Source organism: Sphingobium xenophagum NBRC 107872 (assembly GCF_000367345.1).
Lineage (GTDB): Bacteria > Pseudomonadota > Alphaproteobacteria > Sphingomonadales > Sphingomonadaceae > Sphingobium > Sphingobium xenophagum.
On record NZ_BARE01000007.1, the window covers coordinates 112,658 to 170,328 of the forward strand.

The window sequence follows — 57,671 nt, forward strand, 5'->3', positions numbered from 1 at the left end:
GCTCGGTCGGGAGCGTCGCGGCTGGCTGATGAAATGGCGGGCGAGGGCGGCGGCATGAGGAAATGGCTCATCTGGCTCCCGCTGGTCCTGTTCCTGGGCTTCATCGCCCTGTTCGCCAGCGGCCTGTTCCAGCCTGACGATCGCATCATCCACTCCCGCCTCGTGGGTCAGCCGCTTCCGGCCTTCAACCTGCCAGCTGCCGCCAGCGATCGCCCGCCGCTCGCGAGCAGCCAGCTTGCCGCCGGACAGCCGCGCCTGCTCAACATTTTCGCCAGCTGGTGTGTCCCCTGCGCCGCCGAAGCGCCCCAACTCGAAGCGTTGCGGGCAGCAGGCGTGCCGATCGACGCCATCGCCATCCGCGACGCCCGCGCCGATGTCGACGCTTTCCTCCAGCGCAACGGCAATCCCTATGCCCGCATCGGCCTGGACGCGCGCAGCGAAGTCCAGATCGCGCTGGGTTCGTCGGGTGTTCCCGAAACCTTCGTCATCGATGGCAAGGGCCGCATCGCCTATCAGCATATCGGCGAGATTCGCGCCGACGATGTACCGATGATCCTCGACCGGTTGAGGAGCGCGCAATGAAGTATCTGGTCCTGCTCTTCGCGCTGATCGCCGCGCCGCTGTCCGCGCAGACCGCGCTCCCGCCCGCGCCCTACGCCAATCAGCAGATTGCCGACCCGGCGCTGGAGCGCAAGGCCAAGGCGCTGATGGAGACCATCCGTTGCCTGACCTGCCAGAGCCAGTCGATCGCCGACAGCAATGCCAGCATGGCGGGCGACATGCGGTCCCAGATCCGCGAACGCATTATGGCGGGCGAACAGCCCGAAGCGATCCGCGCCTGGCTGATCACCCGCTATGGCGACTGGGTGAGCTATGAACCCACAGCCGCGCCGATCCTCTGGCCGCTCTGGGCTGCGCCGCTGGTGTTGCTGGGGCTGGGCCTCCTCCTTCTGCGTGGCCGAATCAAGCGAAAGGGACGGGCATGACCGGATGGTTCCTGGCCTTCGGGCTGGCCGCCCTGGCCTTCATCGCCATGCTGCTGGTAGGTCGCATCCCACGATCGGCGCGCGAAATCACGGCCGCCGCGCTGTTGCTTGGTCTGGCGGGCTATGCCTGGCAGGGTAATCCCGGCCTTGCCGGCGCGCCGCGAACGGTCAAACAGATTGACGCGCCCTTTGACGAAAAGCTGGCTGAGCAAAGGCGCGGGCTGGCGGAACGTTATGGCCCCGCCGGGCAATGGCTGGTCATGTCCGATGGCCTGGGGCGTCAGGGCAAGACGAAGGAATCGGCCAATATCCTGCTCGCAGGGCTGCGCCAGACGCCCAATGATGCCAATCTCTGGCTTGGTTTAGGCAACGCACTGGTCGCCCACGCCGATGGTGTCGTATCACCGGGCGCGGACTTCGCATATCGGCGCGCCCTTGCGCTCGACCCGGACGGGCTGGCGCCCCGCTATTTCTACGGCCTTGCGCTTGCCCGCAATGGCCAGTTGCAGGCGGCGCGCGACCTTTGGGCGCCACTCGCCGCAGCCACGCCGCCGGGCAGTGCGATCAGGACGGAACTGGACGCCAATATCGCGCGTATCGACTCGCTGCTGTCCGGTAATGGGCCGGTCAGCCCATGATCACCCCTCGGGCCGCATTGCGCGGCCTTGGGAGCCGTGATAGGGCGCGGCGGTTTGTGGGGTGGCGGCATTTCCCTGATTGCCCTTGGACAGGTGTCGAACAGAGCATGACAATTCGGCTTTTCCTTCGTGGCTGATCTTCTTCCCAATACCGCGCCATCGTCCCCTGCGGACGATCATGACGGCGGCCATGGCCATTCCCGGCAAAAGGCGACGGTCAAACTCGTCGTCGGCGCGATCGGCATCGTGTTCGGCGACATCGGCACCAGCCCGCTCTACGCTTTCCGCGAAACCTTTGCCGGGCATCACCATCTCGATCTCGACCCCGACCATATATTGGGCGTCATCAGCCTGATGTTCTGGTCGATGATGCTGGTGGTGACGCTGAAATATGTCAGCATCATCATGCGCGCGGACAATAAGGGCGAAGGCGGCAGCCTGGCCCTGCTGGCGCTGATCAACGGCCAGACCAAGACGCAGCGCTGGTCGCGCGGCATCGTGCTGCTGGGCGTATTTGCGACAGCGCTCTTCTATGGCGACTCGATGATCACGCCGGCCGTGTCGGTGCTTTCGGCGGTGGAAGGGCTTGCGGTTTACAACCCCGCGCTGGCGCCCGCCGTCCTGCCGGTCGTCATCCTGATCCTGCTTGGTCTGTTCTGGATACAGGGGCTTGGCACCAACAAGGTCGCTGCGCTGTTCGGCCCGATCATGCTGCTCTATTTCGTGTCGATCGGAAGCCTTGGCATCCTTTCGATCATCAAGACGCCCGGCATCCTGTTCGCCTTCAATCCCTATTGGGCGGTGATGTTTTTCGTTACCGATCCTTTACCCGCTTTCCTCGCACTGGGATCGGTCGTTCTCGCGGTGACCGGGGCCGAAGCGCTCTATGCCGATATGGGCCATTTCGGTCGCAACCCGATCCGCGTGTCCTGGCTCGCTTTCGTCCTGCCCGCCCTGATGCTCAACTATATGGGTCAGGGCGCGCTGCTGTTCCGCGAAGGCGCCGCCGCACTGCACAGCCCCTTCTACAATCTCGCGCCGCAATGGGGACAGTTGCCGCTGATCGTGCTGGCAACCATGGCGGCGATCATCGCGTCGCAGGCTGTGATTTCGGGCGCGTTCTCCGTCACGCAGCAGGCGATCCAGCTGGGCTTCATGCCCCGCCTGCGCATCGCCCACACCAGCGCCGCAACCGCAGGCCAGATCTACATCCCGCTCGTCAATTGGGGTTTGATGGTCATGGTCATCCTGCTGGTCCTGACCTTCAAGACATCGTCCAACCTGACTGCGGCCTATGGCATCGCGGTCACAGGCGCGATGTTCATCGACAATGTGCTGCTGACAGTGGTGCTCTATCGCCTGTGGCAATGGAAATGGTATTATGCCGCGCCGGTGCTGGCGGTGTTCTACATCGTCGATGGCGCCTATCTTGCCGCCAACCTGACCAAGGTGCCGGACGGCGGCTGGTTCCCGCTGCTGATCGGCTTCATCATCTTCACGTTGCTGACCACCTGGTCGCGCGGTCGGCGTCTGGTGCAGGATCGCCTGCGCGAAGCGGCCATGCCGATCCCGGTATTCGTCGCCTCTGCCGCCAACAGCGCGGTCCGTGTTCCCGGCACGGCGGTATTCATGACGTCGACACCCGACGGCGTGCCCCATGCGCTGCTGCATAACCTGAAGCATAACAAGGTGCTGCACGAACGCGTGATCCTGCTGACGGTGAAGATCCGTGACGTACCGGTCGTGGAGGATGACGGCCGCTGCAAGCTGGAGGATCTGGGCCGGGGTTTCTTCCGCATGGTGCTGCAATATGGCTTCATGCAGGAACCCGACGTTCCCGCCGCGCTCAAGAATGTCGCGGGCTGCGGTCAGGCGTTCAAGATGATGGACACCAGCTTCTTCCTGGCGCGACAGACGCTGCTGCCGTCATCCAAGCCCGGCATGCCGCTGTGGCGGGAAAAAATCTTCGCCTGGATGCTGCGCAACGCGGAAAGCGCGATGGAATTCTTCCGTCTTCCGACCAATCGGGTGGTCGAACTGGGCAGTCAGGTCGAGATATAAAAAGGGCGCAGCCTCGATCAGGCTGCGCCCCGACGTGCCTATCAGGCCGCGTCGCGATCCTTCGCGGTGATTTCCACAAGCTGACCGCCATTGATGGCAATCTTCTTGGGCTTCATCGCTTCGGGTACTTCGCGCAACAGGTCGATCACCAGCAGGCCATCGGCCAGGTCCGCCTTTTCCACGCGCACGAAATCGGCCAGTTCGAACCGCCGCTCGAAGCTGCGATTGGCGATGCCGACATGCAGGAATTTGGACCGGTCGGCTGGTGAGCCTTCATCCTTGCGACCGACCACCTGAAGCAGATTCTGCTGCGCGGTGATGTCGATCTCTTCAGGACGGAAGCCTGCAACGGCCAGCGTCACGCGATAGCGATCTTCCGACAGCCGTTCGATGTTGAAGGGCGGATAATTGTCGCCCTGGCTTAAACGCGCATTATTTTCGATCAGGTCGAACAAGCGGTCGAACCCAACGGTCGAGCGGCGATAGGGGGTCAGGTCAAAGTTACGCATCGTCATAATCTCCCAAAGAGCAAAATGAACCTGCCGAACCCGAAACCGGCGTTCGGCAATACCATGTCTGGCCCCATGCGGCGGCCAGACGCGCTTGATATGGTTCGGGCTTTTCGGCTTTCAAGGGGATGTTGCAGCCAGCATTTCGAGCGCCAGCGCGTGCGGGGTTGGACAGTTTGTCCTATCGTCAGGGAACAACAATTGGCGCAGACGAAAAAGCGCCCGGATCGCGGTTCACGATCCGGGCGCTTAATGGACGATTGCTCGTCTCCCCCTTGGTCTGCCTCGACCGCTTCTCAGCCCCCTAAGCTCAAAGCGGGATGCAGTATCCCTGAACCACGGCCTTTTACCTGTGCTTCGACTATCTTGCTATGACTGCTGAGGGGCGGAGTCACGGGCAAAATCGGCTGCGTGTGATTTTGCGCCTATGCCTGTGGCTGTGATGCAACAATCTGGCAATGCTTGCCGTTGTGCCATGCTATGCCTAGACGATCAGCCTGTTCCTTCGCAAAGGCCGACCGCGCCACATGATTCTATCCCGTTACGAACGCATGATCGCCAAACGCTACCTGTTGCCGGGGAAGGGGGAGGGCTTCATCTTCCTCGTCGCCGGGATCAGCCTGGTCGCCGTCATGCTTGGTGTCGCTGCGCTCATCATCGTCATGAGCGTCATGAACGGCTTTCGCGCCGAACTGTTCGACAAGATTGTCGGCCTCAACGGCCATGCCGTGGTGCAAGGCTATGGCGGCCGTCTGCCTGACTGGCGTGCCGTTCTGGCGGAAGCCAAGGCGACACCGGGCGTCACCAGCGCGACGCCGATGATCGAACAGCCCTTGCTGGCTACCTTCAACGGACGGGCGGAAGCCGTGTTGGTACGGGGCATGACCGTGGCCGACATCCGCGCCAACAAGACGCTGAAGGGCAAGGTGATCGCTGGCAGTCTGGACAGTCTGACGCCCAATAGCGGCAAGATCGGCATCGGATCGCGCCTGGCCGAAAATATGGGTATTCAGCTGGGCGACAGTCTGACCGTGATCAACCCGGCGGGCCGCTCCACCCCGTTCGGCACGGTGCCGCGGCAGGTCGCCTATCAGGTCGCCGCCATTTTCGAGGTCGGCATCTATGATTATGACAAGGCCTTCATCGTCATGCCGATGGAGGATGCGCAGACCTTGCTCCTGCTGGGCGATGTCGTTGGCATGATCGAGGTTGAAACGGTCAATCCCGACAAGGTCGGCCAGATATTGGAACCGCTGGCAGGCAAGGTTGCAGGCCGCGCCGTCATCACCGACTGGCGGCAGATGAACGCATCGCTGTTCGAGGCGCTGGCCGTCGAGCGGGTCGCGATGTTCGTCGTGCTATCGATCATCGTGCTGGTCGCGGTATTCAATATCTTGTCCTCGCTGATCATGCTGGTGCGCGCCAAGACGCGCGACATCGCGATTTTGCGCACGATGGGGGCGAGCCGGGCCGGGTTGGTGCGCATATTCATGACGGTGGGCGTCACCATCGGCACGCTGGGCATGGTGGCGGGGCTGATCCTTGGCTTTACCTTCCTTTTCTTCCGCCAGAATGTCGTCAACGCGATCCAGTTCGTGACAGGACAAAATCTCTGGGATCCCTCGATCCGCTTCCTGACCGAATTGCCCTCGCAAGCCGATCCCGTAGAGATCGCCACGATCTGCATCATGGCCTTGCTGTTCAGCTTCCTTGCGACGCTCTATCCGGCCTTTAAGGCCGCCAATACCGATCCTGTGCAGGTTCTCCGCTATGAATGACATTTTGAAAGTCGTAGGGCTAACCCGCAGCTTTACCCAGGGTGGCGAGACGATCCATGTCCTGCGCGGTGTCGACCTGACCGTGGGGCCGGGCGAGATTGTCGCGCTGCTGGGGCCATCGGGCTCCGGCAAATCCACCCTGCTCCAGGCGGTTGGCCTGCTGGAGGGCGGCTTTGACGGGTCGATCCGCATTGATGGCGAAGAAGCAGCGAAGCTCGATAATGACGGCCGCACCCGGTTGCGCCGCGACGCATTGGGCTTCGTCTATCAGTTCCACCATCTGTTGCCCGATTTCAACGCGACCGAAAATGTCATCCTGCCCCAGGTCATCCGCGATACCGAGATGGAGGCCGCACGCACCCGCGCGGAATCCTTGCTGACGTCCCTGGGCCTAGGTCATCGGCTGGACCACCGACCCAGCCAATTATCGGGCGGCGAGCAACAGCGTGTCGCCGTCGCCCGAGCGCTCGCCAACCGGCCTGCGCTGGTGCTGGCGGACGAACCGACCGGCAATCTGGATGAGCGGACCGCCGACATCGTTCTGGCTGAATTTCTGCGGCTGGTGCGTGAGGAGGGATCGGCAGCCTTGGTCGCGACCCATAATGAACGGCTTGCCGCCCGGATGGATCGCGTTGTCCGGCTGCACGAGGGGGTCTTGCAGTAAGGCAGCCCAATCTTACCCACAGACTTTTCTTCCGCAGGGCTGGTCACCAAGCTGGCCTTCTGGATAGAGTGCCCTATGCCCCACGCCGCTTTCGTTCCGCTTCGCATATTCTCCTCCTACACCATGCTGGAAGGGGCGATCGATCCCAAGAAGATCGCCAAGCAGGCGCGGGCGCTCGGCTTCCCCGCCGCCGCCATCACGGATCGCAACGGCCTTTATGGCTCGATGGCCTTTTCCGACGCATGCAAGAGCGAGGGCGTCCAGCCGCTGATCGGCGCGATGCTGGGCGTGTTGCGACCGGGTCGCCCCGCCAATGCCCCGCCGGTCCATGACTGGCTGGCGCTCTATGCGCAGGATGAGGCCGGCTATGACAATCTGTGCGCGCTGGTCTCCATGGCGCATCTCGACCGGCCGCTGGAGGAAGTGCCGCATGTCGACCTGGACGTGCTGGAGGGGCGGACCGACGGCCTGATCGCGCTGACCGCGGGCGGCGAAGGCGCGCTGGCCCGCCTCTTTGCGGAGGATCAGCCCGAAGCCGCGCTGGCCTATGCAGAGCGGCTGGAAACACTCTTTCCCGACCGTCTCTATATCGAAATCTGTCGTCGGCTCGATCCCATAGAGGGAAAGGCGGAGCCTGACCTGCTGGATCTGGCCTATGCCCGCAACCTGCCGCTGGTAGCAACCAACCCGACCTGCTTTACCGAACCGCATTTCCATGCCGCGCACGACGTCATGCTCTGCATCGCCGACAGTGCCTATGTCGACATGCCCGACCGGCGGACCAGTTCGCCCGACGCCTGGATGAAACCGGCCGCTGAAATGCGCCGCCTGTTCGACGATCTGCCTGAAGCGTTGGCCAATACGCTGGTTATCGCCCAGCGCTGCGCCGTCGCCGCGCCCAAGCGCAAGCCGATCCTGCCCAGCCTTGCCGGTGATATCGAGGGCGAGGCGCGGATGCTGCGCGATCTGGCCAGCGCTGGCCTTGACGCCCGGCTTGCGAAGCTCGGCATCGTCGACGATGCCGCACGCCAGCCCTATCTCGACCGGCTGAAGTTCGAAACCGACATCATCATCCAGATGGGCTTCCCCGGCTATTTCCTGATCGTTGCCGACTTTATCAAATGGGCCAAGGATCATGACATTCCGGTCGGGCCGGGGCGTGGTTCGGGTGCAGGGTCGGTCGTTGCCTGGGCGCTGCTGATCACCGATCTCGATCCGCTGCAACTTGGCCTGCTGTTCGAACGCTTCCTGAACCCAGAACGTGTGTCGATGCCCGACTTCGACATCGATTTCTGCGAAACGCGGCGCGGTGAAGTCATCCGCTACGTCCAGCAGAAATATGGCGTCGATCATGTCGCGCAGATCATCACCTTCGGAAAGCTCAAGGCCCGCGCGGTCCTCAAGGATACCGGGCGCGTGCTTCAGATGAGCTATGGTCAGGTCGACCGGCTTGCCAAGCTGGTGCCCAATCATCCGACAGACCCCTGGACGCTGGAACGTTCGCTCAACGGCGTGGCGGAATTTCGCGCGGAATATGACAATGATGGCCAGGTCAAACGGCTGATCGACTATGCGATGAAGCTGGAGGGCTTTCCGCGCCATAGCTCCACCCATGCCGCGGGCGTGGTGATCGGCGACCGGCCGTTGCAGCAGTTGGTGCCGCTCTACCGCGATCCACGATCCGACATGCCAGTCACCCAGTTCGACATGAAATATGTCGAGGGGGCCGGTCTTGTGAAGTTCGACTTTCTGGGCCTCAAGACCCTGTCGGTGCTGCAAAAGGCGGTGCAGTTGCTGGCGGCGCGCGGCGTTACGGTGGAGCTTGATACGCTCAGCTGGGATGACAGCGCCGTTTATGATCTGCTCCAGCGGGGCGACACGGTCGGCGTGTTCCAGCTGGAATCGGAAGGAATGCGCAAGACGCTGGCCGCCGTGCGCCCGACCAATTTCGGCGACATCATCGCGCTCGTGTCGCTCTATCGGCCCGGTCCGATGGACAATATCCCCATGTTCGGCCGCCGCAAGAACGGGCAGGAGGAGATTGAATATCCCCATATCCTGCTTAAACCGATCCTCGAAGAGACCTATGGCATCTTCGTCTATCAGGAACAGGTGATGCAGGCCGCGCAGATATTGGCCGGTTACAGTCTGGGCGACGCAGACTTGCTGCGCCGCGCGATGGGCAAGAAGGTGAAGGCGGAGATGGACGCGCAGCGTTCGCGCTTCGTCGAGGGCTGCGCCGCCAGCGACATCAAGCCGGCCAAGGCGAATGAACTGTTCGACTTGATCGACAAATTCGCAGGCTATGGCTTCAACAAGTCGCACGCTGCCGCCTATGCCTTGCTTGCCTATCAGACGGCGTGGCTGAAGGCGCATTATCCGGCGGAATTTTATGCCGGGTCGATGGCGTTCGATATTCATCTGACCGACAAGCTGACCATATTCGTGGACGATATGCGGCGCATGGGGCTGACCTGTCTGCCGCCTGACATCAACCGCAGTCAGGCGGACTTTTCGGTCGAGCCGATCGCGTATGAGGGCGATGATCCGCGGCTGGGCTATGCCGTGCGCTATGCTCTGGGTGGTCTGAAGGGTGTGGGCGAGAAGGCGATGGACCAGCTGGTTGCGGAACGCGACGCTGGCGGTCCGTTCAAGAGCCTGGACGATATTGCCGATCGGATCGAACCGCGATTGCTCAACCGGCGGCAGTTGGAAAGCCTGGCGGCGGCGGGGGCGTTTGACGCGATCCATGCCGACCGGGCTGGCGTCCATGCGGCGGCGGAAACGATATTGAGCGTTGCGTCAAGCGCGGCGCAGGCGCGTGAAAGCGGGCAGGGCGGGCTGTTCGGCGATGTCGAAACGCCCCATGCCGATGTCCGCATCCCGCCGCATCAGGCCTGGTCGGTGGCTGATCGCATGGCGCAGGAGAAGGAGGCGTTCGGCTTTTATTTTTCCGCCCACCCTGTCGATCGTTTCCGCCATCTGGCCGATGCCCGCGGGGCCAAAAGCTATGGCGCGATCTGCGCCGAGCCATTGGCGGGGGAAGCGCGCGCTACTGGCGTCATGGCGGCAATGGTCGAGGATGTACGCTGGCGCGAGACCAAGCGGGGGGCGCGTTATGCCAATGCGACCTTCTCTGACAGTAGTGGCCAGTTTCAGGCCAGCTGTTTCGAGGAAGACGCCTGCAAGGCGATCGAGGAACTGGCGCGCGATGGCGATTGCGCGCTACTATATGTCGAGCTGGATCGTTTGCCGGGTGAGGAAACGCCGCGTGTAACGGTGCGCAAGATCGAGCCATTCAAGCTGATCGCCAGCGCGTCGCGCATGGAACTGGTGGTGGATACGACCGATCCGGTTGCGGTCGAGGCTCTGGCGGCGCTGATGGCGCAGAGCCGGGGTGGGCGGAGCGAATTGTTCCTGCGAACATCGGCCGGGAACGGGCAGGCTGTGCGCCTGTTTCTGGGCGATGATTTTCTGCTGGGTGCGGATCAGGTCGACGCCATGTCGGTGATCCCCAATCTGACGATCCACCGCTTCGAGCGGATGGAGCCGACCCAGGACGGCTACCGGACCCGCAACCGGCGGGCCGGAATGCGGCTGGTCGGCTGAGCATCACAGCAGCCGCATTTGCGCGCCTTCGGGCGGGCGGAACAGGTCGGTGCGCAGGGTCAGACGTTCGGCCCCCAGCCCGGCGCGCTTGCGGGCCTTGACGAAGCGGGTGCGGATGAGGTCCGCCCATACCCCTTGCCCCCGCATCCGGCTGCCAAAATTGGGGTCATTGTCCCGCCCGCCCCGCAATTCGCGAATGATCGTCATGACCCGCGCCGCGCGATCGGGATAATGGGCGTCGAGCCAGGCGCGGAACAAAGGCGCGACTTCATGGGGCAGGCGAACGGGAATATAGGTGACTTCGCGCGCGCCCGCTGCGGCGACGCGGGCGACGATCGTCTCGATCTCATGGTCGGTGATAGCCGGGATGATCGGCGATAGGCTGGCGTACACCGGCACGCCAGCGTCTGCCAGTTGCCGGATCGCGTCCACACGGCGCAGCGGATGAGGCGCGCGCGGTTCGAGCGTCCGGGCGACCGCCGGGTCGAGCGTCGTCACCGAAATGGCGACCGACACCAGCCTGTCGCGCGCCATGGCGGCGAGCAGATCGATGTCGCGCAGGATGCGGTCGGATTTGGTCGTGATGAATATGGGGTGGCGGCATTCCGCCAGCAATTCCAGGATCGATCGGGTGATCCGCCAGTCCTTTTCGATCGGCTGATAGGGATCGGTATTGGTGCCCAAAGCGATGGGCATGACGGTGTAATTTTTCTTCGACAGTTCGGCGCGGAGCAAGGCTGCGGCGTCCGGCTTGGCGAATAGCCGGGTTTCAAAATCCAGCCCGGGCGACAGGTCATGATAGGCGTGGGTCGGGCGCGCGAAACAATAGATGCAGCCATGTTCGCAGCCGCGATAGGCGTTGATCGACTGGCCGAAGCCAATATCGGGCGAATTGTTGCGGGTGACGATCGTGCGGGGATGTTCGACCGTGACCTGCGTTCGGGTTCGAGTGACGGGCCCGTCTATATCCTCCACCGCATCGAGCCAGTCGCCGTCGGCTTCGCGCTGGGGCAGGGAAAAACGCTCACTTTGCGTGTTGAATGTTGCGCCTCTTCCTTTCTCCATTCCCATGACCGAACGAGAACATAAAAGGAACAAAATGTCAATCGGAAGTTCGTAAAGCCAGCCCATATACCATATGGCAAGTCCGGGTCAGCGCTCGGTCAGGCGGGGCATCAGTTCGACAAAGTTGCAGGGACGAAAGCGGCTGTCGAGTTGGGTTACCAATATGCCGTCCCATGCGTCGCGCACCGCGCCGGTCGAACCGGGGAGCGCGAAAATATAGGTGCCGCGCGCGACGCAGGCGGTGGCGCGGGACTGGATCGTGGAGGTGCCGATCGTCTGGTAGCTGAGCCAGCGGAACAGTTCGCCAAAGCCCGGAATTTCCTTGTCCTGCACCTGGGCCAGCGCTTCAGGGGTAACATCGCGCCCGGTGACGCCGGTGCCGCCGGTGGTCAGGATGACGTCTATGTCGGGATCATCGATCCAGGCGTGAAGTCTGGCGACGATGGCGGACTTGTCGTCCCGCTCGATATAGCGGGCGGCCAAGACATGCCCCGCGCCTTCCAATCGTTCGACCAGCGTGTCGCCGGAGCGGTCGTCCGCCGCGCTGCGGGTGTCGGATATGGTCAACACGGCAATGCGGACGGGGATGAAGTCCCGGCTTTCGTCAATCGGCATCAGTCGGACCCGCCACCCATCGACGCAGCCGGACGGGCGCGGCCATCGGCATGGCTCAGGCGAACAAGTTTCACGCCCTTGGCGTTGGGGAAGGTCGGCCACATGCCCTGCGCCATCCCGGTCAGGCAATCGGCGGTACCCTTGGCCTGAATCTGGTACATCCAATAGTTGCGCATGACGATGTTCACATAGGCGCGGGTTTCATAATAGGGCAGCGATTCCATGAACAGCAATGGATCGCCCTTGTCATTGACCTGCGAGTTCCAGCGCTCCACCGGCAGCGGCCCGGCATTATAGGCGGCCATGACCTTAGGCAGCAGTCCGCCCGTGGCGCTCATGTCGCGCAATGCTTCCAGATAGCGCTGGCCAAATTCCATGTTGGTCGACGGGACGAACAGTTGCGCGGCGGAAGAAAGGCCCATGTCGCTGCCCGTGCCGGGGCGTACCTGCATGAGACCGCGCGCGCCAGCGCTGCTGACGACGTCGGACCGGAAGCCCGATTCCTGCAATGTGTGCGCGTAGATCAGCGAGGGATCGACGCGCCAGCCGCCATCGGGGCGCCAGTCGGGCGCGGGAAAACGGGCAAAGCTGGCCGGTTGCTTGCCCGCCGGGCCATTATGGGCGAGCCACAATTGGGTCGCGGGCAGATTGAGCGCGTTGGCGAGGCGGAGCAGCGCATCATATTGGCCAGTGCCGCCAATCTTCGCCTGAAAACGCAGCAATTCGTCGGCGCGGGCGCTGTCGCCGATCGCGGCGAGCGCAATGGCCGCGCGGGCGTTGGGGCTGTCCTTCAGCGCCAGCCATTCGGCCTGACCGAAGCGGGTTGCGACTGGCGGGGCACCCAGCGGCATCCCCAATGATTCGCGCGCCAGCAGGCCGTAGAAGGTTTCATCCGACCGGGCGGCGAGTTTCAGATAGTTCGCGACCTTTTCCGCTTCGCCGCAGACCATATAGGCGCGCGACGCCCAATAGGCACCGGCCGCGCGCATATCGTCATTGGTTGCGAAGGCCGCGACATTGGCAAAGGCCGGGGCAGCGGCGCGGCAATCATTCTGACGCCATGCGGCAAGGCCGGCGGTCCAGTGCGCCTGCACCGTCCAGTCGCCCCCAGTGCGGGTTTCGAGCGCGCGGGCGGCCATGCGCCGGGCATTGGCATCGTCATTTTCTATATAATAGGCCCAGGCGACGCGCTGGCGCACTTCCGTCAGCCCTTCCGGCGTCAGACCCGCTTCGCCGGTGGTCAGCAGCGCTTCGGCCCCGGCCGGATCGTCGACCTTGATGAAGGACTGTATCTGGCCGGAAAGCGCAACCGCCAGCGCATCCGTCTTGGTCGACACCACATATTCGCGGCGGGGCGCGGAACCCAGCCACACCATTTTCTGCACCTGTGGCAGGGTGGGCAGGATGGTTGCGCCGCGCTTTTCGGCGAGGCGGGAAAGCTGTTCGGCCTTGGGCAGCCAGGCCGCCTTGTTGATGAGGTCGAGCAGGTCGAACAGTTCGACCCGTGGCGATCCCTTCGCCAGATAGAGTTCGGACAGGGCGAGCGGGCGGACGGCGTCCTGCGCATCGAGCGCGTTGATCAGCGTCCGGGCTTCGCCCCACTGCTGCGCCTGCAACGCTGTAAAGATGGCGCGGTAGCTGGCTTTGGCGCCATCGCCAATCTGGAGCGGGGAGGCGGGCGTGACGGCGATCGCGGGCGAGATCGGGGCAGTTTCGGCGCGGGCGGGCAGCGTTGCAGCCAGGCCCAGCGCGATCAGGGCAAGGCTGGATATTTGGGTCGCGGCACGAATCACGGGTGAACTTCCTCGATCAGGCTTTGCAGGGCGCGCCAACATTGCGCTTTCGCCGCAGGCTGGGTCAGCAGCAGGCGGGGATGAAATGTGGCGATGGCAGGCACAATGCCGCCTTCATGGTTAAAGTCGCGTAAACCATCCGGGTCTGCGGCGGCATCCGTCGGAAGCAGCGCACGGATCGTCCGATCGCCCAGCAGCAACAGGCGGCGGGGCCGGGCGAGGGCAACATGGGCACGCATCCGGTCGGCCACGGCGGCAAGATCGGCCGCCTCCACCATGCCGCCGGGCGGGCGGGCGGTGAAGAGCGAGGCAAGATGGATGGCGGAACGGTCCAGCCCGATCGCGCGCAGCATCGCGTCGAACAACATGCCCGCACGATCGGCCAGCAACTGACCCGCCGCCATGTCCGCCGGATCGGGCAAGTCGGTCACGACCATCAGCGGGGCGGCTTCGTTCCCCGTCGGCAAAATGGGCGCGCCGGGCCAGCGTCGTTCGGGCTGGGCCGGATCATTTGCCAGCCAATCACGGAACGAATCGAGGTTTTGGGGTTTCTGTTCAGGAGGCGCAGACGCAGGAACCGCGCGAATCGCGCCCGTCGCATCGGGCGCGGTGACGGGACGCAGCCAGTTAACCGGCGATTCGCCGACTGCGCCATCCACGCCCGCGAGCGTCCACCACGCCATATAGGCGTTAGCTGCCACCGCTTCATCCTGCAATAAACCCCGCATCAAGAACATCTTGGGCCAGAGGTTGACGAGGGGGTCAAGATTCTTCATCGCCTTGGGTGGTAAAGTGTTGGAGTAATAAGGCGACCGGATGGACGGGGTGCAGCCCGCCGGTGGCTCAATGGAGGGTTTATGAGCGAACGGGAATCGATGCCCTATGATGTGGTCATCGTCGGTGGGGGACCGGCGGGGCTATCAGCCGCGATCCGGCTGAAGCAACTGGCCAATGACGCGGGGCAGGAACTGGGCGTGTGCGTGCTGGAAAAGGGGTCGGAAATCGGCGCCCATATCCTGTCGGGCGCGGTAATCGACCCCAGGGCGCTGGACGAATTGCTGCCGCAATGGCGCGAGATGGGCTGTTCGCTCGCTGAAACGCCGGTCACCGACAATCAGCACTGGTTCCTGACCAAGACCGGCAAGATGGCGATGCCGCACATCATGACGCCGGGGTGGATGCACAACAAGGGCACCTATACCGGGTCGTTGGGCAATCTGTGCCGCTGGCTGGCGGAGCAGGCCGAAGGTCTGGGCGTCGAAATTTTCCCCGGCTTTGCCGCGGCCGAGATCCTCTACCATGAGGATGGCAGCGTAAAGGGCGTGGCCACAGGCGATATGGGTGTTGACCGGGAAGGCAATCATAAGGGCGACTATCAGCCCGGTCTGGAGCTGCACGCGAAATATACCTTCTTTGCCGAAGGCTCGCGCGGGCACCTGACCAAGATATTGAAGCGGCAATTCGCGCTGGACGCGGAATGCGAGCCGCAGGTCTATGGCATCGGCATGAAGGAATTGTGGGATATTGATCCCGCCATGCATCAGCCGGGCCTGGTGATCCATTCGCAGGGCTGGCCGCTGACCGACGCCTATGGTGGTGGCTTCCTCTATCATCAGGCCAATGGCCAGGTGGCGTTGGGCTTCGTGGTCGGGCTGGGCTACCGCAACCCGCACCTCTACCCGTTCGAGGAGTTCCAGCGCTGGAAGCAGCACCCGGAAATCCGCAAATATCTGGAAGGCGGGCGGCGCGTCTCCTATGGCGCGCGGGCGATCAACGAAGGCGGCTGGCAGTCGGTCCCCAAGCTGGTATTCCCCGGCGGCGCGCTGATCGGCTGTTCGGCGGGCTTTGTGAACGTGCCGCGCATCAAGGGCACGCATACCGCCATGAAATCGGGCATGCTGGCGGCCGAGGCGGCCTTTGCCGCCGTGCAGAGCCAGCGCGGCAGCGACGTTCTGACCGATTATGAGGATGTGCTGCGCTCCAGCTGGATCGCGGACGAGCTGAAGCTGGTCAAGAATGCCGAACCGCTGCTGAGCAAATTTGGCGGCACGATCGGTACGATGCTGGCGGGCATCGATATGTGGATGCGTACGCTCAAGATCGGCCTGCCCTTCACGATGAAGCATAAGCCGGACAATGAGAAAATCTGGCCCAAGGATGCCTGCGCCAAGATCGATTATCCCAAGCCCGATGGCGTGATCAGCTTCGATCGCCTGTCTTCGGTGTTCCTGAGCAACACCAATCATGAAGAGGACCAGCCGGTTCATTTGCAGCTGAAGGACCCAGCGATCCCCATCAGTTACAATCTACCCCTTTATGACGAGCCGGCGCAGCGTTATTGTCCCGCAGGCGTATATGAAGTGGTTGGTGAGGAAGAGGGCAATCCCCGGTTCCAGATCAACGCGCAGAATTGCGTGCATTGCAAGACGTGCGACATCAAGGACCCGACCCAGAATATCAACTGGGTCGTCCCCGAAGGTGGTGGAGGACCAAACTATCCCAATATGTAAGCGCCTGATCCCGTTCCTGATGCTGACGATTCCGGTGGCTGCACCCGCCGGAGCCTCGGTTGATCCGCAAGCTGCGCTGCACGCCTATGCGCGCGCGCGGCTGGCGGACGGGGATGGGGCGATGGCGCTGGCGGTGGACAATTACCGCACCGCCCTGACGCTCGACCCGGACAGCGTGGATGTGGCGCGCCGGTCCTATGTCCAGGCGCTGGAGAGCGGCGACCGGGCGCTGGCGCTGCGGTCCGCCGCGTTGCTGGAGGAGCAGGGTGCGCTGCCGCGTGACGGCACGCTGCTGCTGATCGGCGAGGCGCTGGGGCGCAAGGACTGGGCAGGCGCGCGCGCGCTGACGGCGCGGATGGTGGAGGAAGGCAATTTCTCCTTCCTTGCACCCATCATCACCAGCTGGATCACGCTGGGCGAGGGCCATTATGTCGCGCCGGTCGTCGCGGCTCAGGACCGTTTTGCGGCGCTGGCGCAGCGTTATGTCGATGAACATCTGGCCTTGCAGGCGCTGGATCGCGGCGATGTAGCGGCGGCGGTGCCCGCGATCCGGCGCGCGATCGCGCTGCGTGGCGGCGAAAGCGCGGCGTTGCGCCTGACGCTGGCGGCGCAATTGGCGGCGCGCGGGGCGAAGGCGGAGGCGCTGATGCTGGTCCCGGCGGGCGAGGCGACGTTTGCGCGCGCGCGGGCCGATCTGACGCGCGGCAAGGTGAAGGCGGCGGCGGTCACGCCGGTTCAGGGTTATGCGCGTTTGCTGTCGCGGCTGGCATCCGACATCGCGTCGGACAATAGCGGCATGGCGCTGAGCGTCCGGCTGGCGCGGATCGCGACCTTTGCCGATCCGGGCGGGACGGAGGTGCAGCTGGTCGCCGCGCGCCTGCTGAGTGCGGGCGGGCTGGCGCAGGGCGGCGTGGCGGAGGCGCGCAAGATCCCGGTCGATGGCTGGTATGGCGCGCTGGGTCAGGCAGAGCTGGTCGATGCGCTGGCGGCGGCGGGCGACAGGCAGGCGGCGCTGGCACTGGCGCGATCGCTGGCTGCGGAACCGGGCGCGGGCAGCGAACGGCAGGTGCGGTTGGGCCGGTTGCTGGCCGACATGAATGATTTTGACGGTGCGGCCGCGGCGTTCCGGGCAGCGCAGGCAGACTATGGTGACGGCCAAGTGCCCTGGGCGCTGTTGCTCTTCGAAGGGAGCGCGCTGGAACAGGGCGAACGCTGGGATGAAGCGCGCGTCGTGCTGGAGCGGGCCATGGCGCTGGCCCCGAACGAACCTGTGGTGCTCAATTATCTGGGCTATGCGCAGATCGAGCGGCGGCAGAATGTTGCGGAGGCTCTGGACCTTATCAAGAAGGCGAGCGCGCTGAAGCCGCAGGATGCCTCTATTGCCGATTCGCTGGGCTGGGCGCGCTATGTGACAGGCGATGTTGCTGGCGCGGTTCCGGTGCTGGAGCGGGCGGCGGCGGGCGCGCCGGCGGATGCGACGATCAACGAGCATCTGGGCGATGCGCTGTGGAGTGCGGGACGGCGGTATGAGGCGCGCTATGCCTGGTCGGCGGCCTCCCTCTTTGCGCAAGGGGACGGCGCGGAGCGGATCGCGGCCAAGGTGGAGCAGGGATTGAAGCCAGAATATGCCGCACCCTGATCTGGACGCGGGCCTGATGATCGAGACCGCCTATGCCAAGGTGAATGTCGCGCTGCATGTGCGGGCGCGGCGGGACGATGGCTATCATGCGCTCGAAAGCCTGTTCGCCTTTGCCGAACATGGCGACCGGCTGAGCGCCGTGGCGACCGATGACGGGGCGATCGATCTGGTCATCGACGGGCCGTTCGGCGGCGCGCTGGAGGAGGGGCCGGACAATCTGGTCATGAAGGCGGCGCGGGCGTTGCAGGCCTATCTGGGGACTCAGCGCGGCGCGGCGATCCGCCTGACCAAGATTTTGCCGGTAGCGTCAGGCATTGGCGGCGGTTCGGCGGATGCGGCGGCGACGCTGCGTCTGCTGGCGCGATTGTGGGACGTGCGTATTGAGGCTGAGGAGCTGGCGGGGCTGGCGCTCGATCTGGGATCGGACGTGCCCGCCTGCGTCGCCAGCGTGACGCAGATGGTGACAGGACGCGGCGAAAGGCTCCGGCCGCACCCTGTCGAGGGGCTGGACGGCATGGCGATGCTGCTCGTCAATCCGGGGGTCGGTGTATCGACGGCGCAGGTTTTCAACGGTTGGGACCGGGTGGATCGCGGGCCGCTGGACGCCACGAGCCTGGAAACATTGGTGGCGCATGGACGCAATGATCTGGAGGCGCCGGCGATTGCCGCTGCGCCTGTGATTGCGCAATTGCTCGGCGCGCTGGAGGGGCATGACGGGCTGGTGCTCGCACGCATGTCCGGGTCTGGCGCGACCTGCTTTGCGCTGTTCGACAGCGATGGGGCGATGGCGGACGCGGCCATGGCGGTGCAGGCGGCGCACCGCGACTGGTGGATCATGGAAACGCGGATCAGAACGGCATGAGCGAGGCATTCACGCAGATCGATGGCGGCGGGCTGGACGTTCTGATCATCGCCGATCATGCGTCGGCGCGGGTGCCCGATGACATCGACCTGGGCATCGATCCGGCGTTGCTGGACAATCATATCGCGATCGACATCGGCGTGGCGGAGGTCAGCGCGCTGCTGGTGGCGCAACTGGGCTGCACCGCGATATTGGGCGGCGCGTCGCGGCTGGTGATCGACCTTAATCGCGAACCGGACGCGCCGGGCCTGTTGCCGGTGATGAGCGACGGCCATGCCATCCCCGGCAATCGCGACGCGGACCTGGCCCAGCGGATGATGCGGTTCCACCATCCCTATCATCATCAGGTCGAACGGCTGCTGGAGGGGATGACCGCGCCGTTCATCCTGTCGTTGCACAGCTTCACGCCCAATCTGGCCAGCGATCCGGGGCAGAAGCGCCCGTGGGAGATTGGCATATTATATAATGCGGACGATCGCGCCGCGCGGATCGCAATCCCCATGCTGGAGGCGGCCGGGCTGATCGTTGGCGACCAGTTGCCCTATTCGGGCCAGCAATTGAACGCGACGATGAACCGCCATGCGGAGGCCAATGGCATTCCCTATCTGGGGATCGAGATGCGGCAGGATATGGTGCGTGACGCGGCGGGGCAGCGGCGTTTTGCCGATTTGATCGGCCCAGTGGTGCTGGCATGCAGGAGCGCACTGACATGAGGATTTTGATCGCCGGATGCTTGTTGCTGGCGGCCTGTGGCGGGGAGCCAGGCAAGCCGGGCAATGAGGCAGGGCCGCAGCAGGCGACGGCTACGCCGGTCGATGACGGCAAGGCCGATTGTGCGATCGGCGCGGACGCTGGCTGGGCACGCGATTGCCAGATCGAGCGGACAGGTGAGATATTGACGATCCGTCATCCCGATGGCGGTTTCCGCCGCTTTCGGGTGCTGGCGGACGGTCGTGGGCTGGAAGCGGCGGATGGCGCGGAGATGGCGCGGTTGCAAATCGTCGATACCGGACTGGTCGAAATCCGTATCGGCGGCGACCGCTATCGCCTGCCGGTGAAGGTCGCCGGATCGGCGCCGTGAACGCCGGAACGCCGATCCTGACCGCAGAGCAGATGCGCAGCGCGGAACAGGCTTTGTTCGATGCTGGCGTCGATGATTATGGCTTGATGGAAGAGGTTGGCGCGGCGGCGGCGGCAATTATCTGGCGCGCGGGCGGACTGCGCGACACGCTGATCCTGTGCGGGCCGGGCAATAATGGCGGCGACGGCTTCGTCATCGCCCGGCTGCTGCGCGCGCGGGGCGTTGCGGTACGGGTCGCCGTGCTGGGGGAAAGCGGCACGCCATCGAGCCGCCGGGCGCAGGCGGGATGGGATGGGCCGGTCGAGCAACTCGCAACCGCTGCCCCGGCCACGCAACTGGTCGACGCGCTGTTCGGCACAGGGCTGTCGCGCGGGCTTGATCCGGCCGTGGCGGCGCGGCTGTGCGACCTTAGCGCGTCGGCCAGCCACAGCTATGCCATCGACCTGCCCAGCGGCGTGGATAGCGACAGCGGCGCGCTGCTTTCCGCCGTGCCGCATTTCAGCATCTGTATCGCGCTAGGGGCATTGAAGCCCGCCCACCTGCTCTATCCGGCGGCGGGGCATGTCCGACGGCTGATCTGCGCCGACATCGGTATTCCGGCGTCGGACTTGGTGCATCGGCTGATGCCGCCACGCCTGGCAGCGCCTGGCCCGGACGATCATAAATATCGGCGCGGCCTGGTGGCCGTCGTCGGCGGGACGATGGCAGGCGCTAGCATTCTGGCGGCGCAGGCAGCCGCGCGATCCGGTGCGGGCATGGTGCGACGGCTGGCAGCCGATGGCCTGCGCCACGGGGCCGACGCCATCGTCACGCAGGACGCGCAGACCGTCGATGCGCTGCGCGAAGCGTTAGATGATGCCCGGTTGGCGGCCGTGCTGGTCGGGCCGGGCCTGGGGCGCGACGCCATGGCGCGGGCGCGGCTGGAGGCAGTGTTGACCCATGGTCATCCGCTGGTGCTGGACGCCGATGCGCTGACGCTGATCGACGTCGACCAGATACCCGATGGCGCGATCCTGACCCCGCATGAGGGCGAATTCACGCGGCTGTTCGGCAATCTGCCGGGCAGCAAGATCGACCGGGCGCGGGCGGCGGCGGAGCGGAGCGGCGCGATCGTGATATATAAGGGCGCGGACAGCGTGATCGCGGCCCCGGACGGGCGCGTTGCAGTGGCGTCGGGTTCGTCGCACTGGCTGTCCACCGCCGGAACGGGCGACGTTCTGGCAGGGCTGGTCGCCGGGCGGCTGGTGGTGACGCACGATGCTTTTCGTGCGGCGGGCGAGGCGGTGTGGCTGCATGGCGATGCTGCGCGACGGGCGGGCGCGGCTTTTATCGCCGATGATTTGCTTGCAGCGCTGCCAGCGGCTATCGCCGCGCGATTGTGACCGACACTGATCCAGACATCATCATCCGCATCGCTGCCAAGGGCGATGGCATCACCGCCGATGGACGCCACGCCGCGCTGACGGCACCGGGCGACCGGCTGCTGACCGATGGCACGACCATCGCCGGGCCACATCGTGTGGAACCGCCCTGCGTCCATTTCCCGACCTGTGGCGGCTGCGAATTGCAGCATGTCGATGAAGCGAGCCTGGCGGACTTCGTGACCGGGCGTGTGGTCGGCGCGCTGGCGGGGCAGGGCATTGTCGCGCAAACGGTGCTGGCGCCGCATCTTTCGCCACCCATGACGCGGCGACGCGCCTCGCTGCGCGCGGTGCGGGCGAGCAAGACGGTGACGATCGGTTTTGCCGAATCCGGTAGCCATAAGCTCATCGACCTGAGCATGTGCGCGGTGCTGGACCCGCGGCTGTTTGCGCTGCTGGCGCCGCTGCGCGAACTGTTGCGGCTGATCCTGCCCGACAAGCGGGCGGCGCATGTCCGCATGTCGCTGATCGACCAGGGCGTCGACCTGTTGCTGGAAGGGGTGAAGGTCGAAGGGCTGGAGGCGGACGAGGGGCTGGGCGATTTTGCGCGGACGCAGGGTCTGGCGCGCCTGACGATCGATGAAGGCGATGGCCCGCAGACCCGCTGGGAACCCGAAGCGGCCACGGTGACATTCGGTGGCGTGCCGGTGGCGTTTTCGCCCTTTTCCTTCCTGCAAGCGACGCCCGATGGCGAAGCGGCGCTGGTGGGCGCGGTACGTGAGGCCATGCCGGACACGGGCGCGGTGGCGGACCTGTTTTGCGGCCTTGGCACTTTCGCGCTGGCGCTGGGGGCTTCGCGCCCGGTCTATGCGGCGGAGGGCGCGCGCGATGTCGTGCTGGCGCTCAAACTGGCGGGGCAAAGGGCGCAGCGGCGGATGGTGGCGGACCATCGCGACCTGTTCCGCCGGCCATTGACGCCAGAAGAACTGAACCGCTTTGCCGCCGTGGTCATCGACCCGCCACGCGCGGGTGCGCGGGAGCAGGTCATGCAACTGGCCGCGTCCAGTGTGCCGGTAATCGCCTATGTGTCCTGCAATCCGGCAAGCTTTGCGCGCGATGCCGTGCATCTGGTGGGCGGCGGATACCGGCTGGATCAGGTCCGCCCGGTCGGCCAGTTCCGCTGGTCCACCCATGTCGAGATGGTGGGGATATTCCGCCGATAAAAACTGTCCCTCGCTGCGGTGGAAGCAGCGAGGGACAGGCACCCTCTCCAAAGGGGAGCTTGAGCCTTTTAGCCCAGCTTGATGACAGTCGCGCGACGGCGGGCAGGGACCGGCTCGGCGTAGAGGCTGGCCATCGGCTCGTCCGCTACTTCGACCACGGTTTCCGCCGTGAAGCCGTTGAAACCCGTACGCATGGCGCAACCATAGGCGCCCAGCATGCCGATTTCGATATAATCGCCAGCGGCGACATCGTCGGGCAGCATGAACGGGCCGACCATATGGTCCATATCGTCGCAGGTCGGACCATAGAAGGAGAAGCCAGTCATCGCCGCGTCGCTTTCCTCGTCACGCAGCAACGCGACGGGGAAACGCCAACCGATATGCGCGGCATCGAACAAGGCACCATAGGCACCGTCGTTGATGTAGAGTTCGGTGCCGCGACGGCGCTCTACCCGGACGATGATGGAGCTATATTCCGCCGACAGCGCGCGGCCAGGCTCGCACCACAGTTCCGACGAATAGCTGACCGGCAGGCTTTCGAAGCCACGGTGGATCGCGTCGAAATAATTTTCCAGCGCAACCGGCTCCATGCCCGGATAGACCGACGGGAAGCCGCCGCCGACATCGATGATGTCGACCGTGACTGCCGCGTCGACGATCGCCGCGCGGACGCGCTCGATCGCATCGCTATAGGCCTGCGGGCTCATCGCCTGGCTGCCGACATGGAAGCAGATGCCAAGCGCGTCGGCGGCCTGACGGGTGGCCATCAACAATTCGCGGGTTTCGCCGAGTTCCGCGCCGAATTTCGACGCCAGCGACAGCTCGCTATGTTCCGACGACACGCGCAGGCGGACGCACAATTCCAGATCCGTCGCGCCATTGGTCGCGCGCATGATCTTTTCCAGCTCGTCGATCGTGTCGAGCGAGAAGGTGCGTACGCCATGGACGGCATAGGCTTCGGCGATGGCTTCTTCAGCCTTGACCGGATGCATGAAGCACAGCTTCGCGTCCGGCAGCGTTTCCGCGACAAGGCGCACTTCCGCGATGGAAGCGACGTCAAAGTGCGAAATACCATTGTCCCACAACGTCCGAAGCAAATCGGGCGAGGGATTGGCCTTTACGGCATAGAGCGAGCGCCCCGGAAACTTCTCGACGAAGAATCGGGCGGCGCGGGCCGCAGCCTGCGGGCGAATCAGCGTTACCGGTGCTGCCGGTGTGAGGGTGGTCGCTACCCCCAGCGCGCTAGGATGCTTGTGCAATTCAAGGGACCTCCAGTGTCGTTCGTGGGCATAAAAAGCTGCCTTGCGGTGGAAGTCCCATGGGGCAGCGGACGGTCGCTATATGCGTAGGGGGTCCCCCTGTAAAGCGTATGTGCAAATTTTGTTGCACGCGGCTCCACGAAGCGTGCCTCAGGAGAGGCGAGCCTTGAAATCCGAATAGGAAAAAGCGCGAATTTCCGTGAGTTTGTCGGTGGTTGAATCCCAGAGCCAGATGGCAGGCAGGGGAACGCCATTGAATGTATTGGTCTTGACCATGGAATAATGGGCCTGGTCGAGGAAGGCGATCCGCGCGCCCGGTTCCGCGCCGCCGGGGACTCGATAGTCGCCGATAATGTCGCCCGCCAGGCAGGATGGCCCGCCAAGGCGCGTGACGGGGCCGTCCGATGGCTCGTGCAGCATGGCGGGGCGATAGGGCGCCTCGATCACGTCGGGCATGTGGCAGGTGGCGCTAATGTCGGTGATGCCGACGGCCATGCCATTGTCGATGACGTCGAGGATTTCGCCCACCAGTATGCCCGCGTCGAGCGCCATCGCTTCGCCCGGTTCCAGATAGAGGGTGAGGCCGGTCTGCGCCTTGATCCGTTGCAGGAAGGCGACCAGATCGTCGCGCTGATAATCGGCGCGCGTGATATGGTGGCCTCCGCCGAAATTGAGCCATTTGAGGCTGGCGATGTGCGGCAGGATATGCGGTTCGACCGCCGCCCAGGTGCGCTCCAGCGGCGCCAGATCCTGTTCGCACAGATTATGGAAATGGATGCCGTCCACGCCAGCCAGATGATCGGGCGTCAACTGGCTGACGGGGAAGCCCAGACGGCTGTGCGGCTGCGAAGGGTCGTATTTTGCGACTTCGCCTTCCGGGTTTTGCGGATTGATGCGCAGCCCGATGTCGAAACTGTGTCCGGCCGCGCGGGCGGCGTCGATCTGCGGCTTGAAGCGCGCAATCTGGCCGGGGCTGTTGAAGATCACATGGTCGGAAATCTTGAGGATTTCGGCCAGATCGGCAGGCTTATAGGCGGCGCAATAGGTCGCGACTTCGCCCTGATATTCCTCGCGGCCAAGGCGCGCTTCATAGAGGCCGGACGCGCAGACGCCGTCGAGATATTCGCCCATGACGCTGCCGAGCGACCACATCGAAAACGCCTTGAGCGCGCCCAATATCTTGATGCCTGCGCGGTCGCGAACGTCGGCCAGGATGGCAAGGTTGCGCCGGATCGCGGCCTCGTCCACCACGAAGGCGGGCGAGGGGACGCGATACAGGTCGAAATGGGCGAAGGCGGCGGGATCGCCGGCTTTGGTTTCCATAAACTCTCCGTTCGGGCTGAGCGAAGTCGAAGCCCTACATCGAACGCTAGTGAGATGCCTTCGCTTGCGCTCAGGCGAGCCCTTCGACTTCGCTCAGGGCGAACGGTTCAGAACGCCAGCGGCGCGTCCAGTTCCTTCACCTGCCAGGGCAGGCCATGCTTGTTGAGCATGTCCATGAACGGGTCGGGATCGAACTGTTCGATGTTGAACACGCCTTCGCCGCGCCATGCGCCGGTCAGCATCATCGCTGCGCCGATCATGGCGGGGACGCCGGTGGTGTAGCTGACCGCCTGATTGCCGGTTTCGGCATAGGCATCCTCATGATCGCAGACGTTGAGGACATAGACGGTTTTCTGCACGCCATCCTTGGTGCCGGTGGCAATGTCGCCGATATTGGTCTTGCCCTTGGTCGTGGAACCCAGGCTGGACGGTTCGGGCAGCACGGCCTTGAGGAACTGGAGCGGGATGATCTCCTTGCCCTCGTAGATCACCGGATCGATCCGGGTCATGCCGACATTCTGGAGCACTTCCAGATGCTTCAAATAGGCGTCGCCAAAGGTCATCCAGAAACGGATGCGTTTGATTTCGGGATAGAATTTGGCCAGGCTTTCCAGTTCCTCATGATACATGAGGTACATATTCTTGGGGCCGACCTGATCGAAATCGAATGTCTGCTTGTGGCTGAGCGCCGGACCTTCGACCCACTGCCCGTTTTCCCAGTGACGCGACGGGGCGGTCACTTCGCGGATGTTGATTTCCGGATTGAAATTGGTGGCGAAATGCTGGCCATGGTCGCCGCCATTGCAATCGAGAATGTCGAGCGTGTCGATCGTGTCGAGCAAATGCTTCTTGATGTAGCTGGCAAATACGCTGGTGACGCCGGGGTCGAAACCGGAGCCGAGCAGCGCCATGATGCCCGCTTCCTTGAAGCGTTCCTGATAGGCCCATTGCCAGCCATATTCGAATTTCGGCGTGTCGCGCGGTTCGTAATTGGCGGTGTCGAGATAATCCACCTTGGTCGCGAGGCACGCGTCCATGATGTTGAGATCCTGATAGGGCAGGGCCAGATTGACGACCAGCCTGGGCTGTACCTTTTCGATCAGCGCGATGGTGGCGGCGACATCATCGGCATCCACCTGCGCCACGTCGATGGTGACGCCGGTGCGGGCCAGCACCGATTCGGCGACCTTCTCACAGCTGACGATGCGGCGGCTGGCGAGCGTGATGTGCGAGAATATATCGCTGTTCATCGCCATCTTGTGCACCGCGACCGACCCGACGCCGCCCGCGCCGATGACCAGAACCTTGCTCAATCTCGTCTCCATATGCTGTGCGCGGTCACCCCGCGAAAGCGCCCATATAGGGGCTTGGGATGACAGCGCAAAGACGCAGTGCAATTGCGCTGCCTGCCCTGATGTCCTTTAGGTCATGCCTTGCACCCATTCGCTGCTCTCAAACGTATCAACCGCGCATCCCGACACCTTTGGGATGCCAGGATAGCGGAAGGATGCCCCCATGAAATTTTCACCCATGACGATCGCGCTTGCCAGCGTGATATTGACAGCCAGCGGCAGCGGGATCGCGCAGGCGCAAATGGCCAAGAACCCGATGGTCGGCGGCGCGGCGATGTATCCGACCAAGGATATTGTCGACAATGCAGTCAATTCAAAGGACCACACGACGCTAGTAGCCGCAGTGAAGGCCGCCGGTCTGGTCGACACGCTCAAGAGCGCCGGGCCGTTTACCGTGTTCGCGCCGACCAATGCCGCTTTCGCCAAATTGCCCGCAGGCACGGTCGATACGCTGCTGAAGCCGGAGAATAAGGCGAAGTTGACCGGCATACTGACCTATCATGTCGTGCCCGGCAAAATGAACGCGAAGGACATTGCGGCCAAGGCTGCGGCCAATGGCGGCAAGGCTGTGCTGACAACCGCCCAGGGCGAACCGCTGACCGTCTGGCAGAAGGGCAAGGACTGGTATGTCACCGACGCCAAGGGCGGATCGGCCAAGATCACCATTGCCGACGTCAATCAGTCGAACGGTGTCATCCACGTCATCGACACGGTTTTGATGCCTTGATCGCTGTAGAAATGATGTGATGGCCGACGGGCCGATGGCTTCACCCCCTTGCCATCGGCCCGTTTGTTTTTGGGTCAGCGCACCAGTTTCTTCAGCCCCTCCACCGTATCCGCCTCCGCCGCTGGCTTGTCCCGCCTGATGCGAGCAATACGGGGGAAGCGCATGGCGAGGCCGGATTTGTGGCGTTTGCTGTCATGGATGCTGTCGAAGGCGACTTCCAGCACCAGCGTCTTTTCCACTTCGCGCACCGGGCCGAAGCGGGCGACGGTGTTCTGGCGGACGAAGCGGTCCAGCCATTTCAATTCCTCATCGGTGAAGCCGCTATAGGCCTTGCCCACCGGGTGCAGTTCTCCGTCCGGCGTCCAGCAGCCGAAGGTGTAATCGGAATAGAAGGAGGAGCGTTTGCCATGGCCGCGCTGGGCGTACATCATGACGCAATCGGCAGTCAGCGGATCGCGTTTCCATTTATACCATAAAGCGGCCTTGCGCCCGGCGACATAAGGGCTGTCGCGGCGTTTGAGCATTACGCCTTCGATCGCGGCGTCGCGCGCGCCTGCCCGAATGTCGGCGAGCGCGTCGAAATCGGCAGCGTCGATCGTGGCGGACAGGTCGAACCGCGTCGCGTCGAGATGGGGCATATAGGCTTCGAGCCGGGCACGGCGCTGTTCCCAGGGCAGGGCGCGCAAATCTTCGTCGCCCTCCAGCAGCAGGTCGTACAGGCGCACGAAAGCGGGATAGTCCGCCTGCATTTTGGCGCTGACGAGCTTGCGGCCAAGGCGCTGTTGCAGGGCGTTGAAGCTGGCCGCTTCGCCCCCCTGAAATTCACCTCGCACCAGCAATTCGCCATCCAGCACGGCATGGCCGGTGAAGGCGGCGGCTATTTCGGGGAAGCTCGCTGAAATGTCGTCGCCCGCGCGGCTGTAGAGGCGCGTTTGCCTGCCATGTTCCGGGCCCGTGCCGACGATCTGGATGCGGATGCCGTCCCATTTCCACTCGGCGGCATAGTCCGCCAAATCCACGCTGTCGGCTTCGAGCGGGTGGGCGAGCATGAAGGGGCGGAAGAAGGGCGTGCCCGCCGGGTCGGGGCGCGGCGCGCGGCCTTCGGCCCAGTCGAACAGGGCGGTGTAGGGGGGCGACAAGGCGTGCCAGACCTGCTCGACATCATCGACGTCGAGCCCGAATGCCTGCGCGAAGCCCGTCTTGGCAAGGCGGGCGGAAATGCCGACGCGCAGGCCGCCGGTGGCGAGTTTGAGCAGGGCGAAGCGGCCTGATGCGTCGAGATGGTCCATCATCTGCGCCAGGGCGTCGGGCGCTGCGGCGCGGCTGGTGGCGTGGAGGCGATCGACCACGGCAGCAAGTGTCAGCGTGCCATCATCCAGGTCCGGCGGTTCGCCCGGCGGCGTCGGCCAGAGCAGGGCGACGGTTTCGGCCAGGTCGCCCACATAGTCGCGGCTCATTTCATACAGGACGGGATCGACGCGGGCGCGGATCATTTCGCCAATGGCCGAGGATTTGACCGCCTTGAGATCGAGATTGCCGGTGAGGGCAGCCAGCGCCCAGCCGCGATCCGGGTCCGGCGCTGACCGCAGATAGGCAGCGATCAGCGCCAGCTTGCCATTGCGCGATCGGGTGTAGACGAGGGCGTCGAGCAGTTGGGAGAAGGGTCTCACTTACGTGCTCCCGCGCAGGCGGGAGCCCAGTTCGGACATCGCTTACTGGCGCAACGGCAGGACTGGGCTCCCGCCTGCACGGGAGCACATGGATTGTTGCCGTGTATCACCCTTCCTCCTCCTCATCGTCCCGCCCGACCAGCGCCAGCGCCCGCGCCCTGATCTGATGGGTCATGCACCAGTGGAGCAAAGCTTCCTCGCGCCCATGGGTGATCCAGGTTTCGGTCGGTGCAACCTCGCGGATCGTGTCGGTCAACTCGTCCCAGTCGGCATGGTCGGACAGGATCAGCGGCAGTTCGACATTCTTCTGCCGGGCGCGCTGGCGCACGCGCATCCAGCCGGATGCCATGGCGGTGATTGGGTCGGGCAGACGGCGGCTCCAGCGGTCATTGAGCGCAGATGGCGGCGCGACGATGATCGCGCCGCGCATCTCCTTTGCCGCGACGTCGGTTGCCGGGCGCAGGTCGCCCATCTCGACACCGAGTTCGACATAGAGATTACACATGCGCTCCATTGCCCCGTGGAGGTAGATCGGGTCGTGATGGCCGCGCGCGCGCAATTCGCAGATGACCCGTTGCGCCTTGCCCAGCGCATAGGCGCCGACCAGCACGGAGCGATCGGGGTTGGCGTGAAGCGCGGCGAGCAGCCGGTCGATTTCGCTGCCGGTATCGGGATGGCGGAACACGGGCAGGCCAAAGGTCGCTTCGGTCACGAAAATGTCGCACGGCACCGGCTCGAACGGCGGGCATGTGGGGTCGGGCCGGCGCTTGTAATCGCCCGTGACGACGACCCGCTCGCCTGCATGGGTCAGGACGATCTGCGCCGATCCCAGGACATGGCCTGCGGGCACATAGCGGATGGTGACGCCGCCCAGCCGGATTTCCTCGCCATAGCCGACCGGCGTGCCCGATGCCGTGCCGTAGCGCAGGCCCATGATCGCCAGCGTTTCGCGCGTCGCCCAGACATGGCCATGGCCGCCGCGCGCATGATCGGCATGGCCGTGCGTCACCAATGCGCGCTCGCGCGGGACTGACGGGTCGATCCACGCATCGGCAGGGCGGACATAGATGCCGGTGGGGTGGGGTTCGATCCAATGGGCCATAGATGACCAGAAGATGTGAGCACGCCGCCGGTTCCGCAAGCTGGTAACAGGCCTGCTGGTAACAGGGACGTAACGCTATCGTCACGGTGCCGACGCGCAGTTGCCCTATGGGCCACGCCACGACCCGATAGCGAGGAGGCTTGAACAGCATGGCGGCACCGGCCCATAAAAAGATCACGCGCGCGGTGCATCGCCACCGGCATCTGTCCAAGCAGGGGCTGCTGGAGCGTGCCTTTACCTTCGCGTTCCGGGGGCTGGTCTATGCCCAGATCTGGGAAGATCCGGCGGTGGACATGGAGGCACTGGCGATCACGCCCGATTGCCATGTGGTGACGATCGCGTCGGGGGGCTGCAACGTCCTGTCCTACCTGACTGCCGATCCCGCGAAGATCACGGCCGTGGACCTGAACACCGCCCATATCGCGCTCAACCGGCTGAAGCTGATGGCGGCGCGGACCTTGCCGGACCACGCCGCCTTTCACCGGTTTTTCGCGCAGGCGGACAGCCGCGAGAATATCGCGGCCTATCGGGAGATGGTCGCGCCGCATCTGGATGAAGCGACGCGGCGCTATTGGGAAGGGCGCGACCTGATCGGGCGGCGGCGGATCGGCGGCTTTGCGCGGGGCATCTACAAACATGGCCTGCTGGGGCGCTTCATCGGCGCGGCGCATCTGCTGGCGCGGTTGCATGGCGTCAATCCGCGGCGGATGCTGGACGCCACGACGCTGGCGGAGCAGCGCGCGATTTTCGACGCGGAACTGGCCCCGATTTTCGACAAGGCGTTTGTGCGCTGGCTGACCAGCCAGCCTGCCTCACTGTTCGGGCTGGGCATTCCGCCTGCGCAGTTCGAGGCGCTGGCCGGGGACGACCGGATGGACGCGGTGCTCAAAGCGCGGCTAAAGAAACTGGCCTGCGACTTTGACATGAAGGATAATTATTTCGCGGTCCAGGCCTTCGGGCGCGGCTATGCCGCCAATGACCCGGCGGGCGCGGGGCCATTGCCGCCCTATTTGCAGGCGGCCAATCATGACGCGGTGCGGACGCGGGCGGACCGTGTCGATGTGCGCCATGTCAATTTCACCGATTTCCTGCGCGATCAGCCGGCCGCCTCGGCGGATCGCTACATTTTGCTCGATGCGCAGGACTGGATGGATGACGATCAGTTGAACGTGCTGTGGGCGCAGATCACGCGGACGGCGAAGCCGGGCGCGCGGGTGCTGTTCCGCACGGCGGGCGAACCGAGCATCCTGCCCGGACGGGTTGTCGACGCGGTGATGGACCAGTGGGCGTATCAGGCGCAGGCGTCGCTTGATTACACGGCGCGCGACCGATCGGCCATCTATGGCGGGGTGCATCTCTATGTGCTGAAGGAGTCATGATGAGCGACCATGGACGGTTGATGGACGGCACCTATCGCTGGCAACGGCATATCTATGACATAACGCGCAAATATTATCTGCTGGGGCGCGATGGGCTGATCGCCGACCTTGCCCCGCCTTCGGGCGGCAGCGTGCTGGAAATCGGTTGTGGCACCGGACGCAATCTGATCGCGGTTGGCAAGGCATGGCCCCATGCGCGGCTCTATGGCGTCGATATTTCGCAGGCGATGCTGGACACTGCGCAGATTTCGGTTGAGCGGGTGGGCATGGCCTGCCGCGTCAGACTGGCACGGGGGGATGCCGTGGATTTCGATCCGCAGGCTCTGTTCGGGCGGGCGACCTTCGATCGCGTGTTCATCAGTTATGCGCTGTCGATGATCCCCGACTGGGAAGCAGCGTTGCAACAGGCCGCGCTATGCGTCGCGCCGGGGGGCAGGCTGGAGGTTGTGGATTTCGGCCAGCAGGAAGGCTTGCCCGGAGCGTGGCGCGCGGTCCTGTTTGGATGGCTGGCGCGGTTCCACGTAACGCCGCGCCCGGGCCTGGCAGCTGCGGTCCAACGGCTGGCGCATTCAGTTGGTGGAGAACCGTCCTGTCATTCCATGTATCGGAGCTATGCGATTAGAGGAAGCATAGCCTGGACTGAACACTGACCTGCGCAGTAGATTTCGAGGCTTGATCAGGCGGCTCCATGGGCCATCATGTCAGTCATGAGTCGCTGACGGATACCATCCTGCTTATCCCGTACCATTCCCGGAATCAGAAATGCATCGATCAAGAGCCAGATGAAGCCGACCAAGATGAGAAACGATATTATCTGCAAAATTGCGCTGGCAGGTCGGCCTAGATAAAAACGGTGCCCGGATATGATACCAAGAAAAAACCAAAGCAAGTAAGCTACAGCCACGCTTGGTCCCTGATTGGTAATCCGCTGTTCGATCAATGTCAGTTGAGCAGTGTTAAGTGCCATTTTTGCCCCCTGTGAAACCCCATCATCATCTTTCTGCTGAAAAATGATGTTACACAAGTAGGCAAATTACGTTTCAAGACTGGCTATCTTACGTTTTCGGGTTCTATCAGAGTGCTGCTCTGCGCAAACCTGCCCTTACGCTGCCTTGCGTTCAAGCAACTCAAGATCCAGCCGGTCCCAGATTTCCACCAGCGCCGCGACCAGATCGCGCATCATCGCTTCGGTGTGGGCCGGGCCGGGGGTGAAGCGCAGGCGCTCGGTCCCGCGCGGGACGGTGGGATAGTTGATCGGCTGCACATAGGCGCCATATTCGGCGAGCAGAATGTCGCTGATCCGCTTGGCCTTGACCGGATCGCCCACCATCAGCGGCACGATATGGGTGACCGTGTCCATGACGGGGAGGCCCGCATCAGCCATGAACTGCTTGAGCAGGGCGGCGGATGCCTGTTGCCCGTCCCGTTCCTCGCTGGAGCCTTTCAGATGGCGCACACTGGCCAGCACGCCCGCGACCAGCACGGGGGAGAGCGAAGTGGTGAAGATGAAGCCGGGTGCATAGCTGCGGATCACATCGACGATCATCTGGTCAGCCGCGATATAGCCGCCCATCACGCCGAACGCCTTGCCCAGCGTGCCTTCGATGATGGTCAGCCGGTCAGCGACGGAGTCGCGTTCCGAAATGCCGCCGCCACGCGCGCCGTACATGCCCACGGCATGAACTTCGTCCAGATAGGTCAGCGCGTTGAACTCGTCGGCCAGGTCGCAGATCGCGGCGATCGGCGCGACGTCGCCGTCCATCGAATAGACGCTTTCGAACGCGATAAGCTTGGGCGCTTCGGGATCTTCGGCCGCCAGCAATTCGCGCAGATGGTCGACGTCATTGTGGCGGAACACCCGCTTTTCGCAGCCCGAATTGCGGATGCCCGCGATCATGCTGGCATGGTTGAGTTCATCGGAAAAGACGATGCAGCCCGGCAGCAGCTTGGCCAGGGTAGAGAGCGTCGCTTCGTTCGAGACATAGCCCGACGTGAACAGCAGGGCCGCTTCCTTGCCATGCAGATCGGCCAGTTCGCCTTCCAGATCGACATGATAATGGGTGTTGCCGCCGATATTGCGGGTGCCGCCGGACCCGGCGCCGACATCGTGCAGCGCCTCTTCCATCGCGGCCACGACCTTGGGATGCTGGCCCATGGCCAGATAGTCGTTGGAACACCAGACGGTGATGGGCTTGGGACCATTATGGCCGTGAAAGCAGCGCGCATTGGGGTAGGCGCCCCGGTTGCGCAGGATATCGATGAACACCCGATACCGGCCTTCTTCATGGAGACGATCGATCGCCTGCGCAAAGATATGCTTGTAGTTCACGCTCGCCCTAACCCTAGACTGCCCACATTCTACTTATAGCGGGCGTTTACCGATTGATGCCGCGCTTTACCAGCGCTAACCGTTCGCAGACATAAGGGGAAATACCGATCAATCATATCGGACCTTTTGTCCAAGAGACAGAATCAGAGCTGTTCGATCCGGTCGAGGCCATAGCGGGCAAGCGCCGGGGCAAGCGCGCGGACATGGTCATCCACCCGCGTGAATACGGCGATGCCGTTAGCCGGAGCGTCCGGCCAGGGTTGGCCCTGCGTCAGAAACGCGATGCGCCGGGCGATCCCCTCGCCGCCATGAACGAAGGTCAGCGGACGCGATGCAGCGGCGGCCAGTTCTTCCTCGACCAGCGGAAAATGGGTGCAGGCCAGCGCCACGGTATCCATGCGGTCCCCGCCCGGCTGGTCGGTCAGGCCCGCCAGTGCGGCGCGGGCGATCGCCGGGTCGAGCGGTTCGCCGCGCAGCTTCGCTTCGGCCAGTTGCACCAATGCCGCGCAGCCATGGCGCAGCATGATGCAGTCCGCGCCATGTTCGGCGGCCAGCCGGTCGACATAGGGCTGGCGCACGGTGGCGTCGGTGCCCAATACTCCGAACACGCGGGTTTTAGAGGCAAGCGCGGCGGGTTTGATCGCAGGCACAGTGCCGACGACCGGAATGTCGAGCGCCGCGCGCACATGGCTCAATGCGATGGTCGATGCCGTGTTGCAGGCGATGACGGCGAGGCGCGGGCGGTACCGCTCCACCAGCCGCCCCAGCAGCGCCGGAACGCGCGCGGCGATCTCCGTCTCGCTCTTGGTGCCATAGGGGAATCCGGCGCTGTCAGCGGCATAGACGACCGGCGCGGTCGGTATCAGTGCGCGGGCGGGGGCGAGGATGGACAGCCCGCCCACGCCGGAATCGAAAAAGAGGATGGGAGCTTCTGGCGCGACCGTCATTATGGAGGGACATGTCGCGGGAACAGGCGGGGGTGTCAACGCCCGTTCGGTTCAATCCCCTGTTTCGGGCAGTTCCGCCAGCAACTTGCGCAGGGCCGCGACGCTGGCATCATATTGGTCGGCCGGGCCGGCGGCGCGCAGCAGTTCCAGATCGCCGCGCAACTGGTCAATCCGCCGCTGCGCCATGGCCAGCTTCACGCCGTCGACCCTGATCTTCAGGTCGATGGCGGCCTTTAGCGGCTCCGTGTCCGACCAGTCCGGCTGCCGCCTGGCGAGCGTATCGACCGCGTCGAGCAACTTGCCGATCTGCCGCCCATAGCTTTCCTGCGCGACGATCGCCTGTTCGGTCTGCGGCGCGCTCGAATTATTTTCGTTGACGATGATGTTGCCGAACGACCAGCCGCCGTTGATCGACTGCCACAATTTCTGCGGTGCCAGCGCCATCGTCGTCCAGTTGTGGACGAGGCTGCTGAAGGGATCGAACGAGGCATTGTCGGTCATGGCAAGTCCGTCGCTGGGAGGTCGCCAGATTGACGGGCGCGCAGGCATAAATCAAGCGAAGCCGATGAGAGGTTGCGGTTGACCATTGCCCGCGCCGCCCGTCACGCTATGGTCGCCTGACCATCCTGTCTGCCCCATCATCATCGGCGAGAATATGAACTTTCCCTGGCTGCTTCCCCTGTGCGTTCTGCTGCTTGGCTATGGGCTGGGTTCCATCCCCTTTGGCCTGTTGCTGACCCGCCTTACCGGGGCGGGCGACCTGCGGCAGATCGGTTCCGGCAATATCGGCGCGACCAATGTGCTGCGCACGGGGCGCAAGGGGCTGGCGGCGGCGACGCTGCTGCTGGACCTGCTCAAGGGCGCGGCGGCGGTGCTGATCGGCGCGGCGTTGATCGACGGAGGAGGGCCGATGGCGGGGGCCGCGGCCTTTATCGGCCATTGCTATCCGGTCTGGCTGCGCTTTGCCGGGGGCAAGGGCGTGGCGACGATGATGGGCGTGGTGACGGCGCTGCACTGGCCCGCTGGCTGCATCTTCGCGGCAGTGTGGCTGGGGGCGCTGTTCGGGACCAAATGGTCGTCGGTCGGCGGCATGGCGGCGGCGGTTAGCGCGCCGATCGCGCTATGGTTCATGGGGCGGATCGAACTGGTGCCCGTGGCGCTGGCGATGGCGCTGATCCTGTTGTGGCGGCATCGCGCCAATATCGCGCGGCTGATGCAGGGGACGGAACCCAAGATCGGGTCCGGCAAAGGGTGAGCGAGCAGGAACGGTTCGACCGGCTGCGGCTCATCCGCTCACCCCGGATCGGCCCGGTCAGCTATCGGCAATTGTTGGCGCGCTTCGGCACGGCGGGGGCTGCATTGCGCGCCATTCCCGATCTGGCGGCACGCGGCGGCGGCAAGGCAAGCGTTGCCGATGCAGGCGCGGTCGAGCGGGAGATTGCCGCATCACGGGCCTTGGGCGCGCGTTACCTGTTGATGGGGGACGCAGACTATCCCGCGCTGCTCGACCAGTTTGAGGGCGCGCCGCCCGCGCTGATCGTGCGCGGGGACGCGGCGCTGGCAGCGGGCCATTGCATCGCCATGGTCGGCGCGCGCAATGCATCGGCTGCGGCAATACGCTTCGCGCGGACGCTGGCGCAGGATCTGGGGCAGCGCGGCTCGGTGGTCGTATCGGGGCTGGCACGGGGGATCGACACGGCGGCGCATCAGGGATCGGTGGGCAGCGGGACGATCGGCGTCATCGCCTGCGGGCTGGACGTGGTGTTTCCGCCGGAAAATCGCGATTTGCAGGCGCAGATCGCCGATGTCGGCCTGTTGGTGACCGAACATCCGCCCGGCGTGCAGCCGCTGGCGCGCCATTTTCCCGCGCGCAACCGGATCATCGCGGGTTTGGCGGTGGGGACGGTTGTGGTCGAAGCCGCGCCCAAATCGGGTTCGCTCATCACCGCGCGGCTGGCGGGCGAGGCGGGGCGGGAGGTGATGGCGGTGCCCGGATCGCCGCTCGATCCGCGCGCGCAAGGCTGCAACCAGCTGATCCGCGAGGGCGCGACCCTGATCCAGAATGCCGACGATGTGCTGGAGGCGGTGGGCAGCATCGACATTCGCATGGTGCGGCAGGGCAGTTTCGATTTCGCCGGTGAGCCGGTATCGAGCGATGTCGCGGCGGGCGAACGCAGCGCCGTCATCGCGCTGCTGGGCCATGCGCCGGTGCCGGTGGACGAACTGATCCGGCTGAGCGGGCTTAGCCCGGCGGTGGTGCAGACCGTGCTGCTGGAACTGGAACTGGCCGAGCGGCTGGACCGGCTGGCGGGGGGACGGGTGCGTTTGCGGTGAGGAATGACGCCCAGTCGAAACGAACGGAGCCAATAGTTCCCCCAACTCTTTTATCACCAGAGATGCCGACCTTCGCTGGCATGACGGCAGAGCCAAGGGGCTAGCGCTCCCCCGCCTTCTCCCCTAATCACACGCACCGCTTGACGCCCGCCGTCATCGCCTTCCAGACTCGCGCGTACGTGTGAGGCATCAAATTCCGGGGCCGTAAATGCAGCTTGTCATCGTCGAATCGCCTGCCAAGGCCAAGACTATCGAGAAATATCTGGGCGGGGATTTTCATGTTCTGGCCAGTTACGGTCACATCCGCGATCTGCCCGCCAAGGACGGGTCGGTGGACCCGGATGACGGCTTTGCGATGCAGTGGGAAAATTATGGCGACAAGGGCAAGCAGCTCAAGGCCATAAGCGACGCAGCCAAGGGCGCGTCACGATTGATCCTGGCGACTGACCCTGATCGCGAGGGGGAAGCGATCAGCTGGCATGTGCAGGAGGTGCTGCGTGCCAAGAAGGCGCTGCCGGCGCAAGTGGACCGTGTGACCTTCAACGCGATCACGAAGGCCGCCGTGCTGGACGCGATGGCCAAGCCACGCGCGCTGGACGAGGATCTGATCGACGCCTATCGCGCGCGCCGGGCGCTCGATTATCTGGTCGGCTTCACCCTCTCGCCCGTGCTGTGGCGCAAGCTGCCCGGCGCCAAGTCGGCGGGCCGGGTGCAATCGGTCGCGCTGCGGCTGGTGGTCGAGCGGGAGCGCGAGATCGAATCCTTCACCCCGCAGGAATATTGGTCGGTCGCAGCGGAGATGGAACAGGACGGCACCGCCTTTACCGCGCGCCTCGTCCGCTGGAAGGGCGAGAAGATCGAGCGGCTGACGATCGGTCGCGAGGGCGACGCGATGGCGGCCAAATCCGATGTCGAGGCCGGGCGCTTCACGGTGGAGAAGGTCGAGACCAAGCCGCTCACCCGCAATCCCCCGCCGCCCTTCACGACGTCGACCCTGCAACAGGAGGCCGCCCGCAAGCTGGGCTTTTCCGCCAGCCACACGATGCGGATCGCGCAGCAACTCTATGAGGATGGCGCGATCACCTATATGCGGACCGACGGCGTGCAGATGGACGGCAGCGCCATTTCCGCCGCCCGCGCCGCGATCGCGCAGCGCTATGATGGCGGCTATGTGCCGGACAAGCCGCGCATCTACCAGACCAAGGCGAAAAATGCGCAGGAAGCGCATGAAGCCATCCGTCCGACCGATTTTTCGCGCGACAAGGTGGGCAGCGGCGATCATGCGCGCCTCTATGACCTGGTGTTCAAGCGGGCGCTGGCCAGCCAGATGGCGTCGGCGCGGCTGGAGCGCACCACGATCGACATGAGCGACGCCACCGGATCGCATACGCTGCGCGCGACGGGACAGGTGGTCATCTTTCCCGGCTTCCTGGCCCTGTATGAGGAAGGCCGCGACGATAGCGACGATGAAGATGGCAAGCTGCTGCCGCGCATGAGCGAGGGCGATGCGCCCGCCAAGAAGAAGGTGAGCGCCGAGCAGCATTTCACGCAGCCGCCGCCGCGTTATTCCGAAGCCAGCCTGGTCAAGCGGCTGGAGGAATTGGGGATCGGGCGGCCGTCCACCTATGCATCGACGTTGCAGGTGCTGAAAGACCGCGACTATGTGCGGGTCGAAAAGAACCGCTTTTTCGCCGAGGAGAGCGGGCGGCTGGTGACGGCCTTTCTGGAGCGCTTTTTCGAGCGTTATGTCTCCTATGATTTCACCGCAGGCCTTGAGGACGAGCTGGACGATATTTCCGGCGGCCGGGCGCAGTGGCAGGCGGTGCTGGAAGCCTTCTGGAAGGATTTCAAGCCCAAGACCGCCGAGGTGATGGAACAGAAGCCGAGCGACATCACCGCCGCGCTGGACAAGTTTCTGGAGCCGATGCTGTTCCCGCCCAAAGCGGACGGCAGCAATCCGCGCGCCTGCCCGCTGTGCGCTGACGGACAGTTGTCGCTGCGCGGCGGCCGCTTTGGCGCATTCATTGCCTGTTCCAACTATCCCGAATGCAAATATACCCGCAAATTCGGCCAGCCCGGCGGCAAGGATGGCGAGGATACTGGCCCGGAAATATTGGGCAAGCACCCGGAGACCGGGCAGGACATCGTCAAGAAGTCCGGCCGCTTTGGCCCCTATATCGAAATGGGCGAAGGCAAGGAGGCCAAGCGCGGGTCGATCCCAAGAGACTTGCCCGATGGCGAGTTGACGCTCGACTGGGCGGTCAGGCTGCTGAGCCTGCCGCGCGAGATTGGCCTGCATCCCGAAACCGGCAAGCCGATCGTGGCCAATATCGGGCGTTTTGGTCCATATCTGCTGCATGACGGCAAATATGGGCGGCTGGCATCGACGTCGGAGATTTTCGAGGTCGGGATGAACAGCGCGGTGGTCAAGCTCGCCGAAGCCGCCAATCGCGGCCCGCGCAGCGCCGGGCGGGAGCCTTTGAAGATATTGGGCGCGCATCCGCGCACGGAAGCTGAAATCAAGCTGATGGAAGGACGCTACGGCGTCTATGTCACTGACGGCACGACCAATGCGACCCTGCCCAAGACAGTGGACAAGGATCAGTTGACGCTGGAGGAAGCGGCCCAGTTGATCGACGCGCGGGCTGCTGCCGCTCCGGCCAAGAAGGGCGGAAAAAAGAAAGCCGCGCCCAAGAAGGCGGTGGCCAAGAAGGAGGGCGCGGCGAAGAAACCCGCTGCAAAGAAAGCCCCTGCCAAGAAGAAGGCGGCGGCGGCGGAATGATGGTCAGGCCGCGAGCCTGACCTGATTGCGGCCATTCGCCTTTGCGGCGTACATGGCCATGTCCGCGCGCTGGAGCAGTTGATCGGCACTCGCACCGGCACCGGCACTGGCACTGGCGCTGGGACCGGCACTGGCGCTGCCATCCGCATGTGCAGCGCCGACGCTGATCGTCGGGCGAATATGGGTGCCGTCCGCCGCTGCTATGTCCAGCATTTCGATCGCCTGGCGGACGCGCTCCGCCATGGCGGTCGCCTGGGTCGATGGCATGTTGCGCAGATAGATGGCGAATTCCTCGCCACCCAACCGCCCGCACAGATCATCGCTGCGAATGGTGGCGCGCAGGCTGTCGGCGATTGCCTTGAGCACGCGATCGCCCATGGCATGGCCATAGCCGTCATTGATCGCCTTGAAATGATCGACATCGATCAGCAGGCAGGTGCCGGGCTGGCGGTCCTGCTCCTCCTGCAGGCGGCGCAGAAAGGTCGCCCGGTTGAGCAGGCCGGTCATCTGGTCCACTTCCGCCAGTTGCTGCAATTCCACCAGCGCCGCCCGCAGCTTGTCATTGAGACGGCGCTTCTGCTCCGCCTGCCTGTTCATGATGATACAGACGGGCGTGGAAATGCATAGCGGCGTGCAGAAGCCGAAAATCCAGTAGGGAAAGGGGATTTCCATGCCCGGAAAGCGCGAGGCGACGACCATCGCGGCCATGGTCGTGCTGACCGAAAAGCTTATGCCCGCCAGGATCCTGTGCATGCCCCGCATCGCCTTTGGGTAGCACAGGATAGTAAATAATGGATTTCAGCGGCTACTCGACCCAGTCCAGCCCGATGTCGCGATATATGCCGCGGTCATTTTCCCAGTCTTCCTTGACCTTGACGTGCAGATAGAGGTGTACCTTCACCCCCAGCAGCCTGGCCAGTTCCTCGCGCGCCTTTGACCCGATTTCCTTCAACCGCTGCCCGCCCTTGCCCAGCACGATGGCGCGCTGCGTCGGGCGTGCGACCAGGATTTGCTGGTGGATTTCGACCGATCCGTCCTGCCGTTCCTTATATTGTTCGGTATCGACAGCGGCGGCATAGGGCAGTTCGGCATGGAGCTGGTGATAGAGCTGCTCGCGGGTGATTTCCGCCGCCAGCATCCGGTCGGTGGCGTCCGACACCTGATCTTCGGGGAAATGCCATGGTCCTTGCGGCATGGCGGCGGCAAAGGCGGCCTTGAGTTCGGGCAGGCCATCGCCGGTTGCGGCGGATACGAAGAAGATTTCGTCGAAACCCAGCGTGTCGTTCAGCACCTGCGTATGGGTCAGCAGCTTTTCCTTGATGGCGATGTCCACCTTGTTGAGGATCAGCCATTTGCGTTCGGTGCGATGCTTGAGCGCTTCGATGATGGGTTCAAGCTTCGGGCCACGCCCCGCCTTGCCGTCCACCACCATCGCGATCAGATCCGCGCCCTGCGCGCCGCCCCAGGCCGCCTGAACCATGGCGCGGTCCAGCCGCCGCCTGGGCGCGAAAATGCCGGGCGTGTCCACCAGCACCAGCTGCGCATCGCCCTCGATCGCGACGCCCATGACACGGGTGCGCGTCGTCTGCGCCTTGGCGCTGGTGATCGCCACCTTCTGCCCCACCAGCGCGTTGACCAGCGTGGACTTGCCCGCATTGGGCGCGCCGACAATGGCAATGACGCCGCAGCGCTGATTGGTTTCTGAAACTTCCAAAATATACTCCGTTCGCCCTAAACAAGCCGTGCTCCTGCGAAGGCAGGAGCCCAGGGCGTTAGCACGCGCCAGTGCGCCCTGGACTCCTGCCTTCGCAGGAGCACATCATAACATATAAATTCGGTTTAGCCCGTCAGCTTCTCCAGCAAAGCCGCTGCCGCCGCTGTTTCGGCCTCCTGCTTCGATCCGCCGGTCGCGCTTGCCTCGCCTGCGCCCTTGATCGTCACCGAGACGACGAAGCGCAGGGCATGTTGCGGGCCGGATCGGTCCTTGATCTCATATTCGGGCGGCTTGCGCTTGTTGGCGGCGGCCCATTCCTGAAGCGCGGATTTGGGGTGGCGCGGCGCGGCGGTCTGGGTATCGACGCGGTCGGCCCAGAGGCGGCGCACCAGCGTGCGGGCTTCGTCCAGCCCCGCCTCCAGATAGAGCGCGCCGATCAGCGCCTCCATCACGTCGCCAAGCACATTGTCGCTATTGGCCGCGCCATCGTCGCGCGCCTGCTTGCCCAGTATCAGATGAGCCGGCACGCCCGCGTCGCGCGCCACCTCGGCGCAGGTTTCGCCCGACACCAGCGCGTTGAAGCGGCGCGACAATTTGCCTTCCGGTTCACCGGCAAAGCGATCAAACACCCATTCGGATACCAGCAGCCCCAAGACCCGGTCGCCCAGAAATTCCAGCCGCTCATAATTGACCGGGTTGGCGCTGCCATGGGTGAGCGCCTGGCTGAACCGCGCAGGGTCGCGCGGGGGGCGCCCGATCAGCGCCGCCAGCCAGCCCGCCGTGTCAGGTTGGGGCGCCTTATGGTTCAAAAACCTTCCCCGATGCGGTTCCACCGCGCAGCCGACACCCAAGTCCAGGGCAGCAGCCAGTTGGCGCTGCCATCGGTCGAAAATACCGAAATCATGGCTTTGCCGACCAGATTTTCTTCAGGGACCAGCCCGATGCCGCCGCCTTCCACCGCCGGGAAGCGGCTGTCGGCGCTGCGGTCGCGATTGTCGCCCATCATGAACAAATGGCCCTGCGGCACCAGCACCGTGTCGCGATCATCCGCCGCACCGTCCGGCACCAGGTCCAGCACATTATAGCTTTTCGCCGGCGTATCCTTGGTCGCCGGCAGCGTCTCGCGATATTGCGGATAGCGGCACTGCTTGCCACCGCCGGGGGCGGCTTCCTCGAAATCGGGGCGATAGCAGGGGGATTCCGCGCCCTCTTTGGCTGCGGCCTGCGTCATGTTGGGGGTGACGGGAATGACGAGGTCGGCGACCTTCTGTTTGGGGATGGCAGCGCCGTTGAGGTAAACGGTGCCACCACGCACGGCGATCATGTCGCCGGGCAGGCCGATTACCCGCTTGATATAGTCATTCTTCTGGTTTGGCGGTGCCTTGAACACCACCACGTCGCCGCGATGCGGGGTGGACGGGAAGATGCGGCCGGGGATCAGCGGGATGCTGAAGGGCAGCGAATAGCGCGAATAGCCATAGGGCCATTTGGCGACCAGCAGATAATCGCCGATCAGCAGGCGCGGCTGCATGGATTCCGACGGGATATTGAACGGCGAGATAATGAAACTGCGCAGGACAAAGACGAACAGGCCCAGCTTGGCGAGGAACCAGAGAAAGTCCCGCGTTTCCGATTTTGCAGTCATGGGTGGTCGTTCAATCCCTGTGAAACAGCCGATAAAGCGGCCGTTGGGGCTTTTGAGGCTTGCGGCCTGACACGTCAAGCGCGTCCTGACCTATGCAATTGGTCGAAACATTGGCTAAAGAAGGCCGGGAATCGGCATGTGCAGCGCCGGTTTCGGTTTCATCGAAGAGGATATTTTCATGCCGACTCCTGCACTGGCGGCCATCGCCGCCCTGCCGCAAGCCGACCTCAAGTCGATTTTCACGACCGATCCCGACCGCTTGTCCAAACTGGTGCATCAACTGGGGCCGATCCGCTTCGACTGGTCCAAGACCCATCTGACCGATGACCTTGTCGCCGGATTTCTGGCGCTGGCGGACGATCAGGGTTTTGCCCGGCGGCGCGATGCGCTGTTTGCCGGAGAGGCGGTGAACAATACCGAAGGCCGGGCGGCCGAGCATCCCGCCGAACGGGGCGAGGGCCATCCCGACAGCGTCGCCAGCGCCAAGGCGCTGCATAACCGCATGCGCGCGCTGGTCGATGCGATCGAGGCGGGCGCGCTGGGCGACATCCGCCACATCCTGCATATCGGCATTGGCGGGTCCGCGCTTGGCCCCGACCTGATCGTCGATGCGCTGGACGGCGACGGCGTGCGGTATGACGTGGCGATCGTGTCCAATGTCGACGGCACCGCGCTGGAGCGCGCGATCGAGGGGTTCGATCCGCATGCGACGCTGATCGCGATCGCCTCCAAGACCTTCACCACCAGCGAAACCATGCTGAACGCCGCCAGCGCGATCAACTGGATGATCGAAGGCGGCGTGGAAGACCCCTATGGCCGCGTCGTCGCGCTGACCGCCGCGCCCGAACGGGCGATGGAATGGGGCGTCGATGAAACCCGCATCCTGCCCTTCGCCGAATCCGTGGGCGGGCGCTATTCACTCTGGTCCTCGATCGGCTTTCCCGCCGCGCTGGCGCTTGGCTGGGATGCGTTTGAAAGCCTGCTGGAGGGGGCGGCCGAAATGGACCGCCATTTCCGCCTGTCCGATCCGGCGCAGAATATCCCGCTGATCGCGGCCTTTGCCGACCAATATTATACGCGGGTGTTGGGGTGCCAGACCCGCGCCGTGTTCGCCTATGACGAGCGGCTGGCGCTGCTGCCATCCTATCTCCAGCAGCTGGAGATGGAGAGCAATGGCAAGGCGGTAAAGCTGGACGGATCGCCGGTGGACGGCCCGACCGCGCCGATCACCTGGGGCGGGGTAGGGACGGACGCGCAACATGCCGTGTTCCAGCTGTTGCATCAGGGCACGATCATCACGCCGGTCGAATTCATCGCCGCGATCGAGCCGGGCCATGCGCTCGACCCGGCGCATCACCGCGCATTGCTGGTCAACTGCTTCGCGCAGGGGGCGGCGCTGATGCGCGGCAAGGATAATGCCGCCGACCCGGCACGCGCCTATCCCGGCAACCGACCGTCCACCACCATCCTGATGGACGATGTGACGCCGCATGCGCTGGGCGCGCTGATCGCCTTTTATGAGCATCGCACCTTTGCCAATGCGGTGCTGATGGGCATCAACCCGTTCGACCAGTTCGGCGTCGAACTGGGCAAGGAAATCGCCAAATCGATCGAGGCGGACGGGGCCACAGGTTTTGATCCGTCGACCATGGCGCTGATCGAGATTGCGCTGGGGGCGGAGTAAACCACCTCCGTTCGTTTCGAGCGAAGTCGAGAAACGCGGAAGCGGCGCTGCACGCTTCTCGACACGCTCGAAGCGAACGGAGGTGGTTTGGCTACCAGCAACAAGATTCCCGTTTGTAACTCCCGCCCTCAACCGCCATATCCCCCGCACCCAATCGGAGGCCAGGCATGAGCGAGTTTGATTTCGACCTTTTCGTCATCGGTGCAGGATCGGGCGGCGTGCGCGCGTCGCGTGTCGCCGCAGCGCATGGGGCGAAGGTCGCGGTGGCCGAGGAGTTTCGCGTCGGCGGCACCTGCGTCATTCGCGGCTGCGTGCCCAAGAAGCTGCTAATCTATGGCGCGCATTTCGCCGAGGATCTGAAGGATGCGCGCCGCTTTGGCTGGAACGTCCCCGACTGCGGCTTTGAATGGACGACGCTGCGCGACAATGTGCTGGGCGAAGTCGACCGGCTGGAGGGGCTCTACCGGAATACGCTCAACAGCCACAAGGTGGAGATGATCCCCGAACGTGCGGTCGTGACCGGCCCGCACAGCGTGAAGCTGGCCAGCGGGCGCGAAGTGACGGCGAAATATATATTGGTCGCGACTGGCGCCTGGCCAGTCATGCCCGACATCGAAGGCGCGGAACATGGCATCACCTCGAACGAGGTGTTTCATCTCGACCAATGCCCAAAGCGGATCGTCATCGTCGGCGCTGGCTATATCGCCAATGAATTTGCCGGCATCTTTCACCAGTTCGGCAGCCATGTGACGATCGTCAATCGCTCCTCCACCCTGCTGCGCGGCTATGACGAACAGATACGCGACCGGCTGCTTCAGATTTCGATGACGAAGGGCATCAATTTCCGTTTCAACGCGCATATGGAACGGATCGAAAAGACGGATGACGGTGCGCTGTGCGTCCACTTCAAGGATGGCGATCCGGTATCCGCCGATGTCGTCCTGTTCGCGACCGGGCGAAAGCCCAATGTCGACGGGCTGGGGCTGGACAGTGCTGGCGTCGAACTGGACGACAAGGGCGCGATCAAGGTCGACGACTATAGCCGGACCAGCTGCGAGAGCATCTATGCCGTGGGCGACGTGACCGACCGTCTGCAACTGACGCCGGTGGCGATCCGCGAGGGGCATGCCTTTGCCGACACGGTCTTTGGCGGCAATCCGCGCACGGTCGATTATGACTGCGTGCCATCCGCCGTGTTCAGTCACCCCCCGCTGGCCGGTGTCGGCATGACCGAAGCGCAGGCGAAGAACAAGCTGGGAACGGTGAAGGTCTATACGTCCGACTTCCGCCCGATGAAATATGTGCTGGCCGGGCGCGACGAGCGGGCGCTCTACAAGATGATCGTGGACGCCACGACCGAGCGGGTGGTGGGGCTGCACATGATCGGTCCCGACGCGCCGGAAATCTTGCAGGCCGCCGCCATTGCGGTGAAGGCCGGGCTGACCAAGCAGGATTTTGACGACACGGTCGCGCTGCACCCCAGCATGGCGGAAGAACTGGTGCTGCTGAAATGAAACAGGAGCGTTCCCGCCTATGCGGGAACATTCAGGCCTGGACGAACGTCACCACCAGCGCGTCACGCCAGGCCGGTTGGCTGTCATCGACCGCATGGATTTCCGTAACGCCATGCAATATCCGCCGGTCGTCGATCAGCATGGCGTCGCCCGCATCGGCCAGCATGAACTCGCCCAGCGGCGTGCCGTCTGGCGCGCCGATCCGGGTCACGCCTTCCCGCACGTTGCGCCGTTCGACCAGCATCACCAAGACATGATCCACCCCGTCGCGATGCAATCCTTCGGGCGTGGGGCGGCCGACTTCGCCGGGCCGTGCCTCGATACGGAACTGGTGCATTTCGACATGGGCGGTGCCGTTCATCGGAAACTGCGCCGCGCAGAAGGCGAAGATAGCGCGGCAGACCGGATTGTCGATCGTGGCCTGTTCGACCGGATCGAACCAGCGCTGCACATCGCCATTGAGCGGATTATAGTCCCGGCTCTGATAATGGGGCTGGTGCGGCTGGCGGATGAAATCGCCCGCTGCGTAGCGGAAGGTCGCGTGGCGACGGCGGCGGTAGCGCCCGCCATCTGCCATATAGAGATCCGGCCCCAGATCGTTCCAGCTGTCGGCAAACGCATGCCATTCGGCCGCATCGACGCCCAGTTGCGCGAGGGTTTCGGCCCCCGACAGGCGCGCATAGCCCTGGCTCGCCATCATGGTCTGAATGGCGTTGGTCGCCGGGTCGATCAGTGCGCCTTGGGTCATCATGCCTCTCTAATGCCTTGCCCAGACGATCGACAGGGCCGCTTTCCGCAGGCTGGCTTCACCCGATCCAATAGGGGACGATCTGGCGATTGTCCGGGTCGACATGGATCGGCCGGTCGGCGGGCGGAAAGGCGCGCTGGTCGCAACTCTGGCGCGAACAGAGACGGCAGGTGATGCCGATGGGCGTCGCCGCGCCCTCATCCTCCAGTCGCAGTCCGTCGGCATAGACGAAATTCGCGGCATGGGCGGTCTCGCACCCCAGCACCACGGCAAAGCGGCGCGGCGTGCGGCTGTAGCTGCCCGATGGCTTTACCAGTCCCTTCGCCATCGACACATAGCGCACGCCATCAGGCGTTTCGCCCAGTTGCACGTTGATCCGGTCGGGGATGGCGACGGCTTCATGCACGTTCCACAACGGACAGGCGCCGCCGAAACGGGCGAATTGCAGCCGGGTGGCGCTGTGGCGCTTGGTGATGTTGCCGGCCATGTCGACGCGGCAGAAAAAGAAGGGGATGCCGCGAAGGCCGGGGCGTTGCAGCGTGGACAGGCGGTGGCACGCCTGCTCGAAACTCACGCCAAAGGTGCGGGCTAGACGGTCGATGTCGTGGCGCATCACCCGCGCCGCCTCCCGAAACGGCGCATAGGGCAACAGCAGCGCGCCAGCGGCATAATTGCCAAGGCCGATCGCCAGCAACCGATCAGCCCCGGCCACCGGCAGCGCGGCCTTGGCCACGACATCGGCGATGACGGCCTGCCCCTCCAGCATCATCAACTGGTGCGCGAGCATGAATTTGCGGCTCTCGGTCGGCAGCGCCGCGTTGATGAACAGGCGTCGGTCCGGCGCGCTATAGGATCGCAGCGCGCTGTCGGGCGTATCGGCGATCAGCGTTTCGATACCGTGCCGCCGAGCCAGCGCTTCGACCAGCATGCCCTCGTCCAGCGCCTGCCCGGCGGTAAAGCTGGCGGCCATATCCTCGGCCAGACAGTCGAGAGAGTGGACATAATTGCCCGCCTCATGAAACCAGTCGCGCGCCGCCTCCCATGGCAGGCGCGCCTGCACCGTGCTGTCGTTCGCGATCGCCTCCTCGATCATGTTGATGCGTTCATTGGCGCGGATATGGGCGTTGTAGAGATCGAGGTAACGCGCTGCGAATTCAGGAAATTGCAGGTGCAGTTTCTCGATCCGCTCCGGCTCCAGCGCGACGCCGGGCAGTTCGGGATGGCTGAGCGCGAAGGTGAACGCGCCCAGCATCTGCTCATCCTCGCGCGCATCGAAACTCGCCCAGTCGGTCGGGAAGGCATTGGCGAGCGCCGCCTTGACCTTGGCGGTCAGTGGGCGATCGTCATTTTCCATCTGGGACAGATAGGACACGGATATGCCCAACGCCTGCGCCATCGTCGCCTGGTCCATGCGGTGGTCAAGGCGCAACTGGCGCAGCCTTGGTCCTGCAAAGATACGGTTGCCGCGTGCCACTATACACCCCCTGCACAAACCCATAGACTGGATTTGCCCATCCCTAATTTGCGAAGTCGTGATTTGCAAATTAGCAAATTTACATTTGCGAAAAATCGCAATCGCGGGAAAAGGGCGTCACAACAGGTCCGCACCCTGACCGGAGAGATATGCCTATGTCGAAGCTCGCCATTATCGAACAGCTTGAAGCCAAGCGCGAAGGCGCGCGCATGGGCGGCGGCCAGCGCCGCATCGACGCGCAGCATGGCAAGGGCAAGCTGACGGCGCGCGAGCGGATTGAGGTGTTGCTGGACGAAGGCAGCTTTGAAGAGCTCGACATGTATGTCGAACATAATTGCACCGATTTCGGCATGAATGAGGCGCATATCCCCGGCGACGGCGTGGTCACCGGGTCTGGCACCATCAATGGCCGTCTGGTGTTCCTGTTCAGCCAGGATTTCACGGTTTACGGCGGCGCGGTGTCCGAACGGCACGCGATGAAGATCTGCAAGATCATGGACATGGCGCTGAAGGTCGGCGCGCCGGTCATTGGCCTCAATGACAGCGGCGGTGCGCGGATTCAGGAAGGCGTGGCGTCGCTGGCGGGCTATGCGGAGATTTTCCAGCGCAATGTGCTGGCGTCGGGCGTGGTGCCGCAGATCAGCGTCATCATGGGGCCATGCGCGGGCGGGGCGGTCTATTCGCCTGCCATGACCGACTTCATCTTCATGGTGAAGGATTCAAGCTTCATGTTCGTAACCGGCCCCGACGTGGTCAAGACGGTGACGAACGAGGTCGTGACGCAGGAAGAACTGGGCGGCGCGGTGACGCACACGACCAAGTCGGGCGTTGCGGACGTGGCGTTTGAAAATGACCTCGAAGCGCTGCTGGCGGTGCGCGATTTCGTGGACTTCCTGCCCGCGTCGAACAAGGAGCCGGTGCCGGAGCGTCCGAGCGCGGACCCGTGGGACCGGATCGAACCGAGCCTCGACACGCTGATCCCCGCCAATGCGAATCAGCCCTATGACATGCACGAACTCATCCGCAAGATCGTGGATGAAGGCGACTTCTTCGAAGTGCAACCGGCGCACGCAGGCAATATCATCTGCGGCTTTGGTCGTGTCGAAGGACGCACGATCGGCATCGTCGCCAACCAGCCCTTCGTGCTGGCGGGCGTGCTGGACATCAATTCGTCGAAGAAGGCGGGGCGCTTCGTGCGCTTCTGCGATGCGTTCGACATTCCGATCGTGACTTTGGTGGACGTGCCAGGCTTCCTGCCGGGCACGGCGCAGGAACATAATGGCATCATCAAGCATGGCGCCAAACTGCTGTTTGCCTATGCCGAAGCGACGGTGCCCAAGATCACCATCATCACCCGCAAGGCCTATGGCGGCGCTTACGACGTCATGGCGTCCAAGCATCTGCGCGGCGACCTGAACTATGCCTGGCCGACCGCCGAAATCGCGGTGATGGGGGCCAAGGGCGCGGTCGAGATCATCTTCCGCGGCAAGACAGCGGACGAGATCGCCGAGCGCACCGCGGAATATGAAGCGCGCTTCGCCAACCCGTTCGTGGCCGCATCAAAGGGCTTCATCGACGAGGTGATCCAGCCACACTCGACCCGCAAGCGGATCGCGCTGGGCCTGCGGAAACTGCGCAACAAGGCGCTGGAAAATCCGTGGAAGAAGCATGACAATATTCCGCTTTAACTGACACCGTCATTCCCGCGCAGGCGGGAACCCATCTCCCACCCCATCGTCAGGCGCGCGGGCCGGAGATGGATACCCGCCTTCGCGGGGATGACGAAGTTGAGGATTGTAAGACATGAAACTCGGCCGTCTCAACCATATCGGCGTCGCCACGCCCAGCCTGGAAAAGAGCATCGCTTATTATCGCGATGTGATGGGCGCGACTAAGATCCATGAACCGTTCGACCTGCCTGCGCAGGGGGTGAAGGTGTGTTTTGTCGATACGCCGGGCGAAAATGGGACGGCGGGGACGCAGATCGAGTTGATCGAGCCGTTCGATGAAAGCTCGCCGATCACCGCCTTCATCGCCAAGAACCCGGCCGGGGGGCAGCATCATATGTGCTACGAAGTGCCCGACATTCTCGAAGCGAAGGCCTGGTTCGAGGCGAAGGGTGCGCGGGTGCTGGGCGAACCGCGCATCGGGGCGCATGGCACGCTGATCTTCTTCGTGCATCCCAAGGATATGAACGGCGTTCTGACCGAGATCATGGAGACGCCGAAAGAAGCGCATTGATATGGTGAGGGCCAGCGACGCGCAAGGCCCTCACCACTGCGACTAAGGCCCGCTGTGCGGACCTAAGTCTCGTTGCCTCTCCCGCTTGCGGGAGAGGGGTAGAGTAAGGGTAGAAGATGACCGACAAGCCGACACTGGACCAATGGGCCGCCGCTGCCGCGAAGGAAGTGAAGGGCAAGGATTTGACCTGGCAGACCCCGGAAGGGATCGCCGTCAAGCCGCTCTATACCGCCGACGATGTGACCGCCGATCCCGGCCTGCCCGGCTTTGCGCCCTTCACCCGTGGCGTGAAGGCCAGCATGTATGCGGGCCGCCCCTGGACCATCCGCCAATATGCGGGCTTTTCGACGGCGGAGGAATCCAACGCCTTCTACCGCCGCAATCTGGCCGCCGGGCAGAAGGGGCTGTCGGTCGCCTTCGACCTGGCCACCCATCGCGGCTATGACAGCGACCATCCGCGCGTCACGGGCGACGTCGGCAAGGCGGGTGTGGCGATCGACACGATCGAGGATATGAAGATCCTGTTCGACGGCATTCCGCTCGACAAGATGTCGGTCAGCATGACCATGAACGGCGCGGTCATCCCGATCCTGGCTTTCTTCATCGTTGCGGGCGAGGAGCAGGGCGTCGAGCGCAAATTGCTCGACGGGACCATTCAGAACGACATCCTCAAGGAGTTCATGGTCCGCAACACCTATATCTACCCGCCCGAACCGTCGATGCGGATCATCAGCGACATTTTCGGCTATACCAGCCGCGAGATGCCCAAGTTCAACAGCATCTCCATTTCCGGCTATCATATGCAGGAAGCCGGCGCGACGCAGGTGCAGGAACTGGCCTTCACCATCGCCGACGGCATGGAATATGTGAAATATGGCGTCGCGTCGGGTCTCGACATCGACAAGTTTGCCGGTCGCCTGAGCTTCTTCTTCGCCATCGGCATGAACTTCTTCATGGAGATCGCGAAGCTGCGCGCCGCGCGCGTGCTGTGGCATCGCGCCATGACGCAGCTGGGCGCGAAGGACGAGCGCTCCAAGATGCTGCGCACCCATTGCCAGACGTCGGGCGTCTCGCTGACCGAGCAAGACCCCTACAACAACGTCATGCGCACCACGATCGAAGCGATGGCCGCGATGCTGGGGGGCACGCAGTCGCTCCACACCAACGCGCTGGACGAAGCCATCGCGCTGCCCACCGATTTTTCCGCCCGGATCGCGCGCAACACGCAGATCGTGATCCAGGAAGAAACCGGCATGACCAAGGTGGTCGATCCGCTGGGCGGCTCCTACTATGTCGAGGCGCTGACCCAGCAACTTGTCGACGAAGCCTGGGCGATCATCGAAAAGGTGCAGGCCGAAGGCGGCATGGCGAAGGCCGTTGCGGCTGGCTGGCCCAAGGCGATGATCGAAACCGCAGCGGCAGCGCGCCAGGCGCGGGTCGATCGCGGCGACGACGTGATCGTGGGCGTCAACAAATATCGGCTGGCGAACGAGGATCTGCTCGAAACGCTGGAAGTCGACAATGCCAAGGTGCGCGAAGGGCAGATCGCCCGGATCAACCGGGTGAAAGCGGAACGCGACAGCGCCAAATGCGAGGCCGCGTTGCAGGCGTTGCGCGATGGCGCGGCCAGGCCATCCAGCCTTGACAACAACCTCCTCGCCCTCGCCGTGGAGGCCGCCCGCGCCCGCGCGACGCTGGGCGAAATCTCTTCGGCGATGGAAGAAAGCTTCGATCGTTATGGAACCCAGCCGACGCCGGTGAAGGGCGTCTACAGTGCGCCTTATGAAGGCGACAGCCGCTGGCAACAGGTACTCGACGGCGTGCAGGCCGTCGAGCGGCGCCTCGGTCGCAAACCCAAACTCCTCATAGCCAAGATGGGGCAGGATGGACATGACCGGGGCGCCAACGTCATCGCGTCCGCATTTGGCGACATGGGCTTCGACGTCGTGTCGGGACCATTGTTCCAGACGCCCGACGAAACGGTGGTGCTGGCGCTCGACAGCGGCGTCGATGTCGTCGGCGCATCCTCGCTGGCGGCGGGCCACAAGACGTTGATCCCGGACCTCATCGCCAAGCTGCGCGAAGCGGGCCGCAACGACATCAAGGTGATCGCCGGCGGGGTCATCCCGCCGCAGGATTATGACTTCCTCCGTGACGCGGGCGTCCAGGGCATTTATGGACCGGGCTCCAATGTCGTGGAATGCGCCGCCGACGTGCTGCGCCTCCTCGGCCACAACATGCCCCCTGCCGGGCTGGAGGACGCCGCGTAATGATGACAATAGATCCGTTCGCCCTGAGCCTTTCGAAGGGCATGCCTGAGCTTGTCGAAGGCAAATCGCTTCGCTCCGCTCAGCAGATGGCTTCGACTTCGCTCAGCCCGAACGGAGGTGGGAAATGAACGTCATGACCACCGCCCGCACCGACTGGACCCGCGCCGAAATCGCCGCGCTGTTCGATCTGCCCTTTAACGACCTGATGTTCGAGGCGCAGTCGGTCCATCGCGCGAATTTCCCGCGCAACGAAGTGCAGCTTTCCACCCTGCTGTCGATCAAGACCGGCGGCTGCCCGGAAGATTGCGGCTATTGCAACCAGTCGGCGTCGGCGGAGAGCGGCCTCAAGGCCGAGAAGCTGATGAGCGTGCAGGCGGTCATGCAGGCCGCGGCGCAGGCGAAGGATGCGGGCAGTTCCCGCTTCTGCATGGGCGCGGCGTGGCGCAACCCCAAGGAGCGGGACATGCCCGCCATCGTCGAGATGGTGAAGGGCGTGCGCCAGATGGGCATGGAAACCTGCATGACGCTGGGCATGCTGAGCGAAAGCCAGGCCAAGGTGCTGGCCGACGCTGGCCTCGATTATTATAACCATAATATCGACACCTCACCCGAACATTATGAGAAGGTGATTACCACCCGGACCTTCGACGACCGGCTCGAAACGCTCGAAAATGTGCGCAATTCGGGGATCAACGTCTGTTCCGGCGGGATCGTGGGCATGGGCGAGACGCGCGAGGACCGCGTCGGCTTCCTCCACGCCCTGGCCGTGCTGCCGGTTCACCCGCAGAGCGTACCGATCAACGCGCTGGTGCCGGTCAAGGGCACCGTGCTGGGCAATATGCTGGCCGACACCCCGCTCGCCAAGATCGACGAGATCGAGTTTGTGCGGACGGTTGCCGTCGCGCGGATCGTGATGCCGGAAAGCATGGTGCGCCTGTCGGCGGGGCGCGAGAGCATGTCGGATGCATGTCAGGCGCTCTGCTTCATGGCGGGTGCCAACAGCATCTTCACTGGCGACAAGCTGCTGACCACCGCCAATGCGGGCGACAACGCTGATGCGGCGCTGTTCGCGAAGCTGGGCGTCGTGCCGATGCAGGCCGAGGTAAAGGTTGAGCTGGAGGCGGCTGAATAGGCGTGATCCGCTATTTGGGATGCTTGGCGGTCGCCATCGCAGTTCTGGCAGCGGTTTTTTGGATGATGGTCGATCTGGGCATGTTCATGCACGGAGACTGAAATCATCCGTTCGGTTCGAGCGAGGTCGGGAAGCGGTTCTCGACACGCTCGAACCGAACGGAGTTTAGAGCAAGGACTGGGACAGGAAATAGAATGGCAATCACCAAGATCCTGATCGCGAACCGTGGCGAAATTGCGTGTCGTGTTATGCGTACGGCCAAGAAAATGGGCATCAAGACCGTCGCGGTCTATTCCGATGCCGACGCGCGCGCGCCGCATGTGCTGATGGCGGACGAGGCCGTACATATCGGCCCGTCGCCCGCCGCCCAATCCTATCTGATCGCCGACAAGATCATCGCGGCCTGCAAGCAGACGGGCGCCGACGCGGTCCATCCCGGCTACGGCTTCCTGTCCGAACGCGAAAGCTTCCGCAACGCGCTGGACGCGGAGGGCATCATCTTCGTTGGCCCGCCCGCCAATGCCATCGCGGCGATGGGCGACAAGATCGAGTCCAAGAAGCTGGCGCTGGAAGCGGGCGTCAATGTCGTGCCCGGCTTCGTCGGCGTCATCGACGATACCGAACATGCCGTCAAAATCTCCAATGAGATCGGCTATCCGGTGATGATGAAGGCGTCGGCTGGCGGCGGCGGCAAGGGGATGCGCCTCGCTTATTCCGAACAGGATGTTCGCGAAGGCTTTGAAGCGACCAAGCGCGAAGGGCTTGCCAGCTTCGGCGACGATCGCGTGTTCATCGAAAAGTTCATCGAAAGCCCGCGCCATATCGAAATTCAGGTGCTGGGCGACCAGCATGGCAACATCGTTTATTTGAACGAACGCGAATGTTCGATCCAGCGCCGCCACCAGAAGGTGGTCGAGGAAGCGCCGTCGCCCTTCGTCAGCCCCGAAATGCGCCGCAAGATGGGCGAGCAGTGCGTCGCTCTGGCCCGCGCAGTCGGCTATTTCAGCGCAGGCACGGTCGAACTGATCGTGTCGGGCGAGGACAAGACCGGGGACGGTTTCTACTTCCTGGAAATGAACACCCGGCTTCAGGTCGAGCATCCGGTGACGGAGGAAATCACCGGCGTCGATCTGGTCGAACAGATGATCCGCGTCGCCAATGGCGAGAAGCTGGCCTTCACGCAGGACGATGTGAAGATCAACGGCTGGGCGGTCGAAAACCGCGTCTATGCCGAAGATCCCTATCGTGGCTTCCTGCCGTCCACGGGTCGCCTGATCCGCTACAATCCGCCCGAAACCGGCGCGGATGAAAGCGGCGCGCTGATCCGCGTCGATGACGGCGTGGAGGAGGGGGGCGAGGTCTCCATGTTCTACGATCCGATGATCGCCAAGCTGATCACCTGGGCGCCCACGCGCCTGGAAGCGATCGACAAGCAGATCGAGGCGCTCGACAAGTTCGAGATTGAGGGGCCGGGGCATAATATCGATTTCGTGTCCGCGCTGATGCAGCATGAACGGTTCCGGTCGGGCAACATCACCACCGGCTTCATTGCGGAGGAATATCCTGACGGGTTCCAGGGCGCGCCCGCCTCGCCCGAACTGCTGGTGCGCCTGTCCGCCATCGGTGCCTTCGCGGCGATGGCGCAGGCCGACCGGGCGCGTCGGATCGACGGCCAGCTGGGCAAGCGCCTCAGCCCCCCGACCGGCTGGCAGGTCAAGATCGGCGACGCGACCCATGACGTCGAAATTGACGGCGACGAAGTGACCGTGGATGGCGTCAGCATCGACATGGCGCTGGAATATACGCCGGGCGATCGCCTGATCGAGGCGGAGTTTGGCGACGAGCAACTGGCCGTCCGCATTGCGCCCGTCCGCTCCGGCTTCGTGCTGACATGCCACGGGGCCAGCCACAAGCTGCGCATCCTGCCCGCCCATGCTGCACGCTATGCTGCGCACATGATCGAGAAGATCCCGCCGGATCTCTCGCGTTACCTGATCTGCCCGATGCCCGGCCTGCTGGTCGCACTGCATGTCGGCGAAGGCGACAAGGTCGAGGCAGGGCAGCCGCTGGCCGTGATCGAGGCGATGAAGATGGAAAATATCCTGCGCGCGCAGAAAGCGGGCGTGGTCAAGAGCGTGTCGGCGGCGCAGGGCGACAGCCTGGCCGTCGATGCCATCATCCTCGAAATGGAATAGGCGCACGCCGTATTGCTGCAATAGAGGGCCGCTCCGCTCAAGTGGGGCGGCCCTTTGTCATAGTTTGCAAACCGGAATTGGCGTGTTGAGCAAGGTTCCTCGTTCCCCGCGGGGTAGGGCTATCGCAGATAAAACGCGCCTCATTTTCCTCGTCATGCTGAACTTGTTTCAGCATCCATTTCTCGTCACGAGCAGCAGCTTTTTGGGGCGCGATGGATCCTGAAACAAGTTCAGGATGACGTTGTAGGGATGGCGAAAGCTCATATGCGATTCCTCTGCCGTTGCGGGGGCAGGATTTTGGCACCGGGCTTGCAAAGACCATGATCGCCCTTTGTTATTTTATGTTTCGCTGGGCTGTCGCGCCTTGCCCCGGCCCCGATCCTTCGCCTAGCAGCCGCCGGATGAGCAGCCTGCGACAGACGATCTTCGGCCTTTTCGCCCTCTGCACTGCCATGGCTGTGTTCCCGGCCCACGCCGCCGAGGATGAGCAAGCCTGGCTCCAGGCTATCGCGCAGGAGCCAATTTTGGGTGACATCGTTTATTTCGCCGAGATCCAGTCCCGCTTTGGCAGGGATATGGGCGGGCTGGACCAGATGCTGCTGCGCCCGGCTATCGGCGTCAAATTGTCCGATCGTCTGACCGTCTTTCAGGGCTATGCCTATGTCCGCACGCCGCAATCGGGTGGCGGCGAAACGCGCGAGCATCGCAGCTTTCAGCAGATCAACTGGTCGCTTGGCAAGGTTGCGCGCGGGCCGCTCTCTTCCCGCACGCGGCTGGAACAGCGCTGGGTGTCGAGTGGCGACGATATGGGGTGGAGGCTGCGGCAGATGATCCGGCTGGCAGTGCCGTTGACGGAGAGGTCGGGGGGCGTGTCGGCGCTGGCCTATGCGGAAGGATTCGTTGCCCTTAACGATACCGATTGGGGCGCGCGCGATGGCTTTGACCGGCTGCGCAGCTTTGCCGGGCTGGAACTGCCGCTGGCGGGCAAGTCGACGATGGAGGTCGGCTATCTCAATCAATATGTCAAAAATCGCGGTCGCGCAGACGATGTCGACCATGTCCTGCTGGTGACGCTGCAACTGCGACGCTGACACAGGTTTTTGCCTGTCCTATTGCCCCTGCTTCATGCCATATCGGCCCTGTGTTGCGCAGGGTCGATGCAGACGGTCGCGTCGCGCGATGTTGGAAATTTAGTTGCCGGATCGGGTAATTGAATATCACGATTGCCGGGAAAAGTGCGAAGTTAAGGGGGCAGGGGATGAACGGAGCGGTCGGCAGCGACTATGTGATGGACGTCAGGCGCGACCGGCTGGTCATCACCGCCTCGGCGCTCGGCACCGTGTTCGAATGGTATGATTTCTACATCTATGGCGTCCTTGCGCCGATCATCGGGCGCACCTTCTTTCCCACCGACAATCCCACCGTCGAACTGCTCTATACGCTGGCGGGCTTTGCG

50 protein-coding genes (2 of these 50 running past the window's edge) are annotated in these 57,671 nt (G+C 63.7%); 30 read left to right on the top strand and 20 right to left on the bottom strand.

The window, feature by feature from the left end:
- From SX1_RS04300 to SX1_RS04320, 5 genes are all read left to right on the top strand, one after another.
- On the top strand, positions 1 to 58 hold the 3' end of the coding sequence (locus tag SX1_RS04300) for a heme lyase CcmF/NrfE family subunit (protein ID WP_019052070.1). It extends 1,868 nt beyond the left edge of the window; only the last 58 of its 1,926 coding nucleotides appear in the window; the start codon falls outside the window, past its left edge; it ends in the stop codon at positions 56 to 58.
- On the top strand, positions 55 to 582 hold the full coding sequence (locus SX1_RS04305; protein WP_107124063.1) for a redoxin family protein: 528 nt from the start codon (positions 55 to 57) through the stop codon (positions 580 to 582). The genes SX1_RS04300 and SX1_RS04305 overlap by 4 nt, the downstream gene beginning before the upstream one ends.
- Positions 579 to 986 carry a cytochrome c-type biogenesis protein gene (locus SX1_RS04310; RefSeq protein ID WP_019052072.1) on the top strand — a complete coding sequence of 136 codons (408 nt, stop codon included), beginning with the start codon at positions 579 to 581 and terminating at the stop codon, positions 984 to 986. Before SX1_RS04305 ends, SX1_RS04310 begins: the two co-directional genes overlap by 4 nt.
- Positions 983 to 1,624: a tetratricopeptide repeat protein gene (locus SX1_RS04315; protein WP_019052073.1), complete on the top strand. Its 642-nt coding sequence runs from the start codon at positions 983 to 985 to the stop codon at positions 1,622 to 1,624. Before SX1_RS04310 ends, SX1_RS04315 begins: the two co-directional genes overlap by 4 nt.
- A gap of 129 nt (positions 1,625 to 1,753) precedes the next feature.
- On the top strand, positions 1,754 to 3,685 hold the full coding sequence (locus SX1_RS04320; protein ID WP_017184477.1) for a potassium transporter Kup: 1,932 nt from the start codon (positions 1,754 to 1,756) through the stop codon (positions 3,683 to 3,685).
- 41 nt (positions 3,686 to 3,726) lie between these two features.
- On the opposite strand, the gene SX1_RS04325 is transcribed toward SX1_RS04320, so the two are convergent.
- Entirely contained in the window at positions 3,727 to 4,200 is a 474-nt protein-coding gene (locus SX1_RS04325) for an Hsp20 family protein (RefSeq protein ID WP_019052074.1), read from the bottom strand.
- A 521-nt stretch (positions 4,201 to 4,721) separates the two neighbouring features.
- On the opposite strand from SX1_RS04325, the gene SX1_RS04330 reads away from it, so the two are divergent.
- The 3 genes from SX1_RS04330 to dnaE all read left to right on the top strand — a co-directional run bounded on the left by SX1_RS04330 (position 4,722) and on the right by dnaE (position 10,245).
- Entirely contained in the window at positions 4,722 to 5,972 is a 1,251-nt protein-coding gene (locus tag SX1_RS04330) for a lipoprotein-releasing ABC transporter permease subunit (protein ID WP_017184475.1), read from the top strand.
- Positions 5,965 to 6,636, top strand: coding sequence for an ABC transporter ATP-binding protein (locus tag SX1_RS04335; RefSeq protein ID WP_017184474.1), 672 nt, complete (start codon positions 5,965 to 5,967; stop codon positions 6,634 to 6,636). The genes SX1_RS04330 and SX1_RS04335 overlap by 8 nt, the downstream gene beginning before the upstream one ends.
- Before the next feature lie 75 nt (positions 6,637 to 6,711).
- Positions 6,712 to 10,245: a DNA polymerase III subunit alpha gene (gene dnaE / locus SX1_RS04340; protein WP_026149501.1), complete on the top strand. Its 3,534-nt coding sequence runs from the start codon at positions 6,712 to 6,714 to the stop codon at positions 10,243 to 10,245.
- A 3-nt stretch (positions 10,246 to 10,248) separates the two neighbouring features.
- Here the strand turns inward: dnaE and SX1_RS04345 are convergent, their stop codons facing one another.
- The 4 genes from SX1_RS04345 to SX1_RS04360 form a co-directional block, all read right to left on the bottom strand.
- Entirely contained in the window at positions 10,249 to 11,310 is a 1,062-nt protein-coding gene (locus tag SX1_RS04345; protein ID WP_019052077.1) for a PA0069 family radical SAM protein, read from the bottom strand.
- 87 nt (positions 11,311 to 11,397) lie between these two features.
- Positions 11,398 to 11,925, bottom strand: coding sequence for a molybdenum cofactor biosynthesis protein B (gene moaB / locus SX1_RS04350; protein ID WP_017184471.1), 528 nt, complete (start codon positions 11,923 to 11,925; stop codon positions 11,398 to 11,400).
- Complete coding sequence (locus tag SX1_RS04355) at positions 11,925 to 13,718, bottom strand: lytic transglycosylase domain-containing protein (RefSeq protein WP_019052078.1); 1,794 nt, start codon at positions 13,716 to 13,718, stop codon at positions 11,925 to 11,927. Before SX1_RS04355 ends, moaB begins: the two co-directional genes overlap by 1 nt.
- Complete coding sequence (locus SX1_RS04360) at positions 13,715 to 14,446, bottom strand: uracil-DNA glycosylase family protein (RefSeq protein ID WP_026149503.1); 732 nt, start codon at positions 14,444 to 14,446, stop codon at positions 13,715 to 13,717. Before SX1_RS04360 ends, SX1_RS04355 begins: the two co-directional genes overlap by 4 nt.
- A 129-nt stretch (positions 14,447 to 14,575) precedes the next feature.
- On the opposite strand from SX1_RS04360, the gene SX1_RS04365 reads away from it, so the two are divergent.
- Genes SX1_RS04365 through SX1_RS04395 form a run of 7 tightly spaced genes read left to right on the top strand, consistent with a single transcriptional unit; the run spans position 14,576 to position 22,394 of the window.
- Positions 14,576 to 16,228 carry an electron transfer flavoprotein-ubiquinone oxidoreductase gene (locus SX1_RS04365; protein ID WP_019052080.1) on the top strand — a complete coding sequence of 551 codons (1,653 nt, stop codon included), beginning with the start codon at positions 14,576 to 14,578 and terminating at the stop codon, positions 16,226 to 16,228.
- A gap of 19 nt (positions 16,229 to 16,247) precedes the next feature.
- Positions 16,248 to 17,867 (top strand): tetratricopeptide repeat protein, encoded by a 1,620-nt coding sequence (locus tag SX1_RS04370; protein WP_019052081.1) that lies wholly within the window; start codon positions 16,248 to 16,250, stop codon positions 17,865 to 17,867.
- Positions 17,854 to 18,729: a 4-(cytidine 5'-diphospho)-2-C-methyl-D-erythritol kinase gene (locus tag SX1_RS04375; protein WP_019052082.1), complete on the top strand. Its 876-nt coding sequence runs from the start codon at positions 17,854 to 17,856 to the stop codon at positions 18,727 to 18,729. Before SX1_RS04370 ends, SX1_RS04375 begins: the two co-directional genes overlap by 14 nt.
- A complete protein-coding gene (locus tag SX1_RS04380; RefSeq protein ID WP_019052083.1) occupies positions 18,726 to 19,442 on the top strand; it encodes an N-formylglutamate amidohydrolase in 717 nt (238 codons plus the stop codon). Before SX1_RS04375 ends, SX1_RS04380 begins: the two co-directional genes overlap by 4 nt.
- The gene (locus tag SX1_RS04385; RefSeq protein ID WP_130752948.1) at positions 19,439 to 19,810 is read left to right on the top strand and encodes a hypothetical protein; all 372 of its coding nucleotides are present in this window, start codon (positions 19,439 to 19,441) and stop codon (positions 19,808 to 19,810) included. Before SX1_RS04380 ends, SX1_RS04385 begins: the two co-directional genes overlap by 4 nt.
- A complete protein-coding gene (locus SX1_RS04390; RefSeq protein ID WP_019052085.1) occupies positions 19,807 to 21,192 on the top strand; it encodes a bifunctional ADP-dependent NAD(P)H-hydrate dehydratase/NAD(P)H-hydrate epimerase in 1,386 nt (461 codons plus the stop codon). The genes SX1_RS04385 and SX1_RS04390 overlap by 4 nt, the downstream gene beginning before the upstream one ends.
- Complete coding sequence (locus SX1_RS04395) at positions 21,189 to 22,394, top strand: class I SAM-dependent RNA methyltransferase (RefSeq protein ID WP_019052086.1); 1,206 nt, start codon at positions 21,189 to 21,191, stop codon at positions 22,392 to 22,394. The genes SX1_RS04390 and SX1_RS04395 overlap by 4 nt, the downstream gene beginning before the upstream one ends.
- A gap of 68 nt (positions 22,395 to 22,462) precedes the next feature.
- Here SX1_RS04395 and SX1_RS04400 read toward each other — a convergent pair whose 3' ends face one another.
- The 3 genes from SX1_RS04400 to SX1_RS04410 all read right to left on the bottom strand — a co-directional run bounded on the left by SX1_RS04400 (position 22,463) and on the right by SX1_RS04410 (position 26,289).
- Positions 22,463 to 23,653, bottom strand: a complete 1,191-nt coding sequence (locus SX1_RS04400; RefSeq protein ID WP_017184461.1) for a type III PLP-dependent enzyme — start codon at positions 23,651 to 23,653, stop codon at positions 22,463 to 22,465.
- A 150-nt stretch (positions 23,654 to 23,803) separates the two neighbouring features.
- On the bottom strand, positions 23,804 to 24,976 hold the full coding sequence (locus SX1_RS04405) for a carboxynorspermidine decarboxylase (protein ID WP_017184460.1): 1,173 nt from the start codon (positions 24,974 to 24,976) through the stop codon (positions 23,804 to 23,806).
- A 107-nt stretch (positions 24,977 to 25,083) separates the two neighbouring features.
- Complete coding sequence (locus tag SX1_RS04410) at positions 25,084 to 26,289, bottom strand: saccharopine dehydrogenase family protein (protein WP_019052087.1); 1,206 nt, start codon at positions 26,287 to 26,289, stop codon at positions 25,084 to 25,086.
- A 202-nt stretch (positions 26,290 to 26,491) separates the two neighbouring features.
- Here SX1_RS04410 and SX1_RS04420 point away from each other — a divergent pair, with 202 nt between their 5' ends.
- Positions 26,492 to 27,055: a fasciclin domain-containing protein gene (locus tag SX1_RS04420; protein ID WP_026149504.1), complete on the top strand. Its 564-nt coding sequence runs from the start codon at positions 26,492 to 26,494 to the stop codon at positions 27,053 to 27,055.
- Between the two features lie 74 nt (positions 27,056 to 27,129).
- Here SX1_RS04420 and SX1_RS04425 read toward each other — a convergent pair whose 3' ends face one another.
- Both SX1_RS04425 and SX1_RS04430 read right to left on the bottom strand, forming a co-directional pair.
- Positions 27,130 to 28,725 carry a cisplatin damage response ATP-dependent DNA ligase gene (locus tag SX1_RS04425; protein WP_019052089.1) on the bottom strand — a complete coding sequence of 532 codons (1,596 nt, stop codon included), beginning with the start codon at positions 28,723 to 28,725 and terminating at the stop codon, positions 27,130 to 27,132.
- Between the two features lie 106 nt (positions 28,726 to 28,831).
- The gene (locus tag SX1_RS04430) at positions 28,832 to 29,827 is read right to left on the bottom strand and encodes a ligase-associated DNA damage response exonuclease (protein WP_019052090.1); all 996 of its coding nucleotides are present in this window, start codon (positions 29,825 to 29,827) and stop codon (positions 28,832 to 28,834) included.
- 149 nt (positions 29,828 to 29,976) lie between these two features.
- On the opposite strand from SX1_RS04430, the gene SX1_RS04435 reads away from it, so the two are divergent.
- Both SX1_RS04435 and SX1_RS04440 read left to right on the top strand, forming a co-directional pair.
- A complete protein-coding gene (locus tag SX1_RS04435) occupies positions 29,977 to 31,206 on the top strand; it encodes a BtaA family protein (protein WP_019052091.1) in 1,230 nt (409 codons plus the stop codon).
- Complete coding sequence (locus SX1_RS04440) at positions 31,206 to 31,856, top strand: class I SAM-dependent methyltransferase (RefSeq protein WP_019052092.1); 651 nt, start codon at positions 31,206 to 31,208, stop codon at positions 31,854 to 31,856. Before SX1_RS04435 ends, SX1_RS04440 begins: the two co-directional genes overlap by 1 nt.
- Positions 31,857 to 31,882: 26 nt before the next feature.
- Here SX1_RS04440 and SX1_RS04445 read toward each other — a convergent pair whose 3' ends face one another.
- From SX1_RS04445 to SX1_RS04460, 4 genes are all read right to left on the bottom strand, one after another.
- A complete protein-coding gene (locus SX1_RS04445; RefSeq protein ID WP_026149505.1) occupies positions 31,883 to 32,173 on the bottom strand; it encodes a TM2 domain-containing protein in 291 nt (96 codons plus the stop codon).
- Between the two features lie 135 nt (positions 32,174 to 32,308).
- Positions 32,309 to 33,535, bottom strand: a complete 1,227-nt coding sequence (gene hemA / locus SX1_RS04450) for a 5-aminolevulinate synthase (protein ID WP_019052094.1) — start codon at positions 33,533 to 33,535, stop codon at positions 32,309 to 32,311.
- Positions 33,536 to 33,678: 143 nt separating this feature from the next.
- A complete protein-coding gene (gene murI, locus SX1_RS04455; RefSeq protein ID WP_019052095.1) occupies positions 33,679 to 34,482 on the bottom strand; it encodes a glutamate racemase in 804 nt (267 codons plus the stop codon).
- 51 nt (positions 34,483 to 34,533) lie between these two features.
- The gene (locus SX1_RS04460) at positions 34,534 to 34,983 is read right to left on the bottom strand and encodes a hypothetical protein (protein ID WP_019052096.1); all 450 of its coding nucleotides are present in this window, start codon (positions 34,981 to 34,983) and stop codon (positions 34,534 to 34,536) included.
- A gap of 154 nt (positions 34,984 to 35,137) precedes the next feature.
- Here SX1_RS04460 and plsY point away from each other — a divergent pair, with 154 nt between their 5' ends.
- The 3 genes from plsY to topA all read left to right on the top strand — a co-directional run bounded on the left by plsY (position 35,138) and on the right by topA (position 39,598).
- On the top strand, positions 35,138 to 35,737 hold the full coding sequence (gene plsY, locus SX1_RS04465) for a glycerol-3-phosphate 1-O-acyltransferase PlsY (protein ID WP_026149506.1): 600 nt from the start codon (positions 35,138 to 35,140) through the stop codon (positions 35,735 to 35,737).
- Positions 35,734 to 36,816, top strand: a complete 1,083-nt coding sequence (gene dprA, locus SX1_RS04470; RefSeq protein ID WP_019052098.1) for a DNA-processing protein DprA — start codon at positions 35,734 to 35,736, stop codon at positions 36,814 to 36,816. The genes plsY and dprA overlap by 4 nt, the downstream gene beginning before the upstream one ends.
- 208 nt (positions 36,817 to 37,024) lie before the next feature.
- Positions 37,025 to 39,598 carry a type I DNA topoisomerase gene (topA, locus tag SX1_RS04475; protein WP_019052099.1) on the top strand — a complete coding sequence of 858 codons (2,574 nt, stop codon included), beginning with the start codon at positions 37,025 to 37,027 and terminating at the stop codon, positions 39,596 to 39,598.
- 3 nt (positions 39,599 to 39,601) lie between these two features.
- Here topA and SX1_RS04480 read toward each other — a convergent pair whose 3' ends face one another.
- From SX1_RS04480 to lepB, 4 genes are all read right to left on the bottom strand, one after another.
- The gene (locus SX1_RS04480; protein ID WP_157410107.1) at positions 39,602 to 40,351 is read right to left on the bottom strand and encodes a GGDEF domain-containing protein; all 750 of its coding nucleotides are present in this window, start codon (positions 40,349 to 40,351) and stop codon (positions 39,602 to 39,604) included.
- A gap of 52 nt (positions 40,352 to 40,403) precedes the next feature.
- The gene (gene era, locus SX1_RS04485; RefSeq protein WP_019052101.1) at positions 40,404 to 41,312 is read right to left on the bottom strand and encodes a GTPase Era; all 909 of its coding nucleotides are present in this window, start codon (positions 41,310 to 41,312) and stop codon (positions 40,404 to 40,406) included.
- 125 nt (positions 41,313 to 41,437) lie between these two features.
- Positions 41,438 to 42,121 (bottom strand): ribonuclease III, encoded by a 684-nt coding sequence (gene rnc, locus SX1_RS04490; protein ID WP_019052102.1) that lies wholly within the window; start codon positions 42,119 to 42,121, stop codon positions 41,438 to 41,440.
- Positions 42,118 to 42,957, bottom strand: coding sequence for a signal peptidase I (gene lepB / locus SX1_RS04495; protein WP_017184443.1), 840 nt, complete (start codon positions 42,955 to 42,957; stop codon positions 42,118 to 42,120). Before lepB ends, rnc begins: the two co-directional genes overlap by 4 nt.
- A gap of 178 nt (positions 42,958 to 43,135) precedes the next feature.
- On the opposite strand from lepB, the gene pgi reads away from it, so the two are divergent.
- Together pgi and gor are read left to right on the top strand one after the other, a co-directional pair.
- Positions 43,136 to 44,641: a glucose-6-phosphate isomerase gene (pgi, locus tag SX1_RS04500; RefSeq protein WP_026149507.1), complete on the top strand. Its 1,506-nt coding sequence runs from the start codon at positions 43,136 to 43,138 to the stop codon at positions 44,639 to 44,641.
- Between the two features lie 167 nt (positions 44,642 to 44,808).
- Positions 44,809 to 46,155 carry a glutathione-disulfide reductase gene (gor, locus tag SX1_RS04505; protein ID WP_019052104.1) on the top strand — a complete coding sequence of 449 codons (1,347 nt, stop codon included), beginning with the start codon at positions 44,809 to 44,811 and terminating at the stop codon, positions 46,153 to 46,155.
- A gap of 31 nt (positions 46,156 to 46,186) precedes the next feature.
- Here gor and SX1_RS04510 read toward each other — a convergent pair whose 3' ends face one another.
- Both SX1_RS04510 and SX1_RS04515 read right to left on the bottom strand, forming a co-directional pair.
- On the bottom strand, positions 46,187 to 46,903 hold the full coding sequence (locus SX1_RS04510; RefSeq protein ID WP_370670730.1) for a 2OG-Fe dioxygenase family protein: 717 nt from the start codon (positions 46,901 to 46,903) through the stop codon (positions 46,187 to 46,189).
- A gap of 58 nt (positions 46,904 to 46,961) precedes the next feature.
- On the bottom strand, positions 46,962 to 48,377 hold the full coding sequence (locus SX1_RS04515) for a helix-turn-helix domain-containing protein (RefSeq protein WP_026149508.1): 1,416 nt from the start codon (positions 48,375 to 48,377) through the stop codon (positions 46,962 to 46,964).
- Between the two features lie 155 nt (positions 48,378 to 48,532).
- On the opposite strand from SX1_RS04515, the gene SX1_RS04520 reads away from it, so the two are divergent.
- The 7 genes from SX1_RS04520 to SX1_RS04565 all read left to right on the top strand — a co-directional run.
- The gene (locus SX1_RS04520) at positions 48,533 to 50,065 is read left to right on the top strand and encodes an acyl-CoA carboxylase subunit beta (RefSeq protein WP_019052106.1); all 1,533 of its coding nucleotides are present in this window, start codon (positions 48,533 to 48,535) and stop codon (positions 50,063 to 50,065) included.
- 115 nt (positions 50,066 to 50,180) lie between these two features.
- Positions 50,181 to 50,618, top strand: a complete 438-nt coding sequence (gene mce / locus SX1_RS04525) for a methylmalonyl-CoA epimerase (RefSeq protein WP_019052107.1) — start codon at positions 50,181 to 50,183, stop codon at positions 50,616 to 50,618.
- A 116-nt stretch (positions 50,619 to 50,734) separates the two neighbouring features.
- On the top strand, positions 50,735 to 52,888 hold the full coding sequence (gene scpA, locus SX1_RS04530; protein ID WP_019052108.1) for a methylmalonyl-CoA mutase: 2,154 nt from the start codon (positions 50,735 to 50,737) through the stop codon (positions 52,886 to 52,888).
- Between the two features lie 124 nt (positions 52,889 to 53,012).
- Positions 53,013 to 54,020: a biotin synthase BioB gene (gene bioB, locus SX1_RS04540; RefSeq protein WP_019052110.1), complete on the top strand. Its 1,008-nt coding sequence runs from the start codon at positions 53,013 to 53,015 to the stop codon at positions 54,018 to 54,020.
- A gap of 194 nt (positions 54,021 to 54,214) precedes the next feature.
- Entirely contained in the window at positions 54,215 to 56,215 is a 2,001-nt protein-coding gene (locus tag SX1_RS04550; RefSeq protein ID WP_019052111.1) for an acetyl-CoA carboxylase biotin carboxylase subunit, read from the top strand.
- Positions 56,216 to 56,616: 401 nt separating this feature from the next.
- Positions 56,617 to 57,306, top strand: a complete 690-nt coding sequence (locus SX1_RS04560) for a DUF2490 domain-containing protein (RefSeq protein ID WP_019052112.1) — start codon at positions 56,617 to 56,619, stop codon at positions 57,304 to 57,306.
- Positions 57,307 to 57,473: 167 nt separating this feature from the next.
- A protein-coding gene (locus tag SX1_RS04565) for an MFS transporter (protein ID WP_019052113.1) crosses the window boundary here: on the top strand, positions 57,474 to 57,671 show its 5' portion. It continues 1,392 nt past the right edge of the window; the window shows 198 of its 1,590 coding nt (coding positions 1-198); the start codon lies at positions 57,474 to 57,476; its stop codon lies off the right edge, out of view.

Coding starts and splice junctions, on each gene's coding strand:
- mce (WP_019052107.1), top strand. CDS start 50,181: ATGAAACTCGGCCGTCTCAACCATATCGGCGTCGCCACGCCCAGCCTG.
- SX1_RS04405 (WP_017184460.1), bottom strand. CDS start 24,976: ATGGAAACCAAAGCCGGCGATCCCGCCGCCTTCGCCCATTTCGACCTG.
- topA (WP_019052099.1), top strand. CDS start 37,025: ATGCAGCTTGTCATCGTCGAATCGCCTGCCAAGGCCAAGACTATCGAG.
- bioB (WP_019052110.1), top strand. CDS start 53,013: ATGAACGTCATGACCACCGCCCGCACCGACTGGACCCGCGCCGAAATC.
- SX1_RS04480 (WP_157410107.1), bottom strand. CDS start 40,351: ATGCACAGGATCCTGGCGGGCATAAGCTTTTCGGTCAGCACGACCATG.
- SX1_RS04435 (WP_019052091.1), top strand. CDS start 29,977: ATGGCGGCACCGGCCCATAAAAAGATCACGCGCGCGGTGCATCGCCAC.
- SX1_RS04380 (WP_019052083.1), top strand. CDS start 18,726: ATGAGCGAGGCATTCACGCAGATCGATGGCGGCGGGCTGGACGTTCTG.
- SX1_RS04330 (WP_017184475.1), top strand. CDS start 4,722: ATGATTCTATCCCGTTACGAACGCATGATCGCCAAACGCTACCTGTTG.
- SX1_RS04520 (WP_019052106.1), top strand. CDS start 48,533: ATGTCGAAGCTCGCCATTATCGAACAGCTTGAAGCCAAGCGCGAAGGC.
- gor (WP_019052104.1), top strand. CDS start 44,809: ATGAGCGAGTTTGATTTCGACCTTTTCGTCATCGGTGCAGGATCGGGC.
- SX1_RS04370 (WP_019052081.1), top strand. CDS start 16,248: ATGCTGACGATTCCGGTGGCTGCACCCGCCGGAGCCTCGGTTGATCCG.
- SX1_RS04440 (WP_019052092.1), top strand. CDS start 31,206: ATGAGCGACCATGGACGGTTGATGGACGGCACCTATCGCTGGCAACGG.
- SX1_RS04360 (WP_026149503.1), bottom strand. CDS start 14,446: ATGCGGGGTTTATTGCAGGATGAAGCGGTGGCAGCTAACGCCTATATG.
- SX1_RS04375 (WP_019052082.1), top strand. CDS start 17,854: ATGCCGCACCCTGATCTGGACGCGGGCCTGATGATCGAGACCGCCTAT.
- plsY (WP_026149506.1), top strand. CDS start 35,138: ATGAACTTTCCCTGGCTGCTTCCCCTGTGCGTTCTGCTGCTTGGCTAT.
- SX1_RS04550 (WP_019052111.1), top strand. CDS start 54,215: ATGGCAATCACCAAGATCCTGATCGCGAACCGTGGCGAAATTGCGTGT.
- SX1_RS04365 (WP_019052080.1), top strand. CDS start 14,576: ATGAGCGAACGGGAATCGATGCCCTATGATGTGGTCATCGTCGGTGGG.
- pgi (WP_026149507.1), top strand. CDS start 43,136: ATGCCGACTCCTGCACTGGCGGCCATCGCCGCCCTGCCGCAAGCCGAC.
- SX1_RS04460 (WP_019052096.1), bottom strand. CDS start 34,983: ATGACCGACAATGCCTCGTTCGATCCCTTCAGCAGCCTCGTCCACAAC.
- moaB (WP_017184471.1), bottom strand. CDS start 11,925: ATGCCGATTGACGAAAGCCGGGACTTCATCCCCGTCCGCATTGCCGTG.
- dnaE (WP_026149501.1), top strand. CDS start 6,712: ATGCCCCACGCCGCTTTCGTTCCGCTTCGCATATTCTCCTCCTACACC.
- SX1_RS04325 (WP_019052074.1), bottom strand. CDS start 4,200: ATGACGATGCGTAACTTTGACCTGACCCCCTATCGCCGCTCGACCGTT.
- lepB (WP_017184443.1), bottom strand. CDS start 42,957: ATGACTGCAAAATCGGAAACGCGGGACTTTCTCTGGTTCCTCGCCAAG.
- SX1_RS04315 (WP_019052073.1), top strand. CDS start 983: ATGACCGGATGGTTCCTGGCCTTCGGGCTGGCCGCCCTGGCCTTCATC.
- murI (WP_019052095.1), bottom strand. CDS start 34,482: ATGACGGTCGCGCCAGAAGCTCCCATCCTCTTTTTCGATTCCGGCGTG.
- SX1_RS04335 (WP_017184474.1), top strand. CDS start 5,965: ATGAATGACATTTTGAAAGTCGTAGGGCTAACCCGCAGCTTTACCCAG.
- SX1_RS04445 (WP_026149505.1), bottom strand. CDS start 32,173: ATGGCACTTAACACTGCTCAACTGACATTGATCGAACAGCGGATTACC.
- SX1_RS04510 (WP_370670730.1), bottom strand. CDS start 46,903: ATGACCCAAGGCGCACTGATCGACCCGGCGACCAACGCCATTCAGACC.
- scpA (WP_019052108.1), top strand. CDS start 50,735: ATGACCGACAAGCCGACACTGGACCAATGGGCCGCCGCTGCCGCGAAG.
- SX1_RS04345 (WP_019052077.1), bottom strand. CDS start 11,310: ATGGAGAAAGGAAGAGGCGCAACATTCAACACGCAAAGTGAGCGTTTT.
- SX1_RS04560 (WP_019052112.1), top strand. CDS start 56,617: ATGAGCAGCCTGCGACAGACGATCTTCGGCCTTTTCGCCCTCTGCACT.
- SX1_RS04385 (WP_130752948.1), top strand. CDS start 19,439: ATGAGGATTTTGATCGCCGGATGCTTGTTGCTGGCGGCCTGTGGCGGG.
- SX1_RS04310 (WP_019052072.1), top strand. CDS start 579: ATGAAGTATCTGGTCCTGCTCTTCGCGCTGATCGCCGCGCCGCTGTCC.
- SX1_RS04305 (WP_107124063.1), top strand. CDS start 55: ATGAGGAAATGGCTCATCTGGCTCCCGCTGGTCCTGTTCCTGGGCTTC.
- SX1_RS04430 (WP_019052090.1), bottom strand. CDS start 29,827: ATGGCCCATTGGATCGAACCCCACCCCACCGGCATCTATGTCCGCCCT.
- SX1_RS04420 (WP_026149504.1), top strand. CDS start 26,492: ATGAAATTTTCACCCATGACGATCGCGCTTGCCAGCGTGATATTGACA.